This window comes from Halocynthiibacter namhaensis (assembly GCF_000812685.1).
Lineage (GTDB): Bacteria > Pseudomonadota > Alphaproteobacteria > Rhodobacterales > Rhodobacteraceae > Halocynthiibacter > Halocynthiibacter namhaensis.
Genome location: NZ_JWIF01000040.1, coordinates 1 through 57671, shown reverse-complemented (window position 1 = coordinate 57671; position 57671 = coordinate 1). Strand labels below are relative to the sequence as shown.

Genomic DNA, 57671 nt, shown 5'->3' with positions numbered 1-57671 from the left:
TCATTGGATGCCCAAGACCCTGAGACCGTGTTCGCCTCAAGATCAATCGTGATCCCTCCGGTGCTGTCATAATAGCTGATGTAATCCTTGCCTGCCCCGCCAATGAACGTTTCAACGCCGCCACCGACCCGCACGTAATCGTCGCCATCCCCAAGATCGACCTTATCCGTGCCTTTCCCCGCATAGACTTTGTCTTTCCCGCCATAGGTTTTGATCGTATTGGATCCCGTCGTGCCATAGATGATATCATCACCGGTTTTGGAACCGGATGCGCTTTCAAAGCCATCAATCGTGTCGTTAGAAGCCCAGGACCTTGATACCGTGTTGGTCTGTAGATTGATCGTCACGCCGCCTGTGCTGGCGTAATAACTGATGTAATCCTTACCAGCTCCGCCATAAAAGCTTTCCAAGCCGCCGCCCACTTTGACGTAATCATCCCCATCTCCGAGGTAAACCACATCCGTGCCTTTGCCGGCATAGACCTTGTCTTTCCCACCATAGGTTCTGATGGTGTTGGATCCCGTCGTGCCATAGATAATGTCATCACCGGTTTTGGAACCGGATGCGCTTTCAAAGCCTTCAATCGTGTCGTTTGAGGCCCAGGATCTTGATACGGTATTGGTCTCTAGATTGATCGTCACGCCGCCTGTACTGGCGTAATAACTGATGTAATCTTTACCAGCACCGCCAAAGAAACTTTCCAGGCCACCGCCAACTTTGACATAGTCATCTCCGTCGCCCAGATAGACCGTGTCATTGCCTTTGCCGCTGTACACTTTGTCGTTTCCAATGCCTCCGTGCAGGGTGTCATTTCCGTCTTCGCCATAGAGCTTGTCATCCCCAACGCCGCCGTAAATGGTGTCATTCCCAAGCCCGCCATAGATCGTATCATTGCCACCAGCACTTTCGATCTGATTGTTCGCCTGATTGCCTGTGATATTGTCGTTTCCAGATCCGCCTTTTGCATTTTCAATCAACGACGCCGTGTTGCCCTGAAATTGAAGCGCATTAAATATGTTACCTCGGGCGTGGTTACCGCCGCCAAGATATGCCTGTTGCGCGCTGCTGAAAATCGAATGACCGCCGGCTTGCAGGGATATGGTCAAATCATTGCTATACAGGCTTAAATCATATGTATCCGTTCCACCGCCATCCCAGATGGCAGCGAAAATCCGATTGCCGCTTGCATCAATTCCAACGGATCCATTCACTAGGGTATCGCCCGACACTGGGTTCCACTTGTAAGTGGTGTCCCCAGAGTTCGTCGTGAAATCAGCGCCATACATATGTTGAAGGGCTGCAATATCATTCACCATATAAGTTTGCGGATATCCATAGGTCTCATTTGTATATCCGCTGGTGACCGACCCATTCACATATGACCGGTAAGACATCACTGTGTATTCCAAACTGTCTTGTTCCGATGGTACAGCGCCAAATCTGTTGGTTTCATGTGCATGTTTTAGCCCAAGCGCATGGCCGATCTCATGCATATGGGTCAGCCACGAATAATTCCCAACAACAGGGTTGTTGAATGTAGAGCTATTGCCAAACCAAGTGTCGCCACCAGAATTACTAAACGATGGATAATATGCCCAAGCGGTCGAAGGTTGGCTTGAGTCCGCAAAGCGCAAATGGGCATTGACCGCTGTTGTTTCTGAGAACGCTACATTCGTGAAACCTTCAATGGAAAAGCCATTGTTGGCACTTCCCGCATGGTCGTCGGATAACATCGTTCTGATTGCATTTTTTTGTTGCCCAGAAATGGTCTGAAAAGTCGCAGCTTCACCAGAATAATTATATTCAGTGGCGCTCGTTGGGAAAGAGAACAGAAAATTCGTCCCCCCCCAAGCAGATCCCGAAACGATACCATCTATATATTGATCGCCCGTCGCGAAAACATTCTTGGTCGTATGCCCCGTACCACTCATTAGAAACCCACCCTTTACTACCCAAGTCACGAAGCTTCATCCATGTTCCCCAACACGGCAGCCCGCTGTTTGTGTAGCTCGAAGAAAGCCTTTCTCCCTAGAACGCTTTATGTTCGATTTTATTTTCCCTTTATGATATTTTTCATACAAGTCAGCCACTTACCACAAAACGAACATTATAATTCAGCACAAGTAATTGATATCACGAAAGATTGGCTGTGCAGAACGCATCAGGCATGTCACCAAGGTTCAATAGGATTGCCCAGAAAGAAAGTTGTGATCAATTCGAGTAAAATTTGCGTCCCATAGGGTCATCTCGATGGGATGGATATCGGTCATTCTCGCCGGGCCCAAACCTAAGCCCAAGAATATGTGTGACTTACGATCCAATACCAGACGCATCGCAGGCCAACTTCTCAATTCGCTTCCAATCGCCAGCTTCCATCGCATCTTGTGGGGCAACCCAGCTGCCGCCCGCGCAGATGACATTGTCCAACTTCAGATAGTCGGGCGCATTTGTTGGGTTGACCCCACCGGTTGGACAGAATGAAACCTGAGGCAACGGCCCGCCAAGTGACTTTAACATCGTCACCCCGCCAGCGGCTTCTGCGGGGAACAATTTCAAGACGTCATATCCGCGTTCAAGCAATACCATCGCTTCACTCGCGCTGGCAGCCCCTGGCAACAAGGGCATCTGCACCGTTTCACAGGCCGTCAATAACGCGTCTGTCGCCCCCGGAGACACCGCGAATTGGGCGCCCGCCGCCTGGACCGCACGTATATCCTCTGCCGTTAGAACGGTACCAGCCCCCACCACAGCGCCAGGCACAGCGGCCATTTCAGCAATGACTTCAAGGGCTGCAGGCGTGCGCAACGTCACTTCAAGGGCAGGCAATCCCCCATCCACCAACGCTTGTGCCAAGGGTCTGGCATGAGCCACGTCGTGGACGACAAGCACCGGGACGATCGGTGCCAATTGGCATGTCTTGCGGATCGCATCGCGCGAAAATTGTGAATTCATGTTATATCTCCAAAAACAGAGGCACCGGTGGTCACCGGGCCAACAGTGCGGCGGAAAGCTGCGAACAATTCCCGCCCAACGCCCGCGTCATTCTCTGATAGGTCAGGTTGCACCGCGTCGCGATCGGCCACCCCGGGCGTCAGGACTTCAACCGTGCCGTGCTCTGGGTCCAACCGAATGATATCGCCATCCTGAAGCCGGGCAAGCATTCCACCGTCCATCGCTTCTGGGCTGACGTGAATTGCGGCCGGTATTTTGCCTGATGCACCGGACATCCGCCCGTCTGTCAACAACGCAACCTTATGGCCACGCCCCTGCAAAATGGACAGCACAGGCGTCAAAGCGTGCAGTTCCGGCATGCCATTGGCTTTTGGCCCCTGAAAACGCACAACCACGATCACATCACTGGTGAATTCCCCGCGCTTAAACGCTTCCTTCACCGACGTTTGATCTTTGAACACCCGCACGGGTGCCTCGACCAATCGATGTTCAGGCGCGACGGCTGAAATTTTCATCACAGCTGATCCAAGATTGCCCTGCAATTGAACAAGCCCCCCACTGTGTTGAAACCCATCTGACGCTGGTCGTAATATCTTGTCGTTCAAGCTGTGTCGGTCGCCATCTTGCCAAACCAGCGCGCCGTCGATCAACTTTGGATCCCTAGTGTAATGGCGCAATCCAACGCCTGCCACGGTCTTCGTGTCTGCGTGCAAATAGCCATGGTCCAGCAGGGATCCAATCATAAACCCCAGACCGCCTGCCGCATGGAAATGGTTCACATCCGCAAGCCCGTTCGGATAGATCCGTGCCATCAAGGGCACGATCGCTGATATCTCTGCGAAATCCTGCAATGTCAGAAGTATCCCCCCAGCCCGCGCCATTGCGATCAAATGGATCAACAGGTTGGTGGATCCCCCGGTGGCCATCAACCCGACAACCCCATTTACATAGGCTTTCTCGTCAAGGATTTCACATGTTGGGGTATAGGCTTCGCCCAACGCAGATAGGGATAACGCCCGCTGCGCGGCTTCATACGTCAATGCCTGTCGCAAATCGGCGGATGGCGGAACGAAACTGGCCCCAGGCAGATGCAACCCCATGAATTCCATCAACATTTGATTGGTATTCGCCGTACCGTAAAACGTGCATGTGCCTGGTCCGTGATAGGCGGCCATCTCGGCGGCCATCAAGGTTTCACGACTGCACTCACCGCCCGCAAATTGTTGCCGCACCTTGGATTTCTCGTCGTTCGACATCCCGCTTTCCATTGGGCCTGCGGGCACAAATACCGCCGGCAAATGTCCGAATGACTGGGCCGCAATCACCAAACCCGGCACGATCTTATCACAAACCCCGAGATAAACGGCGGCGTCAAATGTATTGTGGCTTAAAGCAATCCCTGCCGCCATCGCGATCAAGTCGCGTGAAAATAGGCTCAACTCCATGCCCGCTTCGCCTTGTGTCACCCCATCGCACATGGCAGGCACACCACCGGCCACCTGCGCCGTCGCCCCAAAATCTCGCGCCGCCTTGCGCAAAATTTCGGGATATTTTTCAAAAGGTTGATGCGCAGAAAGCATATCATTATAGGCCGTTACAATACCCAGATGCCCAGCGTTTTGCGTCACCAATGCCGCCTGATCTTGACCCGCACCCGCATAGGCATGTGCCTGACCACTGCAAGATAGATGTGCGCGCGAAGGCCCTTTCTGTTTCGCAGCCTTCATGCGTTTCATATATCGACCGCGCGTTTTCGCGCTGCGCTCAATGATCCGTTCCGTGACGTTTCGAATTGTTGGATTTAGCTCGTTCATTCGGTCACTTTCCGTTCCATGTTGCCTTACGTTTGGCTTGAATTAAAATGATAGCGCTAACATTTATCATTTCAATGTGATTTTCAACCCGGTATCACAAAGAAATTCGTTTGTGTGCCAAAGCGCTTTCCTGTGCCGCAATAAGAACATGCATAACATCCAACGCTTGCTCAGCGGTTACAAATGTTGAACGCCCATGATGAATTTCATCTGATATATTTTTGTAAAATACTTCGTAACACCCTGCTTCTAGGGGAATTTCTTCCTCCGCCCCCGAGGCACGCATCAACCGCGCGTATCCACCTAGGGTCTGACCCCAATCGCGACTTCCGGGGGAAACACCGCGTTTTAAAGCGACTTCTTGCCCATCCAAACCATATTGAAAGAAGCTCGCATCACTTCCGTACAGAGCAATACGCGGGGCATGATCACGCATCAGCGAGCTGGCATGTGCAACAACGCGCCGCTCACCATATTCCAGCATAATATGGAAAAAATCATCAACCTTCGCCCCGTTTCGTTGCCGCGCCAAGTTGGCCATCACAGCTTTGGGCATACCAAACATGCAGATAATCTGATCCAGTAAATGTGGGCCAAGATCATATAAAATACCGGCCCCTTCGATTTCCTCTTCCCGCCACCTTTGCTTGATCTGTGGGCTGAAGCGATCAAAGTGAAATTCAGCGAAACTTATTTCCCCCAAATCAGGCAGGATTTTTTGTGCCGTGATAAATCCTCCGTCCCAGCGTCTATTATGAAAAACACTGAGCAATCTTTGTTGTTCCTGCGCCAACGTCACCAGTTCAGATGCTTCTGACAAAGTCACAGTGAATGGTTTATCCACCACCACATGTTTCCCCGCCAACAAGGCCAATTTCGCCAAAGATGCATGGCTGTCATTTGGGGTTGCGATCACGATCAGGTCGATCAGTGGGTCATCAATCACGTCTTGGATGGATGCTCCCTGCACGCCTTGGGGCAATTGTTTTCCGGCAAAATTTCGACTGCCAATTTTACACAGCTGCAGACCCGGCTCAACCTGGATCAACGGGGCATGGAACACCTGCCCCGCACCACCAAACCCCAGCAATCCTACCTTCAGCGGGGTCATTCTTGCATCCCCCCCTGCACCATCAAATCGTGCGCCTTCAGAAAGTTTCGCGCGCCCATAAGGCCGAATTCATCGTTCTTATACAAGAATACAGGCATCTTTGATCGCCATCCGCTGTGGCGTCCACCCGCGTTAAACGCTTCCATGAAAACATCTCCGAACAGCCAAGGGTTGGGTAAGGCAACGCCGCCGGTGATAAACACCCCGCCGCGCGCATCCACCGTTAACGCAAAATCCCCTGCCAAAGCGCCGAGGCAGCGACAAAACAGATCGGTGGCAATTTTCGCAATAGGGTCAGTATCTGCGCGTCCATGCTGCAAAATATCCTGTGCGGTGTTGCAGATCATCGGAAGATCGCGCACCTGGGCAATCGATCTGTAAAGGTAAGGCAGTCCAGTTCCAGACAGGATCGCCTCGGCCTCGACGGCAACGCCCGTTCCGATCTGTATTTCAGGCCAAAGCGCGATCAGCTGCGTGAAATAATCAAATTCATCTTGGGTTTCAGGGGCAAGTCGAACGTGCCCGCCCTCTCCCGAGATCACATTGGGTGTCCCGTTGGAATGCGCCATCATGCCAACGCCCAATCCCGTTCCAGGCCCAATGATTAGCATCGGAGCATCAGATTTCACGAAACGACCCTGCAGCGCATCAACATCATCTGCCGTCACCGTCGCGAGAGACCACGCCGCGCCCTCAAAATCATTGAGAATATGCACATTGGCAGTGCCGCAAGCCGCCGCCAGATCAGAACATGTAACCTTTTGACCCGCATTGGTTAACTTTACCGCACCATCAGACACGACGCCAGCAGCAGCCACCGCCACGCCAGCCGGTGACCCCGATTGCTGCGCCATGAAGACAGCACACGCGTCTGCGACCCCCAGCTTGCCCGTCGACGGGAACCTGTGTTGCGCAATGATTTCGCCACTGGGCGCAATCGCAGCCAAGCGCATATTGGTGCCACCCACATCAGCAACAAGGTTCCACATGTTCAACTCCAAGCGTTATGGCCACTTAAGACAAGCGCATTTCCGTTTTAGGGTCAAACAGGCTTGCACGCGACATATCGATAGAAAATGCCATTGTGCCTTCGATGATCTGTGCATATCCCGAGCTAACCCGCGCCATGACCTCCTGCCCATTCCAGGTCAGCACACATAGCGTATCTGCCCCCGTCGCCTCGGTCACATCAATATCGCTGTCAAAGCTGGCACCCTGCCCATCTTGAGTGATCGCCTCAGGACGAAGACCGACGATAACCTCGCGTCCAATCCAATCGGTCAGATCCGCAGGCTGTTGCGACAGATCCAACAACATGGGTTGCTCAACGCCGTTTGCCAACACAGAGACCTCCGCAACAAGACCGGTATCCGCTTGGGTAACCTTGGATTTGATAAAGTTCATGGGCGGAGACCCGACAAGACCCGCAACAAACATATTCACAGGTTGGTCATAGATTTCTGCGGGGCTTGCCAGTTGTTGCACTTCGCCATCTTTCAGAATGGCAATGCGATCGGCCAAGGTCAGCGCCTCGATTTGATCATGGGTTACATATACCATCGTCGCATTAAGACGTTTGTGTAACCGTTTGATTTCAGTACGCATCTCCAAACGTAACTTTGCATCAAGATTTGACAGGGGCTCATCAAACAGGAACACTTCTGGGCGACGCACAAGCGCGCGCCCCATGGCAACCCGTTGACGTTGGCCGCCGGAAAGTTGACCTGGCTTGCGATCCAACAGATGATCCATCTGCAACATCTTCGCCACCTCAAGCACGGCCGTTTCGCGTTCTGCCTTTGGCACACCGCGCATCTCAAGACCGAAGGCGATGTTCTTGGCCACGGTCATATTCGGGTATAGCGCATAGGATTGAAACACCATGGCGATGTCACGGTCCTTGGGATGAACGTCGTTGATCACGCGATCCCCGATGGAAATTTCCCCCTCGGTGACGCTTTCAAGCCCGGCGATCATGTTCAAAAGCGTTGATTTACCGCAACCAGATGCGCCCAAAAGCACCAGAAATTCACCGTCTTGCAGGTCAATGTCGACACCTTTTAGGACTTCCACATTTCCGTACCGCTTAACCGCGTTTTTAATTGTCAGAGAAGCCATGTTTTATCCTTTAACCGAGCCAGCGGTGAGACCGCGCACAAAGTAGCGGCCCGCGATGATATAGACGAAAATTGTGGGGGCAGCGGTGATCAGGGCAGCGGCCATATCGACGTTGTATTGTTTAACGCCTGTTGTGGTGTTCACGAGGTTGTTCATCGCAACCATGATCGGCTGCGCGCCCCCTGTCGTGAAGCTTGCCCCAAACAGAAAGTCATTCCAGATCTGGGTGAATTGCCAGATCACCGACACCACAATGATCGGTGGTGACAGCGGCAAAATGATGCGGCGAAAGATGGTAAAGAACCCTGCCCCATCAATCGTCGCCGCGCGCACCAATTCATCCGGGATGGTGACGTAATAGTTGCGGAAAAACAGCGTGGTAAAGGCCATGCCATAAACCGAGTGCACAAGGATCAACCCATAAACCGTGTTGGTGATGCCAATTTTACCAAGGGTTACCGCCATGGGCAGAATGACCACTTGAAAGGGTACGAAACAGCCAAAGAGGATCAAGGCAAAGACCAGATTTGCGCCTTTGAATTTGAACTTTGTCAGGGAATACCCGGTCAGCGCACCCAATAGGGTTGAGATGATCACAGACGGGATCGCCATGCCGACAGAATTCCAAAAGTAGGGCTCAAGTCCGGTGCAATTCACACCGATACAGGCCTCAGACCAAGCGTGACGCCAAGACGAAAAGTTAAGCTCGTGGGGCAAAGCCAACAGCGACCCGCCGCGAATTTCCTCTAGTCCCTTCAGGGATGTCCCAACCACCACATAGGCAGGCAGCAAGAACCATATCGCAAAGACGATCAGCACAGCCCAAAGCAAGACGCGCAAAGCAATTGATGCCCCGGTGCGCGGTTGGTTAAATGTCGCTTGATCAGACATGTTTTTTCCCCCGCAATTCAGAATAAAGATAAGGCACCATGATCGCAGCAACCGTCGCCAGCATGATCATCGCCGAGGCCGCGCCGATCCCGATTTCATTGCGCCGAAACGTCATTTCATACATGAAATTCGCAGGTAAAGTGGATGAATACCCAGGGCCACCGCCGGTCAGCGCAACCACCAGATCAAAGCTTTTGATCGCGAGATGCGACAGGATGACAATCGCGCTCATGAACACCGGGCGCATGGATGGCAAGATGATCCGCATATAGATTTTCCAAGGTGACGCGCCATCAAGGCTGGCGGCTTTGATGATATCCTGATCCACACTGCGCAATGCAGACAGAAACAAGGCCATCACAAACCCAGCACTCTGCCAGACCGCCGCCATCACCAAAGCGTAAACCGCCAGATTTGCGTCATTGGTCCAGCCGAAGGAAAAGCTTTCCCAGCCCCAACTGCGTACCACCGTTTCAAGCCCAAGGGACGGGTTCATGATCCACTTCCAAGCCGTGCCAGTGATGATAAAAGAAATCGCCATTGGATATAGATAAATTGTACGAATGAACCCTTCCGCACGAATTTTTTGGTCCAGCAGAACAGCCAACAGGCACCCAATAACAATCGCGAAGGCGATGAACAGGATCCCGAAGATGAACAGGTTTTCCTGTGCGACACCCCAGCGATCCATTTGGAATAGACGTTCATATGGGCGGGTGCCGATCAGGTTATAGTTCGGCAACATTTTTGATTTCGTAAAGGAAATATACGCCGTCCATGCGATAAATCCGTATACAAAGAACAGGATCGCCGCAAAGCAGGGTGCCACAACGATTTGGGGCAACCAGCGCGCAATTCTATCCGCAATTTTCAGGGGGGGATGGGTCACGTTAGACCTCCTCCGGGTAAACAGTGGATACATGGCCTGGACAATACCAGGCCATGTGATTCATTCAAATTATTGCGCAAGTTTGATCGCATCGACCAACTGTGCCACCGCATCAGCGGACGACATATCAGAGTTAAAATGCGCAGTTGCAACGTCGATGAACGCACCACGCACAGCCCCCGCTTGTGCGATTTCATGCGCCATTGAGCCCAGCAACGTATTGCCTTCAGCGGCAGAGACCATGTCATCCATTGATTTGATCGCACAATCATCGAAACTGTCACGTGGCACATCTGTCCGCGCAGGGATTGACCCTTTCAACACGTTGAATGTCTCTTGGAAATCAGTGCCTAGGATCAGTTCAGCCAACAATGCTTGGCCTTCGACATTATCCTCACCAGACACATTGAACATGGCAAAGCTGTCTGAATTCAACAGGTAACCATTCTCAGACGGTGTGGATGCACAGATATAATCGACGCCTGGAACTTTGCCAGCGGCAGCGAATTCACCCTTTGCCCAATCGCCCATGATCTGCATCGCAGCTTCGCCGCGCATCACCATTGCGGTCGCAAGGTTCCAGTCACGACCAGGGAAATCCGGATCAACATAGCCGCGCATTTTGCGCATCTGATCAAAGACAGCAACCATCGTGTCAGACCCAAGCGCGTCCATGTCCAATTCAACCAAAGCTTTTCGGTAAAAATCGACGCCACCAATGCCCAAAACAACGGTTTCAAAAACGGTTGCGTCCTGCCAAGGCTGACCACCGTGTGCCAGGGGAATGATGCCCGCCGCAAGCAGTTTGTCTGCAGTTTCGTTGAATTCATCCCAGGTGGTCGGCACGGTTGCGCCAACTTTGGCAAGGACCTCAGGGTTCGCCCAAATCCAATCAACACGGTGCACGTTGACAGGCACAGCAACATAGTTGCCCTCGTATTTTACGATATCTTGGATCGCAGCGGGCAACACTGCATCCCAGTTCTGTGCCGTCGCAACCGCGGACAAGTCGCCAAGCGCACCAGCTTCGGCCCATTCTTGGATATTCGGGCCCTTAATCTGAACCGCAGCAGGTGGATCCCCGGCCAATACACGTGCGCGCAGAACCGCAGCTTGCGCATCACCACCGCCACCAGCGACAGGTGCGTCAACCCAGCTGCCGCCACGGGCAGCGAATGCTTCTTGCAGAGCTTTCACAGCTTGGGCTTCGCCGCCGGATGTCCAGTAGTGCAAAACCTCAGCGGTTGGGTCAGCCTTCAAGGGCGCCGCCAATGCCGTTGTCAAAGCCAAAGCACCAACAAGTGTTTTCGAAATAAGTGTCATGAGTTCCTCCCAGAATCAATTTCAGGCAATTTCAAACCTAGGGAATGCTACGCCGAAAGCTCCGGCCGCCCAGCCGTCGTTTTGTTGCGTTTTGTAACAGTCTTGCGAAACAATGCGTCCAATGCCATGACTAACCTGCCCGCAAGCTGCCCGCCAACTTAAGAATAAGGTCCAATCTCGTGCCCAGAGTTCACATCATCGAAGATGACGCTGAAATCTCAGCTCTGCTGTCGACCTATTTGGAACGTCGCGATTTCAACTGTGTGGTCTCCAATTCAGCTGAGGACGCCCAAAATCATTCCCCCAAAGATTTCGACATCTTTATTGTCGATATCATGTTGCCTGGGAAAAGTGGCTTGGACTTCTGCCAATGGGTGCGCCAAACATCCAACGTACCTTTGATCATCCTATCTGCAGAAAAGGGTGACGAAAAACGAATACATGGCATTGAACTTGGCGCGGATGATTATCTTGAAAAACCCTTCAACCCCCGTGAGTTACTTGCACGAATGACCGCCCTATTGCGCCGCAGTGAACGTACCGAAAAACGCATTTCCGGCAAGGTTTCATTCAACGGTTGGACGCTAGATCGCAGCAATCAGAAACTGCACGGCCCTCAGAATATTCACTTGCCGCTCAGCTCAACCGAATATGCTTTGCTGTTACAATTGATCGATGCAGTCCCAATCCCTGTGCAACGCGAAGACATCGGAAAACTGGTGTTCAACATCGATCTTGATCCAGAAGACCGACGCGTTGATATTTTGGTCAGTCGGCTGCGTAAAAAGATGAACGCCGTTGACGCAAATGCGGATTTCATTCGGACCATCCGCAACCGTGGGTACCAATTTTGTGCTGATATACAGGGACAAGGTTAATATGCGCTCAGGGTATTCCCAGCACATGGCGCGCTTTATCCCCGGGGCATTAGCACAACGTATCCCATTGATAATAATGTTGGTTTGCGTTGCAACCACCCTGCTGTCGGCATGGGTGACTCACAGCTTACACCAACGCAGCACGGCACTCACAATCGCACAGAACTCAGGGGCATCGCTGCACGCATTGATCCGCCGCGCCATTGATCCCGGTTTGGTAGATCAAACTCAACTTACCTCTGGTGTCTATAGTATGGAACGTCATCGTGGCCTCAACACCCCACTGCCAAGTCAATCCGTGCTCCTTATTTTACAATTGGAACAAGATCGATTGCGCAGTGCTGTGGTATTTCAGGAACCACCGAACCTTCCCGATGCATTACGCGCCGGACGTTCCGACCAAACAGCAAGTCAACGGTTATCAAAACTGTCCCATGGCATGGCGAGGCAAGATATCAAAGCCCGTCTCGTTGTGTTTATGCCCGATGGTGCCACGTTAGAAATCACAGCCCCCACCATTTGGAAGGACCGGCTAAGTCAGCCGATGGTCGTATTGATTGGCTTGTTTGGATTTGCCGTGATCATTTCTCTTGCGCTGGCCCTTTCTCTGAAACTGACAGCGCCCTTCCAACAACTCGCGCGACGTCAAACACAGGACACAGTGTTAGATGTTCTTGCTTCCACCGAAGCACATACCATCAACCATCGCCTTCAATATCTCACGGATCAATTCCGCATCGAACAAGATCGAAAATCTCGAAGTTTGGCTGCGATTTCACATGATCTACGCACACCAGTCACCCGTCTAAGGCTGCGCAATGAATTGCTCGAAGATGAAGATTTGCGCGTGAAGTTTGAATCCGACTTGGATGAGGTCACAAGCATCGTTGATGGCGCCCTTAACCTTCTCAGTATTCGCTCCCAGCCTGAGGAAACGCATAATTTTTCGCTGGTCGCCTTGCTGGAAAGCCTTGTGAATGACTACCGCGACACAGGGAAGCCCGTGACGTTCCATCCCTGCAGTCACCTTGATATGCAATCTCCGGGTTCGGTTTTTTCGCCTGCAACAGAGATCACAATTAAATCTGAAAGTGCCTGTATGATGACCGGGCAGCCCGACAAATTACGCCGGGCGTTTTCGAACCTGATAAACAACGCCCTGAAATACGGAGACACAGCCGCGATTGAGGTGCTTCCCCTGACAAAGGACATGTTCCACGTCAGCATTCAAGACAATGGGCCAGGCATAGACCCCGATCAGATCGACAAGGTTTTATTGCCATTTGTACGTGGCCGCCCCCAAAGCGCGGCCCCAAAACCTACGGACCAAGGCGTGGGATTGGGGCTATCCATCGCCCTTGAAATTATCGAAATACATGGCGGTACGATTAACTTTACCAACACGCATCCAGGGCTGCTTGTGTCCGCAACAATCGCCCGTGAAAGCTAAGCCACGTCACTTTCCGATGCACTAATTTACCACTCAGACAAACTGAAAAGTCAGTGCAGATCTTTCGGTTCAACCCGAGTGTAGAACTGGTGTTCGTCCTTGGGGCCTACAAAACCTTGAACCAGGCATTTTCTTCCGTTAATTGCGTCACATGGAAACCCGTTATCACACCCCGCTTTCACCTGCAGAAATGTCTCGGTTTGGCTATGAAGGCGACTGGCCTTACGGCATGGCTGACCGCGTTCATTTCCATGAGCTGGACAGTCTGAATCACGTTAATAATGTGGTTTACTTCGCATGGTTCGAAAACGTCAGGGTCGCCTATATGAGGGAATGGGGGCTTTCGACGTATCAACCGGGTGACGATAACCCTCGCCTTGTCGTTAAGTCCGTATCTGCCGATTACATCCGCGAAATGCATATGGGCGAAAGCTATCTCGTGACCGCGCGTACCAAGGCGTTTCGCAACACAAGTTTCACGATGGAATACGCATTATGGAGCGATGGTTTACGCGCAACCGGCGAAGCGGTCGTTGTGTGCCTGGAACCCGACGGCCAAGGCAAACGCCCCCTGTCCGAGGACCTTAAGCAAAGGTTTATTTTGCTAGACGGTGCCCTGCCCGCAGCCTAGTTGCGCAGGTTTTGAACATAGCTGACCAACTGTTGAGTTGACCCATCCTTGTCATCGCTGCTGGACTGTCCCGACACAATCGGCTGCAACGCGACGGCAAGTTCTTTGCCAAGCTCGACGCCCCATTGGTCATAAGAATTGACACCTAACATCACCCCCTCAACAAACACCCGATGTTCATAGAGCGCGATGATCATTCCTAGGGTTTTGGGGGTCAACTTCGGATAGAGCAACGTCGTAGATGGCCTGTTCCCCGAAAACACCCGATGACGGGCTTGGCGTTCAAGTTCTTCCCCCACTAAACCCTTTTCCTGCATAATATCACGGGCTGTTTCCAGACTGCGTCCGGTCATTAGGGCTTCTGATTGCGCCAAGCAATTCGCGATCAAAAGTTCATGTTGATGCACAAGATTAGGTTCATGGCCTTCGGCAGCCAACAAAAACTCACAAGGAACAACGCGCGTGCCTTGGTGGATCAACTGGTAAAATGCGTGTTGCCCGTTGGTGCCCGGTTCCCCCCAAACAATGGGGCCAGAATGGGCTTGAACAGGTGATCCGTCCATGCGCACTGACTTGCCGTTGCTTTCCATTTCAAGTTGTTGAAGGTAAGCCGGAAGTCGACTAAGACGTTGATCATAAGGCAAAACTGCGCGCGTGCTATACCCAAGTCCCTGATTGTGCCAAATCCCAACCAATGCCAACATTACGGGCATATTCTGCGTCAACGGGGCGTCTGCGAAATGTTGATCCATTTCACGGGCCCCTTGCAGGAACTGTGCAAATCGATCCGAACCAATTGCGATCATAATTGTCAAACCGATAGGGCCCCAAAGCGAATATCGGCCACCGACCCAGTCCTCAAAGCCAAAAACACGTTCTGCCGGGATCCCCCATTCAGAAGTTTTTTCGAGGTTAGATGACAAGGCCGCGAACTGATCGCCAGGATCTTGCACCTGTTTTGCCATCCAATCGCGTGCCGTTTGCGCATTGGTCATGGTTTCAATCGTTGTGAAGGTCTTTGAGGCCACAAGTATCAGCGTTGTTTCAGGGTCAAGACCTTGCAATACCTCATGAATATGCGCGCCATCCACGTTGGATACGAAATGTGTGCGTGGCCCGTCATGGTAAGGTTTCAACGCGAGACAGGCCATAGCGGGACCAAGATCAGATCCGCCAATACCGATGTTTACGACATCTGTAATCGCGCCGCCCTGCCCCTTGAATGTACCATCGCGCAGCGCATTCGTGAAACGCGACATACGGCGCAATGTCTCATGCACTTCGGGCACGACATTTTGCCCATCCTCAAGGATCGTATCACTTTCTGCCGCACGCAATGCAGTGTGTAAAACCGCGCGATCCTCGGTTTCGTTGATGTGGTCACCTGACAGCATTGCAGCGCGGCGTTGCGTAAAACCTGCCTCTTCAAGCATCTCGGTCAATGTGCTCACACAGCCATCCGTCAGACTTGTTTTCGAATAATCAAACAGCATATCCAGCGCCGAAACCGAAAATCTTTCGGCACGACCGGGATCAGAAAACAAACCCGAGATAGGTGTTTCTTGAGCGGATTGAATGTGTGATTTCAGCTTATTCCACATGGGTTTAACTTTCGATCTTAAACTAGTTTTTTGCCCAGTGGATACGTGCACCACCCCAAATACGGTTAACCGGAGCTCTCATTGCGGACAGACCGCTGGCTTTCTCAAGCGCTGCAAGCTTCTCGTCCCCTGTGACGACAATGTGCTTCGCCATGGCAGAGTTCAACGCGGGCTCGGTCAATGTGATCCGCGGCTCATCTTGACTGTCGACACGCATCGGCATCACCAACGGCGCAGACGGATCAATGGCAAGGGCCAAGTTATCACCGCCAGGAAACAGGCTGGCGGTGTGCATATCCGCACCAACCCCCAAGAGAACCACCGAAAGCGGCAAAAGTTCAGCGACCTTTTCGCGGGTTTTTTCGATCTCGTCTTCGGGCTGCTCGCAATGATTATACAGGGAAACAAACGTCGCCTTCGCGGCCCGATCCGCAAGCAGATGTTCACGGATCAAGCGCGCATTTGATCGCGGTGAGCTGTCTTTCACCCAACGTTCATCAGTCTGCACGATCGTAACATTTGCCCAATCGATATTTGCCGCACACAGAACGTCAAACAAGGGCGCAGGTGTTGTGCCACCAGGCACAGCGAAGGACGCTTTTCCATTCGCTTCCAAAGCCGTTTCTAAATCCGATGCGATCTCTTGGGCGACATCGATCATCATCATCTCGGCGTCGGCATATTTGATGATATTCATGCTTTAATCTCTCTCCAACGGCGACCATCGCGGTGCAACAACATTAGACTGTCATCAGGTCCGGAACCACCGGGGTCATATTCAACTGGTTTCTTCCCAGCACTTTCCCATGCTTCAATAATCGGATCAGTCCAAGCCCAGGCAGCCTCGACTTCATCACCACGCATAAACAGCGTTTGATTTCCGCGCATCACATCCATGATCAGGCGTTCATATGCGTCGGGAATGTCATCACCATCCGCCAAGGCCTCGGCGAAGCTCATGTCAAGCGGCACTTCAATCAAGCGCATACCGCCAGGCCCAGGTTCTTTGATGGTCACTCGAAGGTTCATACCCTCATTTGGCTGCAAACGGATCACCAGAACATTGCCACGGCGACCCTCTTGTTCACCGAAAATGGAATGTGGCGGATCTTTGAAAACGACTGCGATTTCGCTTGTCCGCTCGCGCAGACGTTTTCCGGTACGCAGATAGATCGGTGTACCCTTCCAACGCCAATTCGAAATGCCCAACTTCATAGCGATAAAGCTTTCCGTCTTGCTTTCTGGGTTCTCCGCATCGGTCAGGTAAGACGCCGTGTCGTCACCCGCACGGTATTGTCCGCGCACGATGTCTTTTGGATCCGGCGCATCTAACGCTCTGATAACTTTAAGTTTCTCATCTCGAACCGCATCCGGCTCAAATTCGCTGGGAGGTTCCATACCGATCAAACACAAAAGCTGCATCAGATGGTTTTGGATCATATCACGGATTGCGCCAGACTTGTCGTAATAGCTTCCTCGCCCACCAACACCCACGCTTTCGGCGACCGTAATTTGGATGTGATCGACATATTGACTGTTCCAAAGCGGTTCAAACAAGATGTTGCCAAAACGCACAGCCATCAGGTTTTGCACAGTTTCTTTGCCAAGATAATGATCGATGCGGTAGATTTGCTTTTCATCAAAGCTTTCAGCGAGAACCCCATTCAACGCTTTGGCCGTTTTAAGATCGCGGCCAAACGGTTTTTCAACCACGATACGACTGTCACCATCGGCGATTTCGTGGTCATGAAGGCGTTCTGCCAATGGGCCAAACAAACGCGGCGCAACAGAGAAATAGAACGCCCGGATCACGTCGGGGCGCATCATCGCGGCCAATTCGTTCCATCCCGCATCCCCTAAAGCATCAACAGGCAAGTAATGGATATGGCTTACAAAAGCGTCGATATGGGCCTTGTCGTGTTTCGAACTTTTCACGAATTCACAGATCGCGTCATTCACAAATTGTCTATAACCAGCATCATCCAAGTCGGTCCGCGCAGCGCCGATAACCCGTGCATTTTCTGGGATTTGCCCTGCGAGATAACGACGATACAGGCCAGGTAAAATTTTACGACGGGCCAAGTCACCTGTGCCGCCAAATATCACAAGGTCAAAGACCTCAACCGGGATAACGCGTGATACCATTTGATCCTCTGAATGTCTTCGCCTGAACGGCAGTTTGGTTTGGGGGCATCATATATGTTAGCGCTACCAATGCAAGTGCGCGAACCAAATATCACCCAGAATTGCGCAGAGTTTAACAGGTTGATCAGCCTTCACAATGGCGTCATGTACCAGTGAACATCTTTTCGCGCAGACATGGCTAGGATAGGCTGCATCCAAGACGACAAAAGGGCATATACATATGGACGATCAGGCAATTACACTCCAGGCGGCACAAAAATTCAAAGACCCAAAAATCACCGCGAAAGGCGAGCGTCGCGCTTCGGTTCCCCTTCGCGATCCACAAACCCTTTGGTTCAACACCGGAACCCTGTGCAATATCGAATGTGTGAATTGCTATATCCTCAGCTCGCCCACCAACGATGCGTTGGTCTATATGTCCGCGACTGAGGTGGCCGACTATCTTGATCAATTGTCCGCGCGTAAATGGCCAGTGCGAGAAATCGGCTTCACTGGCGGCGAACCCTATATGAACCCTGAATTTAATCACATGTGCCGTGCCGCGCTTGAGCGTGGATATGAGGTGTTGATCCTGACCAACGCTATGCGTCCTATGATGCGGAACTCTGTGAAATCTGGGATCGAGGCACTGGTGCAAGAGTTCGGGGAAAAGATCACGTTTCGCATTTCATTGGACCATTGGTCGGCCGAAAATCATGACAAAATGCGCGGAAAAGACAGTTTCGCCAAAACACTTGAAGGCATGCGTTGGCTGAATTCCATTGGGGCGCACCTGGCTGCGGCTGGCCGCCAGCTTTGGAACGAGGATGATCGTTCTGCGCGGGATGGTTACGCAAAACTATACGCAGATAACGACTTTAAGATTGATGCGTATAACCCTGGAATGACAGTTCTTTTCCCGGAAATGGACGAAGCTGTTGATGTGCCTGAAATCACCGTGGACTGCTGGGGAATTCTGAACAAATCCCCCAATGACATCATGTGTGCGTCATCTCGAATGGTTGTGAAACGGCACGGCCAAGCCCCGTCGGTGGTGGCTTGCACCCTGCTTCCCTATGCGGAAGAGTTTGACTTGGGTCACAGTTTGGAAGAGGCCGAAAAAGACGTCGCGCTCAATCATCCGCATTGTGCCAAGTTTTGCGTTCTCGGCGGGGCAAGCTGTTCTGCCTAGGTTTCCAACTCGGCGTCCCAATACAGAAAATCCATCCAACTGTTGTGCAGTGATGACTTCGCCAAAGGGCGTCGCCTTGCGGCCTTGTCCAGCTGGAAAGCATTGGGTTCAAAGGGTTCACGCAATAGTTTCATCCCCGCTTGGCGCGGTGTCTTATTGGCTTTGCGCAGATTGTCCTTGGAGCAACAGGCAACGATGTTAAGCCAGTTCGATCCACCGCCTTTGCTGCGGGGGACCACGTGATCAAAGGTCAGATCCTTGGCCGCAAATCGTTCGCCGCAATACTGACAGCGAAATTCGTCACGCAGGAACAGATTATATCGTGTGAAACCTGCATTCTTACGCTTGCGATAGCTTTTCAAGGCAACCACCGCCGGCACATCAAAACTATCAGATGCGGAATGCACCTGAACATCTTCATATGTTTTGACTTGAAACACCCGGTCTTGGTGGACTGCGACAAATGCCGTTTGCCAATCCCAAACCGAGAGTGGCGCCCAGCTGAGTGGCTGCATATTTGCATTTAAAACAAGTGTTCGAAGCCCCGCCACCACCGGGGCCGACTGACCAGAATCTCTGTGTTGTTGTCCACCGTCCATACGCATCACCGCCCTATGCAGGTCGCGTGCCAAATGGGATCTGACCCGAAACCAACAGGTTGTCGAGGCGGGATCCCGCCTCTGCTTAGGTCGACTATATATGGTAGCTCACATCTAGCAACCCCATCATATAGCACCTTCACGTTTTAAGGTACCGCAGTGTGGCGACATTTTTATGACAGTTTATTGCGGGTTATCGTATTTCAGCATCTGGCGCATAAAGGTTAAGGCAACAGATAACCCGTCTTCAGCGATCCCATGGGCCGTCCCTTCCATCACATGGGCATAGGTGTCAAACCCAGCCGCCTGCAGCGCGTCACCCGCCTCAGACAGGGATGAAATTGGCACGACATCATCCTGATCACCATGCAACAGCAAGATAGGTGGTCGCGTGATGAAATCGGCTTCCAAACGTTCTGGCGCAAGCAAACGACCAGAAAAACCAACTACGCCAGCCATCTTAAACTCACGGCGGGGCGCCACATGCAAAGCCATCATTGTCCCCTGTGAAAAGCCCAACAAAATCAATTCAGACGGCGTAATTTCTTCCGCCTGCAAGACGATATCGATGAAAGCATTCAGATCTTCACTGGCACGCTCAAGCCCGGCAGCCGAATCTTCTTCGCTAGACCCATCAATCCATGGGATCGAAAACCATTGACGTCCCATGGGTGCCATGGCCGGACGTTCCGGGGCATCAGGTGCGTAAAACGTTGTGTCAGGCATATGCGCCGCCAGCGGATTCGCAAGGCCCAGCAAATCTGCCCCATCCGCACCGTAGCCATGCAGAAAGATCACCACAGATTTCGTGTTGCCGCTTTGCGCTTCCTGCCGTTTGAATTCCAGTTCCCGCATGTCCTACCTCTATCTAATGCCATCACGTTTTTTGATCTCTCGGTAGTAGGCCCAAAGCGCGCGCGCTGCAACTGATCTCCAGGGGGACCAAGCTTGCGCCATCAGGCGCATTTCTTTGGGTTTGGGGCGCTCAGCGAGATCAAACAAAACCTTAGCGGCCTCCTGGAGGGCCAAATCACCCGCTGGAAACACATCCGCATGCCCCAGCGAAAACATCGCATAGATCTCAGCGGTCCAAGGGCCAATCCCAGGCAGCGCCGTTAAAGTTTTGATGGCCTCTTCCGGGGATGCATCCCGCAAAGCCGTATAATCAAGATCTGCCTCAGCAAGCGCGCGCAGATATTTGATCTTTTGAACCGATTGTCCAGCCGCACGTAAATCATCGTCACTTGCAGATAAAATTTGTGCCGGTGTCACCAAATCAGCATCCTTCATTCGCTGTGCAATTGCATTGGCCGCCGAGGTTGAAATCTGTTGACCAATAATCGCATCAACCAAAGCCCCAAACCCATCCGGCTTAAGGCGCAGCGGCAAAGGCCTGAGTTGCGGCAAGATCCGTGCCAATTCAGGCACTTGCTTAGCAAGCCAGTCCGCGCCGTGCGTCACGTCGTCAGGCCCCGTGATGATCCGCATTTCTGAAGTCATAGGTGATGTCCTTTGTGGGGTGCCCTTACTGAACCTTCGCAACGTCATAGCGCTTGAATGGCCTAGATAACAATAAATCATTGGTACACGCACCATTTCATCTTTTCCTTCCCTCGCGAACGCGCTACGGCTTGCGATATGAACACCACTTCCGCTGCCCCAGCCCCGATTGATCCGCAGGTGAAACGAAATGTTTTCATCCTGATTGCTGCCCAAGCTTTCCTTGGGGCACAGATGCCTATGATCTTTACTGTGGGCGGGCTTGCGGGGCAGCAACTGGCATCAAACCCTTGTTTTGCGACGCTCCCCATTACGTTGATCGTGTTGGGATCAATGCTAGCTGCGCAGCCGATGAGTGCATTTATGCAGAAATACGGGCGTGCAGCGGGCTTCTTTGCCGGGGCAATCTGTGGCGGAATTGGCGGTGCGATCAGTCTCTGGGGGCTGTATGAAAGTAGTTTCCTGATTTTCTGTCTCGGGTCGCTTTTTACCGGTGTCTATATGTCAGCACATGGGTTCTATCGGTTCGCAGCCGCTGATACGGCCACGCCAGATTTCCGCCCTAAGGCGATTTCTTGGGTTATGGCTGGTGGGCTTTTGGCCGCGATCATTGGGCCACAACTGGTCAAGGTCACGAAAGAAGCCATGCCCGTCTTATTTGCGGGCACCTATATGGGCGTGATTGCGGTGAACGCGATTGGGTCCCTTCTGTTCTTCTTCCTGAGCATTCCAAAACCGACGCCCCCCGCTGCTGACGCCCCCAAAGGCCGCAGCAAAATGGAGTTGCTGAAAGATCCCATCATCGCCGTCGCGATCATCTGTGCCATGGTGTCTTACGCCTTGATGAACCTCGTGATGACATCCACGCCCTTGGCGGTTGTCGGCTGTGGATTTGTGAATGGCGAAGAGGCTGATATTGTCTCTGCCCATGTGCTTGCCATGTATGTGCCTTCCTTCTTCACCGGACATCTGATTGCCCGCTTCGGGACACGTAATATTGTTGCAACGGGCTTGGTTATCTTGCTGGGGGCCGGTGTGGTCGCCCTGTCGGGTGTGACGCTTGCAAACTTTTTCATCGCCCTTGTGTTGCTTGGCATTGGCTGGAACTTCGGCTTTATCGGCGCAACGACTATGCTGGCCGGGGCTTATGATGATGCCGAACGTGGCCGTGTCCAGGGTTTGAACGACATGATCGTCTTTGGCTGTGTCACCATGGCGTCACTGGCGTCAGGCGGATTGATGAACTGTTCCGGTGGCGATGCGCAATCTGGCTGGCAAGCAGTCAACCTTGCGATGGCACCGTTTTTGATGTTGGCAGGTGGTGCGTTGTTGTGGTTAACCCTGCGCGCCCCAGCAGACGAAGCGGTTTAAGTTAAACACAAGCAAAGGGGCCCGCATCATCGCAAGGCCCCTTTGTCTTTCTTTAGTAACGACCCACTAAGGTTTTGAAGAACAAGCTGCGTTTTTTGTGAAACTCTGACAGACCAACAGCGCCTTGTGCCACGCGTTCAGGCTGTGCTTTGATCTGCTTCAACACAGCTTTTGTCTGCCAAGCACTGCGCAGAGCGGCACACCAAGGCGCGCGCGCAAAATGCACGGCGTTCAGGTTGTGAAGCGCCGTTGTTGCCAAGTCCCTAACAGTTTCGAGACGGCCATCATGCAGGGGTTGGCGTCCTCGGCTTTCCAGTTCAGGAATCGCTTGGAACCACGTCACAATCCCATGACTGTTTCCGATCACGCCTATGTCTTGCATCAAAGCATCTGGCGCGCCTAAGGATTTCGCAGCAAGTCGCATCAACCCGCCTGATGTGGCTGCAATATGGGCATGAAATGCGATCTCATCTGCGAATGGATCCTTGTTTAAATCCCACCAGCGAGCGGCAATCAGATCATCCAATACACTGGCATCCAATCCCTTTTCGCGGATCAACAGCGTTAGCGGACGGGCAACCTCATGGGCACGCGGCACGGCGTCACTATTCGCCGATTCCACCACATCTCGCCAAAATTGCAGTCGCATCTGGCCGACCATCGGTTCCTGACTTGCCCAGGCAGCACGGGCAACTTCAAGATTAAAAGCATAGAGAATAAACAAAGGCGCACGTTGTTCGGGGCGTGCACTCATCACCGCCATAAAGCGATCGGGGTCACCTTTTTGCACCATTTCAGCGCAGGCGTTTATGTCGTCAGTTAGATATGTCAAACCGGGCCTACCACACTTAAAAGACAGTCAAAATCTGTGCCCTGCGTCCGCCAAACTTCGATTTCACCGCCAAATGCAGTGTAAAGCTTCCACAACGTATTCATGCGGATTTCACCCCATCGTGAACAAGCTTCCAGGCGATCGCCTCAAGCAAAGCCTCGAAGCTGGCATCAACTATGTTCGGGCTGACACCAACGGTGGACCAACGATTGCCAACACTGTCTTCGCTGTCGATGATCACGCGGGTCACGGCCTCGGTTCCGCCATCCGTGATGCGCACCTTAAAGTCCACCAAACGCATGTCATCAATACTGGCCTGATACGGGCCAAGATCTTTTGCCAATGCATTCGACAGCGCATTTATCGGCCCGCGATCATTGCCGTTTTCATCAATACTTTCAGAGACCGATAACATGCGATCCGCACCGATTTGAACAACCACGACGGCCTCGGACACGGTGACCATTTCACCGCGCATGTTTTTGCGCCGCTCGACTGTCACCTTATAACGTTCCACATCGAAGAATTTCGGCAATTCCCCCAGTTCTTCCAGCGCCATCAACTCAAAGCTGGCTTGCGCTGTGTCGTAAGAATAGCCCGCAGTTTCGCGCGTCTTGATACGGTCTAAAATTCGCCCAAGCGCCGGGTCGCCTTTTTCAACAGCATAACCTGCATCACCTAAGCGTTTGATTAGGTTGCTTTGTCCAGCTTGGTTTGACATCGGAATAACCCGCGTGTTGCCAACACTTTCCGGGTCCACATGTTCATATGTGTTTGGGTTTTTCATGATCGCGCTGGCGTGCAGGCCGGATTTATGCGCAAAGGCCGAGGCCCCAACATAAGCCGCCTGTTTCGCAGGCACACGGTTCAGAATTTCATCCAATGCACGCGACAGATGGGTCAGCCCTTTCAGGCTTTCCAAGCTGACGCCAAGGTCGAATTTCTCAGCATATTCAGGCTTCAACAGCAGGGTCGGAATGATCGTTGTCAGGTTTGCATTGCCACAACGTTCGCCCAGGCCATTCAGCGTGCCTTGCACCTGACGCGCACCGGCATCAATCGCCGCCAAACTGCCGGCAACGGCATTTTCCGTATCATTATGGGTGTGGATTGCCAGGTGGTCGCTGGGCACGCCCGCTGCAATCACCGCTTTCACAATTGCATAGATTTCGGACGGCAATGTGCCGCCATTGGTGTCACATAAGACGATCCAACGCGCACCAGCGCTATAGGCGGCCAGCACGCTTTCCAACGCATAATCCGCATCATATTTATAGCCGTCAAAGAAATGTTCCGCGTCAAACAAGGCCTCGCGCCCTTTGGCGACGATATGTTTAAAAGACGCCGCGATGTTCTCAGTGTTTTCTTCTTTTGTGATGCCCAGAGCTTCGGTCACGTGATAGGCAGACGCCTTGCCCACCAAACAGACCGCAGGCGTTCCCGCGTTCATCACAGCGGCGAGGATATCGTCATTTTCAGCCGAACGCCCTGCCCGTTTTGTCATGCCAAAGGCAGTGAAAGTCGCGCTATATTTCGGCGCGGCTTCGAAAAATTCGCTGTCGGTTGGGTTCGCACCGGGCCAGCCACCTTCAATGTGGTCAATGCCCAGATCGTCCAAGGCTGCCGCGATTTGCAGTTTCTCAGCGGTCGAGAACTGAACCCCCTGCGTCTGCTGCCCATCGCGCAAAGTCGTGTCGTAGAGGAATAGCTTTTCTTTTGTCATTGGCTCTTCTCTTTTTTATTTTGTCACGCCTGACTGACGGTCAGGCAGCCCCCGACCCTCCCCACGGGAGGGGGCTTCACCCCCACCCAGGGTCAGGGGCTGCCTTTGGTGTGTTGAGGCACGATCACTTTATTGCATCAAGTTCAGTCGGATCTACATTGTGATCCAAGTGCGCGATGGCAGACTGTTCTCCGCCCTCCTTAACAACTTTCAGCGTCACCCCTAACTGCTGTGCAGCGTTCTTCAACCGGTCAGCTGCTTCGAAATCTCTCAGATTGCGGAGTTCCATCCATCTTCGCGCTAATGAAATGGCGGAGCCATGCTCTTGTTCACTGAAAGGCCCCCAACCCAAGGTACTTATTGAAGGTGCATAGTTAAATAGACCAAGGAACTTTAAACTTGCGAACAACACGCCAGCGTCACCTTTCCCTTTCTTAACATCTGATGCGAGAGAGTGAATCTCAGAGATCGCCAAGGGTGTGTTTAGATCATCAGCCACCGCATTGATCACACTATCGCTAGGTACGGTTGCCGTTGCGTCTGAAACCAGCGTCCAAAGTTCCTGCAGAAAAGATTTTGCGTCTTTGGCCTTTTCAGATGTCCAGTCCATTGGTTTACGATAGTGCGTTCCCAAAAAAACCATCCGAATGACTTCCCCCGGCACTTTGAATTGGCCATCATGGCCATCCAGCAAATCGCGCACCGTGAAGAAATTGCCCAAGCTCTTGGACATTTTCTTACCCTCTACCTGTAACATCTCATTGTGCAGCCAGACATTGGCAAAGCCAGCGTCAGGGTTGGCACAGCAGCTCTGGGCGATTTCATTCTCATGGTGTGGGAATTGCAGATCATTACCGCCACCGTGGATGTCAAAGCTTGATCCCAGCAGCTCATCCGCCATGGCAGAACATTCAATATGCCAGCCAGGACGACCACGGCTCCATGGGGACGGCCAACCAGGCAGGTCATCCGTTGACGGTTTCCACAGCACAAAATCCATCGGATTGCGTTTGTAAGGCGCAACTTCCACACGTGCTCCGGCGATCATATCATCAATGGACCGCCCCGACAGCGCACCGTATTCTTTATAGCTTTCCACCGCGAACAACACATGTCCCTCAGCCGCGTAAGCATGCCCCTTGGCGATCAAATCCTCAATCATTGCAACCATTTGCGGGATGAATTCCGTCGCGCGCGGCATGTGATCGGGTTCGTCCGTGCCAAGCGCCGCCATATCCTCCAGATACCAAGCGATTGTTTCATCACTGCGTTCGCGCACCAGATCTTCAATCGTGCCCTGCGCACCCGCTTCCTTGCGGGCCATGGCGGTCGCGTTGATCTTATCATCCACGTCAGTGAAATTGCGCACATAGGTCACGTGATCGGTACCGTACACATGGCGCAACAACCGGTTGAGCACATCAAACATCACCACAGGGCGCGCATTTCCAAGATGGGCGCGGTCATAAACCGTCGGCCCACAGAGATACATCCGCACATTGTCAGCATCAATCGGCGTAAAGACCTCTTTTTTGCGGGTCTTGGTGTTATGCAGCTTAATCTCAGTCATATGTCCTCACAGCGGTATGCGATGCAGAATGGCCCAACGGGACCACTGGCCTTGCGGCGGGCATATCAACTTCATTTCATGATGAAAACGACAAAGAACGCCCGCGTGACAATGTCAGCGGATAATGCAGGTCATAATGCAAATGTTCTTGTTCATGGGGGCGACCATACCGCCTATGTCGCATATGTCCAGCCCTCGCGCCGTTTTCATCACAGATTTTGATATGCCTGCGCTTTAATCCACGTTTGACAAATCAGGCGCGGCATGGTCGCCTGCTCAAAACACACGACCTCGGGGAATATAGAATGGATCTTTCAAAGCGCATCACCGGCCTGACCGGTGACGGGGATGACGGTTGGGGCATCTTCATCAAAGCACGTCAAATGAAAGCAGCGGGCAAGCCGGTGCTGGAATTGACCATTGGCGAACATGATGATCGCACGGAACAGATTATCCTTGATAAAATGCACGCATCTGCATCCGGCGGCCATACGGGATACGCGATGGTTCCCGGCACCGATGCCCTGCGCGAAACTGTGGCAAAGCGGATTGAGGAACGCACCGGCGTGCGCACCACCCCTGCGAATATTATGATCACGCCAGGTGGTCAAAGTGCATTATTTGCAAGCCATGCTGCCGTTTGCGATCATGGCGACACCGCGATGTATATCGATCCCTATTATGCGACCTACCCTGGCACAATTCGCGGTGTTGGTGCGGTGCCTTTGCCGGTTCAGGCGCGATCACGCAATGATTTCCAACCTGATATCGCGGATCTGGAAGCCGCGATCACGCCCGGCGTTAAATCCCTGATGATCAACAGCCCAAACAACCCAACAGGCGTCGTGTATTCACGAGAAACCCTTGAAGGGCTTGCGGATTTCGCGAAGAAACACGACCTCTGGCTGATCTCGGATGAGGTCTATGACACCCAAATTTGGGAAGGTGAACATATCTCTCCCCGCGCCTTACCGGACATGAAGGAACGCACGTTAGTTATTGGTTCTATGTCGAAATCCCATGCTATGACCGGATCGCGCATTGGTTGGGTTTGCGGCCCTGAGGCCGTGGTTGCCAATCTAATCACTTTGGCGACACACACGACCTATGGCGTGGCTGGGTTCATTCAAGATGCGGCGAAATTCGCATTGGAACAGGGCGAAACGTTTGAAGAGAAAGTCGCAGCCCCTTTCCGCCGTCGTCGCGAAATCGCGCGCGAACTGTTACAAGGTCAGAATTCGGTCAAGCTGATCCCAGCAGGCGGTGCGATGTATCTGATGCTTGATATCCGCGCAACAGGCTTGTCCGGCGAAGACTTCGCCGAAGGCCTTCTAGAACAAGAACTTATCGCGGTCATGCCCGGTGAAAGCTTTGGCGCGGCATCTGCAGGCCATATCCGTGTGGCCATGACCATCCCGGATGATCAGTTCAAAGATGCTTTTGCGCGTTTGATTAAGTTTGCCGCGGATAAATAACATCCCTGCCCGATTTCCGGCGCTCGCAGGCGCCGGAAGCCACTAGAAAGGCGATATGTTGTTTAAATTGCCTGATCACAAGGTGCTTTACGAAGCCCTGACAAAACGCGACCCCAGCTGGGATGGCCGGGCTTGGGTCTGCGTTGCCACCACCGGAATTTTCTGTCGTCTCAATTGTCCAGCACGCGACCCGAAACCCGAAAACTGCAGTTTCAAACCGTCGGTCACCGAATGCATCGAAGCCGGGTTTCGCCCCTGTAAACGCTGTCACCCTCTTGGTGTTCTATCGGATGATCCAATGATCACAACCCTCACCAAAGCACTTGAACATAATCCATCAAAGCGCTGGTTTGAAAGCGATATTGCACGAATGGGATTTGACCCATCCACAGTGCGGCGCAATTTCAAACGTGTCTTTGGCATGACCTTTCTTGAAATGGCGCGACAACGGCGATTGGCGGCGGGGTTCACCACATTGTCTGAGGGCAGCCGCGTGATTGATGCTCAACTCGAGGCTGGGTTTGACTCGCCTTCGGCCTTTCGTGCCGCCTTTGCCAAGCTTATCGGCACAGCACCTGGGGATTTCAAAAAAGACGCATTGCTGCAGGCTGACTGGTTTCAAACTCCACTTGGCCCGATGATCGCGGTCGCAGACAATCGTCATCTACACCTGCTTGAATTTTCGGATCGCAAAGCCTTGCCGACCGAATTGAAGCGTTTGATGAAGGACTGTCCTGGCGGTATCGGGTTTGGAACACCCGCCCCAATCACGCAGGTCAAAGAAGAGCTTAGTACCTATTTTAAAGGTGAATCCGCCGGGTTCAAAACACCGCTGGCCCTTCACGGCACGGGTTTTCAACAAGAAGTCTGGGACGCGTTGCGCAAGATCCCGGCAGGTGAAATCCGCAGTTACAGCGCCTTAGCACAAGATATGCAACGCCCACAAAGCACCCGCGCCGTTGCACGTGCCAATGGGGCAAACAGTTTGGCGATCATCATTCCCTGTCACCGCGTAATGGGGGCTGATGGCAGTCTCACAGGGTATGGCGGTGGGATTTGGCGTAAAGAACAACTGATTGAAATAGAAAAGAAATACGTAACAGGAGGAACCTCATGACAGTGGACCAAGGCGCAGTTTTTCGTGCATTACACCAACCCGGAAACCCTTTCATTATGGCCAACGCATGGGACGTGGGATCAGCTTTGATGTTGCAAGGCATGGGCGCCAAAGCCATCGCCACCAGTTCAGCTGCATTGGCCTTCACCCTTGGCACGCGCGACATGGGGCATATCACGCGGGACCAATCCCTTTCCCACGCTCAAGATCTGGTGGCCGCAGTCAATGTGCCGGTTTCGGGCGATTTTGAAAATGGCTTTGGCGATGATCCCGAAACATGCGCCGAGACGGTGCGTATGGCCGGCGGAATTGGCTTGGCGGGCATCTGCATTGAGGACACAGCCCTGCCCAATGACACGCCCTATGCCTTTGATTTGGCTGTGGAACGCATCAAATCCGCCGCCTCTGCCGCGCGTGGATTGAATAAGGATTTCTTCTTGGTGGCGCGTGCCGATGGTGTGTTGACCGGCAAATATGATGTGGACGAAGCAATTCGCCGCCTTCAAGCCTTAGAGGCCGTCGGCGCCGATGGGCTTTATACGCCGACCCCCGCCAACCCCGGTGATCTCGCGCGTATCTGCGCCGCGGTCACGAAACCTGTGAACGTACTTGCCACAGGTCCCTGCACGAAACTGACCATGGAGGACTTTGCAAAAGCAGGTGCTGCGCGTATTTCGCTTGGGTCGGCCTTGGCACGCGCGACGCATCGTTTGATACGCGATCTTGGGCAAGACATGTTGGTTAATGGCGATTTCGCGGGTTTGGGTAAGTCAATATCCAGTGACGCAGTGGAAAGCTTAATGTTTCAGTAAACCTGAGATCAATGGGGGCCGTAGCAGCCCCCATTTGGCTTTCAGCATTGCGCCAAAGCGTCTTCCAAGACGGTTTTCACCACGTTGGCATCCACATCTGCGGTGACAAATGCATCGCCAATGCTGCGTGCCATAATGAAACGTAACTGTCCCTCAACCACTTTTTTATCCTGTGCCATCAATGCGATAAGAGCGTCCGCGTCTGGCAAATCGCCTTCAATATCCGCCAAATCCACCTTCATGCCCATGTCACGCAAATGCGCCCTAACGCGTGAAGGGGCTTCTTGCGAACACAGACCAAGGCGCGCAGAGGTCTCAAACGCCAAAGCACAGCCAATCGCCACACCTTCCCCATGCAACAGGCGATCGCCGAAACCTGTGGCGGCCTCAAGCGCGTGACAAAACGTATGCCCAAGGTTCAACAATGCGCGATCCCCTTGTTCGGTCTCATCACGCACCACGATATCGGCCTTCATCTGACAGGATCTACGCACAGCTTCGATGCGCAAAGCCGTATCACCTGCTGCCAAGGCTGGGCCGTTGACTTCTAGCCAGGTGAAGAAATCTTCATCCCCAAGCATGCCATATTTCACGACTTCGCCATACCCAGCAAGGAAATCACGCGGTGTCAGCGTGCCAAGCACGCCTACATCAGCCAACACCAACGACGGTTGGTGAAACGCACCAATGAGATTTTTGCCCTGCGGTGCGTTGATGCCGGTTTTCCCGCCGACCGAACTGTCAACCTGCGCCAAAAGAGAGGTTGGGATTTGCACGAAACGCACGCCACGGCGCAACACGGACGCCGCGAAACCAGTCAGATCACCGATGACGCCACCGCCAAAGGCAACAACAACGTCTCCACGTTCAACCTGTTGATCCAAAAGCCATTCAACCGTGCGGGTAAAATGTGGCCAAGACTTTGTGCTTTCGCCCGCAGGTAACGTCAGCGCTGTCATTTCGATTCCATCCGCAGCAAGACCCGCGCGAAGTGTATCAAGGTGAAGTGCAGCCACGTTTTCATCGGTCACCACAGCAACACGTTTGCGCTTTAACAAAGGGGCGATCTCGGCTCCAGCGCGTTCAAGCAAGCCCGTACCAATGCGAATGTCATAGGCGCGATCGCCAAGCTCAACGCGTAGAGTTTCGATCATCTTTTTCGGCTTTCTTATTTGTTTTCAATAACATCTGGGCGTTTCCTCAAGCCAGAAATAACCCGCTGTGCCATGTCAGAAATACTGTAATCCTCATGAGAATCCACGACCATATCGGCATTCTCATAATGCGGAACACGCGCTTGATGAAGCGATGTCAAAGTGGCTTTGGGATCAGGGGTGCGTAGCAAGGGGCGCGTGTCTTTATGGCGCACACGCGACCACAAAAGTTCCAGATCCGCACGCAGCCAAACGGACACACCCTTTTGTGAAATCACATCGCGATTGCGTTGCGCCAAAAAAGCGCCGCCCCCAGTCGACAAGATGCACGGGCCTTCGTCCAGCAAACGGGTGATCACTTCGGTTTCGCGATCTCGAAAGAAACCTTCGCCATCACGGGCGAATATCTCTGGGATTTCCATCTGTGCCGCACGTACGATTTCTTCATCGCTGTCCAAAAATGGCACTGCCAGCTCGTCCGCAACCGCACGCCCAATAGCCGTTTTACCGGCGCCCATCATGCCGACCATTACCACAGTTTTTTTGAGGCTAAGCGCCATTCCGGCCATTCCCCGCTTAAATTCACTATTCCTGACACTGAATGACGTGAAATTTCGCAAAAGGCCATATATAAGTTGCATGAGAGACCGCTATAAGGCGGCAATTATCAAATGTTTTGGGGGCATGACATGATATCACGACTGGTAAAGCTGATTTTTTTCCTTATTTTATTGGGACTTATCGCGCTTCTTGGGTTTGCGTATCTCGGCGACCTGACGCCTGACCAGGTTGATGTTCGGGAATCTGTCACGATTGAGACCAACTAAAATGCAATTGTCCTTCACGTCAGGATTGATTGCGGTGATGCTGTCCAGCGTCTCAGCACCTGGTTTTGCGCAAACCACTGAAACTATATCGTCAGGGCAACCTTTTTCTGCCATTGACTGGTTGTCAGAATCCACCGCTGACCCACAGGACCTGCAATTCACTGAACCCGAAGTGTCCACGGGGGCTGCGGTTGAATCTATTACCGTTCAAAGCCTTGATGCGCCCAATCCCGACGCCACGGGTTTGCTGCCATCATCTGTCACCGGCTTCCCCGCCTCCCTTTGGGGAAATGGACACACCAACGATATCATCGATCTCATCAACGACAGCCCCATCAGCCCCTTGCCCGCTTTGGCAGCGCTGCGGCGCGATATATTGCTGGCCGAATCCCGCCCTCCAGAAGATGGCGATGGCCGATTACTGGTCGGCAGGATCGACAAGATGTTGGCTTTGGGCTTGTTGGAAGACGCACGCGCCCTGATGGATAGCTTTGCGCCAGAAACGAACAGATTTTTCCGCCGTCGATTTGATGTTGCATTGCTTTTGGGCCATGAAAATGCCGCCTGCAACGACATAAAAGGCACGGGCGCGATTGTTCCGTCTTATCAATTGCGTGTGTTTTGCCTCGCAAGAAATGGTGATTGGAATGCTGCGGTTCTGACGCTGAACAGTGCAGATGTGTTGGGCGAGCTTGAGCCAGGGGAATATGATCTCATTGCGCGTTTCTTGGACCCCGATATGTTTGAGGGCGACCCTGACTTGCCAATACCGGACAGCCCAACCCCGCTGGTTTACCGCATGTACGAAGCATTGGGCGAACCCCTGGCGACCCGGTTGCTGCCCCGCGCTTTTTCGCATGCAGACCTAAGAAGCACGAGTGGTTGGAAGCCCCGGATCGAGGCGGCAGAACGGTTGGCGCGCGTCGGTGCGATTGCTGACAACCGTCTTTTGGGCATTTACACGGAACGCCAAGCAGCGGCTTCGGGTGGCGTTTGGGATCGGGTGAAAACGATTCAACGCTTTGATAATGCGCTTACCAATCGGTCCGTTTCCGACATCACAGAACAGCTTCCTGAATTATGGATGATGATGCAAACAACCGGTTTGGAACGCCCGGTTTCAAATTTATTCGCCCCCCGACTTGCCAATTTGATCGCCCCTAAACTGGCACAGGATACATCCGAAACGCCGGCGCCTTCCCCCTTGTTATTCGGAGACGCCGCCTTGCGCGCGATTTGGCACATGACGCTATTGTCCGAAGGCTATGAAACCTTGCTGCCGGCCTATATGCCAAGTGATGGACAGGATCGTTTCTTGCGTGCTTTGACCCAAGGTTCGCCTGGCAATATCGTGACCGAAGACCCACGCCAGCTGGCCGTGCAGGACGGTTTTGATGGATCATCTCTCTCCCCAGCCGATCAGGAATATCTTAACGATGATCGCGTCGGCGAGCTGTTGTTGGTCGCGATCACTCGGTTCCACACCGGAACAGAAGGTGACCTAAGCCAAATCACATCTGCATTGCGTATCCTGCGCAGCTTGGGGCGTGAAGACACTGCCCGACAAGCGGCATTACAGTTTCTGTTGATGTCCCATCTCAAGGCTTTGCGCTGATGCATCCTTGGATCAATGCCTTTTTGGAAGCGCAATCCGCCGAACTGAATGCAGCGCAAAACACATTGGAGGCTTATGGGCGAGATTTGCTTGATTTCACCACTTGGATTGACGGCCAAACCTGCGATTTAATGAATTGTGATCGAGACGATATCGAGAACTACCTAGTTGAGGTCGATGCGCGTGGCCTATCGAAAGCGACGCGCGCGCGCAGATTGTCTGCAATCAAACAACTGTATCGGTTTGCCTTTGAAGAAGGTCTGCGCGGCGACCATCCTGCCCTTAAAATTCGTGGCCCGGGACGAAGCAAAACGCTGCCTCATGTTCTGGGCGAAGCTGATGTCAGTCGCTTGATCGAAACCTCTGAAGGGTTTGGGCGAAATGTCACGGAACAGCTGCGCAATGCCTGCCTTATTGAGATGTTATATGCCACGGGCATGCGTGTCACAGAACTTGTATCGCTGCCCCTTGGGGCCGCACGCGGGAACCCGAAAATGTTGCTGGTCATGGGTAAAGGCGGTAAGGAACGTATGGTGCCTTTGTCGCCTCCTGCCCGCCATAAATTGGCGGCTTGGCTTGAACATGCGGATCTGCTGAATGACAATGCCCGTAAAGACGGCAAACCCCAAGCCAAGTTCCTGTTTCCCTCTCGAAACCGTCAATCCCATATCACACGCCAGGCCTTTTTCGTGCTGATAAAATCGATGGCTCGGGCCGCAGGGATCAACCCAGATGAGGTCACGCCACACAAACTGCGCCATGCGTTTGCCACGCATCTTTTGGCGAATGGGGCAGATCTTCGTGCCATTCAAGTTTTATTGGGGCACGCGAACTTGTCGACAACCGAAATATATACCCACGTCCTTGATGCGCGGCTTCAGGAATTGGTCATGCAACATCACCCACTGGAAAATGACGACTGATCCGTTACATTGACAAGACTCACTTCCCCCACGCGACCAACCAGCAGAGACATCCATGGACAGTACATTCACTTTTGATCAGGCATTTTGGTTCAGCGTTGGCGCGATTGCATTGCTTTTGCTTTGCTCGGCGTTTTTCTCGGGTTCTGAAACCGCATTGACCGCTGCCTCACGTGGGAAATTGCGCGCGCGTGCGGATAAAGGCGAACGCGGTGCTGCGGCTGCATTAAAAGTGACAGAAGATACTGAACGCCTGATTGGTGCGGTTCTGTTGGGCAATAACCTCGTGAACATCTTGGCCGCGTCCCTCGCGACAGCCTTGTTTACACGGATGTTTGGCGAAAGTGGCATCGCACTTGCCACGCTTGTCATGACATTGTTGGTTTTGGTTTTCGCCGAAGTTTTGCCTAAAACATGGGCCATCACCCAGCCAGAAGCCGCCTCAGCACGGGTGTCGCCAGTGATTTCACTTATCGTTTTGGTTCTAACGCCCTTTGTGACGCTTGTTCGCCTGATTGTCCGCCTGATCCTGCGCCTGTTTGGCCACAAGGACGCCGATGGCAACATGTTGGCCGTACGCGAAGAAATTGCGGGTGCGATCAGCTTGGGCCATTCAGAAGGCACCGTGGAAAAGGAAGATCGCGACCGTATTTTGGGCGCATTGGACCTGGGCGACCGAACCGTCGAAGAAATCATGTTGCACCGCTCACAGATCCAGATGATCGATGCGGATCAGGAAGCAGGCGCGATCCTGACCCAATGCCTTGAAAGCAACTATACCCGCCTGCCCGTCTATCGTGGCGAACAAGAGAACATCATCGGTGTGATCCATGCAAAAAACCTTCTGCGTGCCATCAATAAACTGCGCGATGGCGATACGTTAAAGGCCGGTGCAATGGCCAATTTTGATCTGATGGATGTGGTGAACGAACCTTATTTCGTGCCGGAAACCACCACGCTTGACGATCAGATGCGCCAGTTTCTGCGCCGCCATACCCATTTTGCCATGGTGGTTGATGAATATGGCGCGCTGCAGGGGTTGATCACGCTTGAAGACATCCTTGAAGAGATCGTTGGTGAAATCACTGATGAGTTTGACCAAGATGATGAACAAGTCGTGCGTCGCGCGGAAAACGGTGACTATCTCGTGGATGGAGCCATGACGATCCGCGATTTAAACCGCGCGGCCGATTGGTCCTTACCGGACGAGGAAGCCAACACCATCGCCGGTCTTGTGATCCACGAAGCACAGATGATTCCCGTCACCGGCCAGGTGTTTTCATTCCATGGTTTCCGTTTCGAAATCGCCGCCCGAGAGGCCAATCGCATCACCGATCTAAAGATCCGCAGGCTGAGTTAACTCGTTCTAGCTCGTTCTAACCAGGGGAAAAATTGCTTACCATATTGGCGAACCCCTGAACGGCCATGTCAATAATCGTCCGTGTGATATAGCCCCGTAAAAACAGCAAATCACAGAGCCACAGAAATATAAAACATGCAAAGCCTGAATACGCCCAACCGGTGAAATTGCTGGTCAACAGGACCATACCCCAGTCTTTACCGTTAAAGAAAAACCAACAGCCTGCGACCACGGTTGCGATCAATGCGATCTCAAGTCTCAACAACAAACTGGCGCGTGTTGGCTGGAAACGTGCGGTGATCAACACCATGAGAAACAACAACGCATTTGTGCCCGTAAAAATCTTTGCGTCTAGCAACAATCCATCCAAGGCACGGTCATATCGCATGTTGATAAAATCATACATAGAACGCCCGCTTGGACCTTTTATCGCGAGCAAGCGCTGCGCAACGTCGATCGACAGCCGCGCCGGTGTATCCAAACAGGTCGTTCCACATCGATCTGCCAGCGCAACTGCAACAAGTTGCTCTGCATTCTCTGATATTTTGGTCAGCACACCAGCACGGTCCTCGGCGGCCAAAGCAACACGCAACGCCAAGCGTTGGCGCAAACTCAGATCGGCGCGCTCTTCCTTGCTTGGTGGCGATTCGGCCAATTGCGAGACCCGCGTCTCGACCTCAAAGGTTGCGAACCGTTGTAGCCCGGCGTCAATTGTATTGCGCCCCGTCGTGATGGCAAGAAATGCCACCGTGAACAATGCGGCCCCAGTCACTGAAAGAACATAAACAAAGTATCTTAACGACTTATAATCACTCATCACACGCTCCGGGCCCGATTTAACGGCCCTTAAAAAAACCACCTAAAATACCACGAACGATGCGACGGCCGGTTGTCCCAGTCAGTTCCTTTTTCAACATAGAACCAATGGATTCGCCCCAGTCTTTTTCGCGCGTTCGCGCACTGCGGGATGCGCTGACACGGGATGTGGAACGCCCAACGCGTTTCCCCGAAAACCGGCGTGCCGCGCGGAATTCTCGCTCTGCAACAGAGGCTTCTTCCTCAAGCAGTTCCGCCTCAGCTGCGTGTTTAGCAGCTTGTTCTGAGCGTTGGCTAAGCATTTCAAACGCACTGTTGCGATCGATCAACACCTCATATTTTCCTGCCAAAGGGGATGACTTAAGAAATAACGCACGTTCGTCTTTGCTGATCGGTCCCAACTGTGAAGACGGCGGCCGGATCAGCGTGCGTTCGGCCACGCCAGGAATGCCCTTGCGTTCAAGATATGATGTGACCGCTTCACCAACCCCAACTTCTCGAATGGCTTCTTCGATCTCAAACCGAGGGTTGTCACGATAGGTTTCTGCGGCCAATTTCAAAGCCTTACGGTCCCGTGCCGTGAAGGCGCGCAAAGCGTGTTGAACGCGGTTCCCCAACTGACCCAGAATATCTTCTGGCACATCTGTCGGGTTTTGCGTGATGAAATACACCCCAACCCCTTTTGAACGGATCAAACGTGCGACTTGCTCAACCTTATCAACCAAAGCTTTTGGGGAATCCTCAAACAGCAAATGCGCTTCGTCAAAAAAGAAAACCAACTTCGGCTTATCCGGATCGCCGACTTCGGGCAGCTCTTCGAACAATTCGGACAGCAACCACAACAAGAAAGTGGCATATAGGCGCGGAGATCCCATCAGTTTATCCGCCGCCAAGATATTGATATGACCACGGCCATCAGGCGTCGTTTGCATGAGGTCGCTTAGCTCAAGCGCCGGTTCGCCAAACAGTTTGGCGCCGCCTTGGTTCTCAAGCACAAGAAGGCGTCTTTGAATCGCCCCAAGCGAAGACGTCGCAACATTTCCATATCGCAAGGACAGATCCTTGGCATTCTCGCCGACCCAGACAAGAATTGCTTGTAAATCTTTTAGATCCAAAAGCGGCAAGCCCTGTTCGTCAGAAACGCGGAAAGCGATATTTAAAATACCTTCTTGCGCCTCAGTCAGTTCAAGCAAACGCGAGATAAGAAGCGGTCCCATCTCTGACACGGTCGTGCGGACGGGATGCCCTTGTTCACCAAAAAGATCCCAAAAAACAGCAGGAAACGCGGCATAGTTAAAGTCAGAAAATCCGATTTTCTCAGCTCGTTCAACGAAGGCGTCATGCAGTTTGAAATCAGGTGATCCCGCTTTTGCCAAGCCAGAAAGGTCGCCTTTTACATCAGATAAAAACACGGGCACACCCTGAGCAGAAAAGCTTTCCGCCAAAATCTGCAACGTCACTGTTTTTCCAGTCCCCGTTGCCCCCGCAACCAATCCGTGACGGTTGGCATATTTCAAAAGAAGGTCTTGGGATAGTTTATAGTCTTCGCCGCCGCCGCCCGTGAAAATTCTGTCGTTGACCATAATTGCTTCCTTTTTAACCCTGCGTTGGAAATGAAAATACTCTTTTAACACTTTCATGCCAGTATATATTTAGTTCGGATGTCCTGTCCTCGTTCATCCGACAACTTCCTCCCTGTTAGACTGGTCGTGCCATTGTGCACGACCTTTTTTGTCCAGGGTGATTGATTTGGTTTCTATCCGCCTGAAACCCTCTGAGAAAGACCCAACAGGTCAAAATATAACAAATTCACATAGATTCACTGTTGACCCCTACCACCCCCACGGACTAAGTTTCCCTTAATAATAAGTCGGCTAGTCCGACAGGGAGAGAGAATGGAAAAAGGGTCCTTTGTGGCCCTTTTTCTTTTCCAAACACATTCCTCTTTTGGCAATGGATTGCCTGGTTTCACCATTTTCACAGCTTTCCTAACTGACAGCGCCATTCACGCATGTTAAAGGCAAGTAAATCTATGGAGTAGTGCCTAATGAAGACCCTTTTGACACAATGTACAGCCGCTGCGTTCTTGGCTGTTTTCAACACCCAAGCAATTGCGCAAGAAGCAACCACCGAACAACCAAGCCCACAAACGACCGCCACCGAGGCAGACGCCTATCCGACAGGCACACCACAGGCACAAGAAGTGTATTCACGCGAGAAAACGGGTGATTGGGATTTGCGTTGTGTGCGTGCAGCGACAATCGAAGAAGAACCCTGCCAGCTGAACGTTACCCTTCTGAATCCAGAAGGAAATCCTGTTGCTGAACTCACTATGTTCCGTTTACCAGAAGGCAGCCAAGCGGTTGCTGGCGCATTGATTGCCGTGCCGTTGGAGACGCATCTTCCCGATGGTGTGAAATTCTCTGTCGATGGCAGCAATCCACTTGGATATCAGTACACTTGGTGTGACGCGCAGGGTTGTTTTGCCCGTGTCGGCTTCACCCAGGATATTATCAATCGTTTCAAAAATGGCGCTGATGCCGTCGTAACGATTGTACCTGCAATTGCCCCTGATCAGAAGTTGAACCTGCCAATGTCCCTGACTGGGTTTACCGCAGCGTATAATGCGATGCCGGTTCCAAGCCAGTAATCGGATAAGAATACGAACATTAAATGCCACCTTTTCTTAAGGTGGCATTTTTTTTGCGCGCAATTAAGGTGCTTTGCGCAGCGCCAGAACTGCATTGAGACCGCCAAAGGCAAACGCGTTGGACAGAACCACGTTCACTTTTGCATCCCGCGCCACATTCGGCACTACATCAATCGCGCATTCGGGGTCTGGTTCTTCATAGCCAATCGTTGGAGCAATCACCCCGTCCCGAAGCGCCATGATACAGGCCAAAAGCTCCACCGCGCCGGTGCCGCCAATCAAATGGCCATGCATGGATTTTGTGGACGACATCATAAGATGATCCGCATGTGTCCCAAACACATCCGCAACAGCGGCGCATTCGGTTTTGTCATTCGCAGCGGTCCCCGTGCCATGGGCATTGATGTAACAGACATCTTCCGGGTTTAGACGCGCATCGCGCATCGCGCCGGAAATAGCCCGCGCCGCACCTTGTTTCGACGGCATCACAATGTCGGACGCATCAGAGGTCATGGCAAAACCCGCGACCTCAGCCAATATTTCAGCGCCGCGAGCTTTCGCATGTTCATATTCCTCAAAGACAAATATGCCAGCGCCCTCGCCCTGAACCATACCGTTGCGACCCAATGAAAACGGCCGGCACGCGTCACGTGACATAACACGCAGCCCTTCCCAAGCCTTCACGCCACCAAAGCACAGCATGCTTTCAGAACCGCCCGTCACCATCACATCGCACATGCCGGTACGCACCATTTGGAACGCTTGCCCCATGGCATGATTGGAACTGGCACAGGCCGTGGCCACGGTAAAAGACGGCCCCTTGAGATTGTATTTCATGCTGACATGACTGGCGGCGGCGTTGTTCATAAGCTTTGGAACAACAAAGGGATGTACCCGGTTTTTCCCATCCTCATAGACCGAACGATAGTTTTCATCCTGGGTCGTCATGCCACCACCGGCAGTGCCAAGAACAACACCAGAACGTTCTGCCAATTCACCCGAAAACGTCAGGCCGCATTGATCCATGGCTTCGCGTGCCGCAAGCATCGTAAATTGGGTATAACGATCATAGAGCGCGATTTGTTGGCGGTTAAAATCGCGTTCAGGATCATAATTTTTAACCTGCCCACCGATCTTAATCGACAGACGGTCAACATCTTGAAATTCGAGATTCGAAATCCCACAACGTCCCTCGCGAAACCCCTCAAGAGTCTCAGCAACCGAACGTCCCAGCGAATTTATCGTGCCTTGCCCCGTGATAACAACGCGCTTCATGGGTTAAGATTGTTCCTGGACAATGGCGGCAACAGCTTTGGTGATTGAAGCCACTGAGGAAATATCAAAATCGCTCTCGCTGGGCTCATTTGCGTTGTAAGGCACTTGGATATCGAAAGCTTCTTCAATGGCGAAGATACTTTCCACCAAGCCGAGGCTGTCGATTCCCAGTTCTTCCAACGTCGACGTCGATGTCACATCCGCGATGCTCAACACAGCTTGCTCGGCAATGATTTCAATAACTTTCGCTTCGATATTTGCAGACATCGGATAAACCTCAATTTCTATAGTCGCATACTTATGTATTTTCGTCGCTTTTTGAAACAGATTTTTGAACATCAGGCCCGAAATTTGCCTTAAATTCAGCTTTCAACTCAGCCAATTGCTTCAAGGCGCGTGGCAAACGGCGTAGGCTTTTGTTGATTTCCATCTGCGTTTCCATCTTCACAGCAGGTGACCCCAGGATCACGCGCCCAGCAGGCACATTTGTAAACACCTTGGTTGCGCCCCCCGCGACCACATCATCACCAATGAAAATGTTATCCGACGCACCGCATTGACCGCCCATCACCACACGGTTGCCGATTTTGGTAGATCCAGCAATGCCGACTTGGCCGCACAGCAAACAGTCTTCGCCCACCTGCACATTATGCCCCAGATGCACTTGATTATCGAGCTTCGTGCCCCGACCGATCCGTGTTGCACGAATCGTGCCTGAATCAATGGTCACATTGCCACCGGTTTCCACATCATCGCCGATTTCCACACCACCAAGGGAATGGATCCGTGTCCAAGCCTGACCCTGCCCGTCATTGGCAACATCGCCTTGATCTCCAAGGGTTTCACGGGCCTTTTCGACACCCGATTTCTCAGGCGTCACAAAGGAAAATCCATCCGCACCGATCACGCCACCGGCTTGGGCGATAAAGCGATCACCAATGCGGATATTGCTGCCAATGCGCACACCAGGGTGGATCAGACAGTCATTGCCAATACGGGAGTTTAGACCAATCGATACATGGCTGGCGATCCGTGCGTTTGTGCCAATGACAACCCCGGCATTGATCACCACAAAGGGCCCGATCGAAGCGCCCCCCCCAATCACAGCAGTTGGATCAATCACAGCGGTCGCATGAATACCTGCATCCAATCCAAGCCCTGCATCCAGCATCTGAGTAAGACCTGACATCGCAAGGCGTGGGCGTGGGGCGAAAATAGCGGCCTGAAGCCCAAGCGCTTGCCAATCCGCACCCTCCCACAACATCGCGACTTGTGCATCACCTTGCGCCAGCCCGTCAGCGTAATCAGGGTTCATGGCAAGGGCCAATGCATCACTTGCTGCACCGACGGGTTCGGCGGCATGGGTGATCTCAAACGAAACAGCGCCGGCGGCCTGAAGCCCCAGCGCTGTTGCTATCTCTTGTACTGTGTGGCGCATATCATTCCCTCAAAGCGGAACCCCCGCCCTTTGGGAAAGGTTTATCCGCGTTGCGCGCGCAATACCACCCCGGCGTTTGACAGATGGTTCCAGATCTTTGCATCACGGCCATAGATGTCACGGCGAAAGTTGATCATGCCACGTGGTTGCGTAACAGCTGTGCGATAAATCAAGTGCACGGGAACGGGTTGATCCAAAGGAACAACCGATTCAGTGCCGCGTGAAAGACGCGCCTGGAAGAATGCTTCGGCATCATTGCGCTGACGCGCAAGCAAAGCATAAGCAAAATCAAACGGGTCATTCAAACGGATACACCCATGTGAAAAGGCGCGCGATTCGCGTGAGAACAGATTTTTCGCAGGCGTATCATGCAGATAGATATTATAGCGGTTCGGGAACATGAATTTCACCAGACCCAACGCATTGCGGCGTGAAGGTGGTTGTTTCAGGTTAAACGGGAAAGTCCGTTCGGTGTACTGATTGAAATCAATACCACTGCGATCCACCGTTTGTCCGCTCGCGTTCACCAAACGCAAATGACCAGCAGCACCCGGGTTGCGTTGCATCATTGGCAGATATTCTTTGACTGCAATTGAACGCGGCACATTCCATGTGGGATTGATGACCATATGTTCCATCACATCCGAAAATTCAGGTGTGCGACGGTCACTGTCATTTGCGCCAACAACGGAACGGGTCACAAAGGTGACTTGGCCGTTGTCGATGATCTTCGCTTGGAAGTCTGGAATATTAACTAAAACATGACGTGCGCCACGATCCTGGTTGAACCAACGCTCGCGTTCCATTGCGACCAAGATTGAACTTAGGCGGTTCGCCGCAGGGATATTGATCTCACGAATTGTGCCTTCGCCAGCCACACCGTCAGGGTTCAAACCATGGTTCAATTGAAACTGCTGAACCGCTGCCTGAATGGATGCATCGTAGGTTTGCGTGTTTGAACGGCGAAGATATCCCATGGCAACCAAACGATCACGCAGAGCAACAACGCCAGCATTGCTGGTTCCAACTTCGTATTTCCCAGCAGGCACAACCGCACCCCAACCGCCTTGCGCAAGCAGACGCTCAAAGCGGGTCTTTTCTTCCATCAGGCGATTATATTCTGCGGTTCGCGGTGCAAAACTGCGAAACAACGCATTGGGCGTGCTTTCGACAACAGCGTTCATCAAGGACAACGTCGTCGGACGCGCGATCTGACGGACAATGCCATCATCAATGCGCTGCGGATTGCGCACCACGCCGGATTTAAGATCCGTCGCCCAAGTAACATACATTTGCGCCAGCTTTACTTCAGCCAACCCACGTTCCCGCGGCGAACGCGCAGCACGCAACATTGCTTTGATCTCATCAGGGTTATAGCGCGCAATAGGCAAACCATGATCCCCTGCTTTCGCCAGTTCACGCAAAAATGCGCGACGACGGCTGCGATCCCGACCAGAACGCCCAGTCCAAACTGATTCATAATTACGTGTACGATAGAATTCCGCCATTCCGTCATCGCTGGCCGCAGCCTCGGCGACGGCTTGACGGAAGGCTGTATTTTGGGCGGACGCTTCCGTTGCCCCCAATCCAGCAAGCAATACGACAGCAGACATAAATATGAATGCACGCATTGCGTGAAATTTATTAAGTAAAAGTGCCATTCCTGAACCCCTGTAAGACCCTTGCGCAGATCATCGCTATATGCGCGAAAACTCTTGACGATGGAAGTCCTCCTGTCCAATCACATTTGAGTAGGCCTGCGTTTCGCCTAAGAACGTGTTTATCCAGCACTAAGTTACGGGGAAAAATTAAGGCCTTACATCATTTCAGCAGAAATTTGCCGTTTTTGGCCGATAGGCGCTTGCAACTAAATCTTCGCTTGGCGGATGATTCGTATTGTGGCATAAGGATCATACATCTGGGGATGAGATGAAACTCTGCCAATCCACTGCCATGGAACGTAGATACCGGTCACACCGGTTTTGCGTGTTTGGCATGGCAGAAAACGACGGGACAACGACCTATGGTCAAAGAAAACACTTTTGGTATCACTCGGCGCAGCGTATTGGCTGCTTTTGCCGCGACTGCGACAGTGGCAGCCCCTACCTTCTCTAAAGCTGCAGGTCTTCTGCGTGGCGGCGGTGACGTGCGTAAAATCCGGATGCATTCTGGTCGCACTGGCGAAACCATTGACACTGTATACTGGGTCGAAGGCGAATATATTCGCGAGGCGCTCACCGACATCAACTATTTCATGCGCGACTGGCGCCGGGATGAAGCCACGAATATGGACACCCGCACGATTGATATTATGGCTGCGGCGCATAACCTATTGGACGTGAATGAACCTTATTTGATGCTGTCAGGTTATCGGTCCCCTGCCACCAACGCTATGCTGCGGTCACGGTCTCGCGGTGTTGCGCGTAATTCTCTGCATATGCAGGGCAAGGCCGCCGATTTGCGCCTATCCAACCGGTCTGTCAGACAGATCTTCAATGCGGCAAAAGCCTGCAATGCCGGTGGTGTTGGTCGTTATTCCAGTTCAAACTTTGTTCACATGGACTGTGGCCAAGTGCGGACTTGGGGCAGATAAACGGTAACTTCACCGTTTAACAGTTGATTTAGGCGCCTTATTGGGCGCCTTTTTTCATGCCCTCTCTCAATATCTCTTTCAACACGCGCCCTGTCATAAAAACTTCATTGTCGGATCACTTGTCATATCATTAATTCATGATATATGCGCCGTAGAAAAGCAAATATGCACCACGGAGACACGAGATGACCACCTATGCAATCAATGGCCTCGGCCGAATGGGAAAATTGGCATTGCGCCCCCTTCTGGAACGCGGTGCAAAGCTGGCCTTCATCAATGACGCAGTGGGTGATCCGGCGATGCATGCGCATTTGTTGGAATTTGACACGGTTCATGGGCGCTGGCCTGCAGATTTTGGCAGTGACGACACATCCATTACAATTGATGGCACGTCTATCCCCGTAACCTGCACCCGCGATATTGCATCCCTGCCCCTTAACGGTGTGGATGTTGTAATTGATTGCACCGGTGCCTTCAAAACCGCCGAGAAACTGCAACCTTACTTTGACGCGGGCGTAAAAAAGGTCGTGGTGTCAGCGCCGGTCAAAGAAGACGATGCCGCCAATATCGTCATGGGTGTGAATGACGACATCTATGATGCGACACAGCATCGTATCGTCACCGCAGCAAGCTGCACCACCAATTGTTTGGCGCCCATTGTGAAAGTCATCCAGGAAAGCTTTGGCATCAAACATGGCTCAATGACCACAATCCACGACGTGACCAACACCCAAACCATCGTAGATCGCCCAGCAAAAGATCTGCGCCGCGCGCGCTCTGCGTTGAACTCGCTAATCCCGACCACAACTGGGTCTGCCAAGGCCATCACCCAGATTTTCCCTGAACTGACCGGCAAGTTGAACGGCCATGCGGTTCGCGTGCCTTTATTGAACGCATCTCTGACCGATATCGTCTTTGAATTGCAACGCGACGTGACCGAGGCTGAGGTCAACAGCGCCTTCAAAACGGCATCCGAAGGCGCGTTGAAAGGCATCCTTGGCTATGAAGAACGCCCGCTTGTGTCCACTGACTATACCAATGATCCGCGCTCAACCATCGTGGATGCGCCCTCTACCATGGTCATAAATGGGACGCAGTTGAAGATATATGCTTGGTATGACAACGAATGGGGATACGCCCATCGCTTGGTGGATGTGGCCGAGATGGTTGCGAACTCTTTGATCGAAACGCATCAGTCATGACAACCGATATGGGCAAGGATGGCATGCGCGAAAATGGCATGGCGGCCTATGTGGCCGTCACCGCTGCCTATTGGGCATTCATGTTGTCAGATGGCGCATTGCGCATGTTGGTGCTTTTGCATTTTCACACGCTCGGATTTTCACCGATCAAGCTGGCGTTCTTGTTTATCTTCTACGAAATTGCGGGTATTTTCACCAATCTTTCCGCCGGATGGCTGGCGGCACGTTTTGGATTAGCCTCAACCCTTTACGCTGGGCTGTTAATCCAAATTCTTGCTCTTATTGCATTGGCGCAACTTGACGCAGGCTGGACCATGAGCGTCTCTGTGCTTTACGTCATGTTGGTTCAGGGTGCCTCTGGTGTCGCGAAAGATCTGGCGAAAATGTCGTCGAAATCCGCGGTAAAGCTACTCGCCCCTGACAGCAACGACGGGCTGTTTCGCTGGGTCGCAATGTTGACGGGATCAAAAAACGCGATCAAAGGCCTGGGCTTTCTTTTGGGTGCAGGGCTGTTGGCGATTTGGGGCTATTACGCCGCGATCTGGGGCATGGCCGCAGTACTTGTGGTGATCTTGCTGGTGATCGCGCTGAAAATGCCTGCGGGCCTGCCGACCGGCCGCAAAGACGCAAAATTCACCGAACTGCTTTCCAAGAACCGCAACATCAACTGGCTTAGCTTTGCGCGCGTGTTCCTGTTCGGTGCGCGCGACGTTTGGTTCGTGGTTGGCATTCCGATCTACTTCCACTCGGCCCTGTCCGACGGCACCCATGATGGGGCGCGTCAGGCGTTTTTTCTTGTCGGAACATTCATGGCGATCTGGATCATTCTATATGGCATCGTCCAAGCCAACGCCCCGCGCCTGCTAAAAGCTAAGACGCGCCAGCTGCATGACCTGGCCGCAAGTGCGCAGCATTGGGCAATGATATTGGCCTGTGTCCCGGCTGTGCTTGCCGTCATTGCCTATCTCGCCCCGGCCCCGACCGCTTGGCTTACGTTTATCCTGGTGATTGGATTGTTGGTATTTGGGGCGTTGTTTGCTGTGAATTCGTCGCTGCATTCCTACTTGATCCTGGCCTTCACCGACAAAACCCGCGTGACTATGGATGTTGGGTTTTATTACATGGCCAATGCCGCCGGACGGTTGCTTGGCACGGTTCTATCCGGCGTCAGCTACCAAATCGGAGGCCTCTGCGCTTGTTTGGCTGTCGCGGCGATCTTGTTGTTCATAAGCGCGATTGCTGCGGGGCGACTGAACAACAACACAAACTTTCGACACTAACAGCTCTCAGGCTGTACGGACCGGTGATAGGCGGAATTTAGATATCCACTCTTGCAGAGTAGGTTAATCTGCGGTCACATAGCTTGATAAGATCTGTGGAGGATTTCATGAGGCATAAAAAGGCCATACTGTTATTCGTTTTTGTCATTGCAGGATGCACTGTTGAGCAAAATCGGGCGGGATATGCCGATGCATGGTACTATGAACGCCTGACACCCTATTTTGCTAACGATTTAGCTCTACAGCCGCGAGTTCATCTACGCGCAGTCAGGGAACTGGTTGGCATTCCAATTATCTTTGAAGATGGTTCTAAAGGTCATGCAGATTATTTCCGAGAGGATATCGAAATTTTCTTCGCCAAGCCTGTGACGACAAAGGAGGAACGAGCAAACCTCATTCACTCAGCAATCGGCTACACCTGTCCACAGACCGACATAGATGGGGCACAGGATAAGATCTCTTATTTTGATGACACTTATGTTGTTCTTCAAAACGTTTCCTGTCTTGGACATGCCCCGTAACAGGGGTTCGGCCGAGAATACCCTTTGAGAATTGAAAAACCGACGATGTTTAGGTCCGTGCCAGTCGTATCGCAGCTGACTTACTTTCAGAAAAACGGCGCGAGAAATTCTTGCGCCGTTTTATTCAGTTTACATAGCTCAGAAATCACCCAACCCGATAATTCGGTGCTTCACGGGTGATTTGCACGTCATGCACGTGGCTTTCTTTCAAGCCAGCGCCGGTGATTTTCACGAAACTACAGTTGTTACGCATTTCTTCAACCGTCGCACAGCCCGTGTAGCCCATAGCCGCCCGCAGACCGCCCACCAATTGGTGGACAACCGTGCCAGCAGGGCCTTTATAGGCGACCTGGCCCTCAATGCCTTCAGGCACCAATTTGTCGCTGGCCGCGTCTTTTTGAAAATACCGATCCGCTGATCCACGCGCCATAGCGCCAAGGCTGCCCATACCACGGTAAGACTTAAAGGAACGACCTTGATACAAGATGATTTCGCCGGGGCTTTCATCGGTTCCCGCAATCATGGAACCAACCATGGCACAAGATGCACCCGCGGCAATCGCTTTCGCGAAATCACCTGAGAATTTGATACCGCCGTCGGCAATCACCGGAATACCCGCGTCACGCGCAGCCTTCGCAGCGTCCATAATCGCTGTCAACTGAGGAACGCCGACGCCTGCAACCATACGTGTGGTACAAATGGAACCTGGTCCAATACCAACCTTGATGCCGTCAGCACCAGCGTCAATCAACGCACGTGTCGCGTCACCCGTAGCAATGTTACCCGCTAGGATTTGTGTCGTGCCCGCAATCGCTTTGGCGCGCTTCACGGCCTCAATCACGCCCGCGGAATGACCATGGGCTGTGTCGATCACAACGATGTCTGCACCGGCATCAATTAGGGCTTCTGTGCGCTCAAACCCGCTGTCGCCAACAGAAGACGCAGCCGCAACCCGTAAACGACCAAGATCATCTTTACAGGCATGTGGGTTCAGAACCAATTGTTCCGTATCTTTCAACGTCAGCAGACCCGTCAGCTTGCCTTCGCCATCTGTGACAAGCAGCTTTTCGATCCGGCGCGATTGCATCAGGCTTTTTGCCTCATCCAGATCGGCAGGTTCCTGCAACATCGCAAGATTGTTGGTGGTCATCATCACAGAGACCGGTGTTTTATCATCAGAGGCAAAGCGCATATCGCGGTTGGTCACGATCCCAACGACACGTCCGTCATGATCCACAACAGGAAAACCCGTGACGCGGTAACGTTCTTGCAATACCTTCGCATCAGCCAGCGTCTGATCCGCCGTCAAAGTGATTGGATTAAACACAATCCCACTTTCGAAACGCTTCACCCGACGCACTTCGCGGGCTTGTTCTTCGAGATTAAGGTTCTTATGAATAACACCCATTCCACCAGCCTGCGCCATGGCAATCGCCATGCGGGCCTCGGTTACTGTGTCCATCGCACTGGACAACAGGGGGATGTTCAACCGAATGGTTGGCGTCACAAAAGTACTGGTGTCAGCTGTCGACGGCAGCACACTAGATGCGGCTGGTACAAGTAGAACATCGTCGAAGGTAAGTGCCTCGCGAATTTCCATGGGGGTCTCTCCCTGGTTGCCTCGTTTGACGCGTCCCTATTACATGGATTTGATGCCTTGGAAAGGGTTATTCTGCGCGATGCCCCCTTCTCTTTCATTTAGCAGTAGGGAAACAGCGACGTTTCTTTGACGGAAGTGTGCGAACCTTGCCAGACGGCCCGAACTTGCATCCCTCACGCACACATACAAAATGCGCGACACAGTTCAGCGCATTGCCACGCGCCAAGTGAGGTTCGTGTTGCCGTGTTCGATGGGGGTTGGAGACAAAACCATCACGACAGGTAAAATCACCCTGCCGAAAATTATATCACCAATCCGTCAAATGTAGTTCATTCCACGAAGGCAAACGTCTATCCAAAGCATTCCATTTGGGTGGGTTTCGCGACTGATGGATCTCAGCGATAAAAGCCCCGCGCCCGTTCCGCCAGCTGCCGGGCCGCATTGGCAAACAATGCGAGATCCCCACCTACCCCAATAAATTGGAACCCCCGATCGATCAAATACTGTGTATCATTCACGTCAAAGGTCACCGTCCCCAAGGGTTTTCCCGCGGCCTGCACGCGGCTACAAATATGAGCGATGGCCTCCTGTACTTCAGGCGCGCCTGGGTTTCCAGGATGCCCCATATCCGCTGATAGATCGGCAGGGCCAATGAAAACCCCATCCACACCCGGCGTTGCGGCGATCTCGTCAATATTCTCAAGCGCCTCCCGACTTTCGGCCTGAACAAAGCAAAACACCTGATCATTCGCCTCAGCCACGTAGTTACCATAAGCCCCGTACCCCGAGGCGCGGGCTTGATAGGCACCCATTCCGCGCGATCCCTGTCCTTCTGACCACCCAGGATAGCGACAGGCCGCAGCCACCCGGCGCGCATCTTCTGCATTATGAATCATTGGCACCACCAGCGTTTGCACCCCGATATCAAGCGCACGCTTGATCAACCAATCCTCAGCTGAGGCAACGCGCATGACCGCAGCAGCCCCGCCTCCGGCCATGGCTTGCAATTGCCCCAATGCCATATCGTCAGAATTCGGGTTGTGTTCCCCATCAATCAGGCACCAATCAAACCCTGCACGCGCGGCGATCTCAGCAAGCGTAGGGCTTCCGGCACCCATCCACAGGCCGCAATTCACTTGTCCCGCTCGTAGATCTTTCGCAAGTTTATTCTCTGGTACGTGCATCTAATTTCATCCTTTTATGACCAAGACAGTCTTTTGGGTGTGGAAAACTCAGTCCGCCGCTTACATTTTCCATTGGAGAACAGCTTACAGATACTGGCGCATCCGAACAGTCAAAACATGTTCGTTCTACGACATCGCGATTGTTTGCATTGACACCTTTTCGATTTTCACCAAATTTAAGCACTGACGTAATTTTGTTTGGATTGATTTTATTGCGATACAAAACACCGTCTCAATGACGTCGAGATTTTTGAGATTGAACATTTATTTATTAATAATATCAATTAATTACCCATAAATCACAACAACCCCAAACAGATGATTTCCCAAGAATGCAACATCATCACCTCGATCACGCAGGAATAGAAATTTCATAAATTCCACCAAAGCCGTGTTCTCCGTAAGTAAAATTTAACTCCCCTAGCCTAAACCGATCTTAGCAAACAATGTCGGCGACGTTCCGATATTGACCCCGCAATTTTCGGAGAGCCGCATGAGCAGCACTCATATACTAAAACTGCCCGCTCGCATGGGCCTCGCAGAAGTGAAGCCACTGATCGCGGAACTTCGCGAGACCAGCAGCCAAGATGTTGAAATCGATTCAACCGACGTGACCCATCTGGGCACACTTTGCATACAAGCGCTCATCGCAGCAGCCCGTGCCCATAAAGCATCTGGCACCACATTTTCGTTCGCTACATCTGGCGACGCCTTCACGCAGCAACTCGCGCTGCTAGGCCTTACCACAGAACTTGTCCAGGGAGGACTGGAATGAGCCTAAGAATTCTTGCAGTAGATGACAGCCGCACAATGCGCGACATGCTCAACCTTGCACTCAGCCATGCTGGCTTCACGACCCACCTTGCCAATGATGGCGAACATGGGTTGGAAGTCCTCGAAGAAATGGATGAACCCGATGCAATTATCACCGACATCAACATGCCACGCCTTGACGGGTTTGGTTTTATCGACGCGGTGAGAAGCCAAGAAAAATACCGTGGCATCCCTATTCTGGTTCTGACCACAGAAAGCGCAGATACGTTAAAAACCAAAGCGCGAAATGCAGGTGCAACTGGCTGGATTGTGAAGCCTTTTGATCCCCCTAAACTTGTGCGTGCACTTGAACTGGTAACTGGATAACGGAGGTCCGTCATGTCTGACCCGATGGCCGAAATCAAAGCCTCCTTCTTTCTGGAGTGCGAAGAACTTCTAGAGCAACTTCAAGACGGGTTGAACCGTTTTGAGGAAGGCGACGACGATCCAGAAACAATAAACGAAGTGTTCCGTGCGGTCCATTCCATCAAGGGCGGCGCTGGCGCATTCAGCCTCACCGCTCTCGTTGACTTTGCCCATATCTTTGAAACATCGATGGATATCGTCCGCTCAGGCGAGAAAACGCCATCAGCTGACGATTACAAAACATTCCTGCATGCAAGTGATATTCTTTGCGACCTCGTCGTCGCAAGCCGGGACGAAACTGAAGTACCAAAAGAGCGCATCGATGGAAGCGTTGTCACACTGCGTGCCTTTCTTGGTGAGAGCGGTGTCACAGAAGAAGAGGATGAAGTCGATCCTGCGGACTTTCAACCCATGGGCGTATCCATGGACCTGCCAGCATCAACAGGGCTGCCCGATCTCCCTGTGCTCGGCGGTCCCCCTGCGCCTTTAGGCTTTCCGGATCCGTCACCTGAACTGCCCCCTGCAGACCAATCGCAAAACACGAACGATACGGTCGATCCAGAAAATGCTCCAGTTGCTGAATCAGCCGATGGGAATCTACCTAGCGATGGGATAAACACCTTTTCCATCCGCTTTCGTCCGGATCCATCGTTGTTCACGTCAGGCAATGAGCCGCTGCATCTCATCAAGGTTCTATCGGGCCTCGGTACTGCCAAGATCAATTGCGTATGTGATGATCTTCCCCCCATTGATAAACTCGAGGGTGAAGAAAGCTATTTGTCGTGGACAATAGAATTATCGACCTCACAGGCAGAGTCTTCTGTGCGAGAGGTCTTCGACTTTGTAGAAGATCTATGTGAACTCGTTATTGAAACTGACGCGTTTCAGAGCGAGCAAAATATTGCGCCAGCGCCAAGCACATCGGAACGCCCTCCTGCCCCTATTTCCCCAGCTCCAACTGCATTGAAATCCGTTGCGCCCTCTTCCGCGCCTGTAGCACCGCCAGTTCCACAGAGTGCACCTAGCGCTAACTCGACATCCAAGCCCGCGGCCAAAGCCGGAGCCAACAGTAAACCGGCCAAGGTTGGGGGTACTGTTCGCGTCGAGCTAGATCGAGTTGACCGATTGGTGAATCTCGTTGGAGAATTGGTCATCAATCAAGCCATGCTAAGCCAAAGCGTGATCGAGGCAGGAATAGGAAGCGATCAAAATGTCGCTGCAGGTTTAGACGAGTTCATGCAGCTCACACGTGACATACAAGACAGCGTCATGGCAATCCGAGCCCAGCCCGTGAAATCGCTATTTCAGCGCATGGGTCGCATCATTCGAGAGGCTTCATCAGCTGTTAAAAAAGATGTTCGTTTCGTCACTTTGGGCGAAGCGACGGAAGTAGATAAGACCGTTATCGAGCGCTTGGCAGATCCGTTGACGCATATGATCCGCAACGCCGTGGATCACGGGCTGGAAGATAGCGAAGACCGCCTGGCCAATGGTAAATCCAAACAAGGAACCGTAACACTTTCGGCTTCCCACAAATCTGGCCGAGTTCTAATCGAAATATCAGATGACGGCGCCGGCATTAACCGCCCTGTGGTACTTCGCAAAGCGACAGAAAAGGGATTGATCGCAGAAGGCGCACAACTCACCGACCCCGAAATCGATAACCTCCTATTCCTGCCGGGATTTTCGACTGCCGCAGAGATTTCAAATCTCTCTGGTCGTGGCGTTGGTATGGATGTGGTTCGCAACGCGATAACTGCGCTTGGCGGACGAATATCAATTTCCTCCGAAAGCGGTACAGGAACAACTTTCACTATCAGCCTCCCGCTAACCTTGGCAGTTCAGGACGGCATGGTGATTGAAGTCGCCGGCCAAACATTGGTCGTGCCGCTGAATAACATCATTGAAACGATGACGCTTAGCTCAGAAAACCTGCGCGAGATGGGCCCTGCGACGACTGTAGTGCAACTACGGGATCAATTTGTTCCGCTACTGGACCTAGCCGTCGAACTTGGATTTTCCTCCCCCAGAACATCTTACGACGATTGTGTAGCTTTACTCATCTCACCCGAGGAAGACAGCATGGCTGCCGTCGTAATCGACAAAATTGTCGAACAGCGGCAGGTTGTAATTAAGGGCTTACAAGACAGCTACGGCGCAATATCGGGGATCGCAGCGGCTACAATCTTAGGAGACGGCCAGATTGCCCTCATCCTTGATGCAGGTGACGTAATTACAAACGCCAGTGGTCGCACTCGAGAAATCCTCGAAAACCCGCAACTAACCGGAGTGACAGCATGACCGACGAACCCCAAGACAACCCAGCAGATTTGACCGAATACCTTTCATTTCGGATCGGTGCACAAGAATACACCGTTGACATCATGTCAGTTCGTGAAATCCGCGGCTGGACGGAAGCAACACCACTCCCACACGCACCTGAGTATGTCCGCGGCGTCATTAACTTGCGTGGTACAGTACTCCCAATCGTGGATCTTGCCGCGCGATTAGCCCTGCCACCAGACGAAGGGAACGACCGTTCCGTCGTTATTGTTGTTCAACAAAATGGAGAAACTGTGGGGCTTTTGGTGGACGCTGTATCTGACATCCTAACGATTGCTCGTTCAGATCTTCAAACGCCGCCCGACATGGCCGCCGATAACCAGCATCGGTTTGTAAGTGCTTTGATTATCGAAGATGACCGCATGATCCGAGTGTTGGATCTTCAGAGCACTCTAACCACAGGCGAGACCATAGCCGCATGATCACAGCCACCACACATATGAAGCCGATGACAGAAAACGGCCGCATCAAGATGCTTCCTGAGGAATTTGAACGCATTGCCGCATTCGCTCAAAGTGAAGCTGGCTTGCAATTCACCACCCAAAAAGCGCCTATGATGGAATCTCGGCTGATCAAACGGTTGAAAAAACTGCATATCAATAACTTCAGTGAATATTGCTCGCTAATTGAGGATCCTGATCAGCAAGACGAACGTAGTCAGCTCATTTCCGCATTAACAACGAATGTAACGAGTTTCTTCCGTGAACCTCATCACTTTGCAACCCTTTCCGGTGAGGTGATCCCGCCGTTGGTGGAAAAACTGAAATCAGGGAAACCTGTACGCATTTGGTCAGCCGGATGTTCACGAGGACACGAAGCCTACTCGCTGGCAATGGAGTTCTCGGAACAACTCCCCAACATTTCCAACTATGACTTCAGAATACTTGCAAGTGATATAGACACCCAAGTGCTCAAAACAGCGCGCGCTGGATCATATGATCGATCAGATCTCGGTGGTACACCAGAAGAGTATGTCCAGAAGTACTTCGAAGCTCTTGGGGACTCCCTGAAAGTCATACCCGAAACCCGAAAGTTGATCAGATTTAACCCATTAAACTTGCTTCAAGACTGGCCTATGAAGACCCAGTTTGATGTGATCTTCTGTCGCAACGTTGTAATTTATTTCGATCAACAAACTCAAGACACACTTTGGCCTAAATTTGAGACCGCTACCAGACCAGGTGGGTGGTTGTTCATAGGACACTCGGAAAGGTATAGGGCGGTGCAAAATTAGGCCACAGTAGCGCCGGTATTTCACCGGTGCGGGCGGCGCAAAAGTCGTCCACTTTTTGTCTGAACTGTTTGAGCAGGGAGGGCTGGAGGATTTACACTGTGGAAGTTTATTTGCAGGTGCGCCGGGCGCACTTTGATGAGGGTCGCAGCAAGCGGTCGATAGCACGTGATTTTGGCTTGGCGCGCGGAACGGTTGACAAGATGTGCGCGTTTCCGGTGCCGCCGGGCTACCGGCGGGAGAAGGATGTGCGCCGTCCGAAGCTGGATGGGTTCACGGGTTATGTCGATGCGTGGCTTTTGAAGGACCTGGAGGTCCCGAAGAAGCAGCGTCACACGGCGAAGCGGATTTACGACCGGCTTTGTGCGGAGAAAGGGTTCACCGGTGGTTATACGACGGTAAAGGACTACGTTCGGGCCCACCGTCAGAAGGCGCGCGAGATGTTCATTCCGCTGGCGCATCCGCCCGGGCATGGGCAGGCGGATTTTGGCGAGGCCGTTGTTGTCTTGGCCGGCATTCAGCAGAAGGTTCACTTCTTTGCTTTCGATCTGCCCCAAAGCGATGCCTGTTACATTCGAGCCTATCACGCGGCCACATCAGAGGCCTGGATGGACGGCCATGTTCACGCCTTTGGCTTTTTTGGCGCGGTGCCACTGTCTGTGGTTTACGACAACGATAGCTGTCTTGTTGCCAAGATCGAGGCGGATGGCCGTCGTCGTCGGACGCAGATGTTTACAGAGATGCTGTCGCATTACTTGTTTGATGATCGCTATGGCCGCCCAGGCAAGGGCAACGATAAGGGCAAGGTGGAAGGTCTGGTTGGTTGGTCGCGGCGCAATTTGATGGTGCCACTGCCGGAGTTTGCAGACATCGAGAGCTTCAACGCCTGGCTGGAAGAGCAATGTCGCAAGCGACAATCAGCGGTTCTGCATGGGCATACGGAGACGATTGGCCAGCGTTTGCAGGGTGACCTTGCGGCGATGTCGCCATTGCCGAGCGCAGCCTACGAGGCTTGCGCCAAAGCCACTGGCCGCGTCAGTTCACAATCCTTGGTGCGCTACAAGACTAATGATTACTCGGTGCCCAGCACCTATGGCTTCCGGGATGTGACGATCCGGGCCTTTGTGAATGTGGTGGAGATCGGCTGTGGTGGCGAGATCATTGCCCGCCATCCCCGTTGCTACGAGCGGGAACAGATGGTGTTCAATCCGGTACATTACTTTGCGCTTCTGGAGAGAAAGCCCGGTGCCCTTGATCAGGCTGCACCCTTGGCCGATTGGGAGATGCCCGAAGAGCTGCAAACCTTGCGCCGCTTGATGGAGGCGCGTCAGGCCCGACAGGGGCGACGTGAGTTCACCCAGGTTCTACGGCTCCTGGAGAGCTTTGAGCTTCCAGTTTTGTGTGCGGCGGTGCGCGTGGCGCTGCAAAAGCGGGCCATCGCCTTTGACGCAATCAAGCATCTGGTGCTGTGTCAGGTGGAATGCCGTCCCGCACGGCTCGACCTGTCGCTCTATCCCTATCTGCCGCGTGCAGCAGTGCAGACCACGAAGGCTTCAAGCTACATGGCGCTGCTGTCGGAGGGGGCATCATGAATGAGGCCTCCGACCTTCTGCTGGCCGATCACCTCAAGAAGCTCAAACTGCCTACGGTGTTGCGCGAGTATGAGAAGCAGGCCCGACAATGCGCTGCTGAGAACAAGGGGCACGTGCCCTATCTGAGCCGCCTGATCGAGTTGGAACTGATCGATCGGGAACGGCGCATGGTGGAGCGCAGGATCAAGGCGGCGAAGTTCCCTGCGCCAAAGAGCCTGGACAGCTTCGACTTCAAGGCGATCGCGGCGCTCAACAAGGTGCAGGTGCTGGAATTGGCGCGTTGCGGCTGGATCGAACGACGTGAGAATGTCATAGCCTTGGGCCCGTCCGGAACTGGCAAGACCCACATTGCCCTCGGGCTCGGGTTGGCAGCATGCCAGAGAGGGCTGCCAGTGCGCTTTATCACAGCCGCAGCATTGGTTCATGAACTGATCGAAGCGCGCGATGAGAAACGTCTCCTGCGCCTGCAGAAACAGATGCTGGCTCCAAAGCTGCTGATCATCGACGAGTTGGGCTTCGTGCCCCTCAGCAAGACCGGCGCGGAACTGTTGTTCGAACTGGTCTCGCAACGCTACGAGCGGTCATCAACCCTGATCACCAGCAATCTGCCCTTCGAGGAGTGGACCGAGACCTTCGGATCCGAACGCCTCACCGGTGCACTGCTTGATCGGTTGACACACCACGTCTCCATCCTGGAAATGAATGGCGAAAGCTATCGCCTCGGACAGAGCCGAAAAACTACCCAAAAACACTGACCAGAAATTGCCCCAATAGGGGCAATACGCCCGGGAACACGCTTGCTTTATGACGAGCCGCTGGTTCCCGGGCGCACGCCTCAAACCAACCGTCACTCAACGCCTCAACTGGCCTACTTTTACGCCGCCTCACTGGCCCATTTTTGCTCCGCCCTTGACA

51 protein-coding genes (1 of these 51 running past the window's edge) are annotated in these 57671 nt (G+C 52.6%); 23 read left to right on the top strand and 28 right to left on the bottom strand.

Annotated features, from left to right (window positions below; genetic code table 11):
- The 9 genes from RJ38_RS18040 to RJ38_RS06240 all read right to left on the bottom strand — a co-directional run.
- On the bottom strand, positions 1 to 1961 hold the 5' portion of the coding sequence (locus RJ38_RS18040) for a M10 family metallopeptidase (RefSeq protein WP_156121779.1). It extends 409 nt beyond the left edge of the window; 1961 of the gene's 2370 nt are visible here — the first part of the coding sequence; its start codon is at positions 1959 to 1961; its stop codon lies off the left edge, out of view.
- A 349-nt stretch (positions 1962 to 2310) separates the two neighbouring features.
- Entirely contained in the window at positions 2311 to 2952 is a 642-nt protein-coding gene (locus RJ38_RS06275; RefSeq protein WP_052245235.1) for a bifunctional 4-hydroxy-2-oxoglutarate aldolase/2-dehydro-3-deoxy-phosphogluconate aldolase, read from the bottom strand.
- Complete coding sequence (gene edd, locus RJ38_RS06270) at positions 2949 to 4766, bottom strand: phosphogluconate dehydratase (RefSeq protein WP_039018030.1); 1818 nt, start codon at positions 4764 to 4766, stop codon at positions 2949 to 2951. Before edd ends, RJ38_RS06275 begins: the two co-directional genes overlap by 4 nt.
- 94 nt (positions 4767 to 4860) lie before the next feature.
- Positions 4861 to 5877, bottom strand: a complete 1017-nt coding sequence (locus RJ38_RS06265; protein WP_039018029.1) for an oxidoreductase — start codon at positions 5875 to 5877, stop codon at positions 4861 to 4863.
- Positions 5874 to 6866 carry a glucokinase gene (locus RJ38_RS06260; protein ID WP_052245234.1) on the bottom strand — a complete coding sequence of 331 codons (993 nt, stop codon included), beginning with the start codon at positions 6864 to 6866 and terminating at the stop codon, positions 5874 to 5876. Before RJ38_RS06260 ends, RJ38_RS06265 begins: the two co-directional genes overlap by 4 nt.
- A 25-nt stretch (positions 6867 to 6891) precedes the next feature.
- On the bottom strand, positions 6892 to 7995 hold the full coding sequence (locus RJ38_RS06255) for an ABC transporter ATP-binding protein (RefSeq protein WP_039018028.1): 1104 nt from the start codon (positions 7993 to 7995) through the stop codon (positions 6892 to 6894).
- A gap of 3 nt (positions 7996 to 7998) precedes the next feature.
- On the bottom strand, positions 7999 to 8886 hold the full coding sequence (locus RJ38_RS06250) for a carbohydrate ABC transporter permease (protein ID WP_039018027.1): 888 nt from the start codon (positions 8884 to 8886) through the stop codon (positions 7999 to 8001).
- Complete coding sequence (locus RJ38_RS06245) at positions 8879 to 9775, bottom strand: carbohydrate ABC transporter permease (protein ID WP_039018026.1); 897 nt, start codon at positions 9773 to 9775, stop codon at positions 8879 to 8881. The genes RJ38_RS06250 and RJ38_RS06245 overlap by 8 nt, the downstream gene beginning before the upstream one ends.
- A gap of 69 nt (positions 9776 to 9844) precedes the next feature.
- Positions 9845 to 11098, bottom strand: coding sequence for an ABC transporter substrate-binding protein (locus RJ38_RS06240; protein WP_039018025.1), 1254 nt, complete (start codon positions 11096 to 11098; stop codon positions 9845 to 9847).
- Between the two features lie 179 nt (positions 11099 to 11277).
- On the opposite strand from RJ38_RS06240, the gene RJ38_RS06235 reads away from it, so the two are divergent.
- The 3 genes from RJ38_RS06235 (at position 11278) to RJ38_RS06225 (ending at position 14057) form a co-directional block, all read left to right on the top strand.
- A complete protein-coding gene (locus RJ38_RS06235) occupies positions 11278 to 11976 on the top strand; it encodes a response regulator transcription factor (RefSeq protein WP_052245233.1) in 699 nt (232 codons plus the stop codon).
- Between the two features lie 25 nt (positions 11977 to 12001).
- Positions 12002 to 13426 carry a sensor histidine kinase gene (locus RJ38_RS06230; RefSeq protein ID WP_162183553.1) on the top strand — a complete coding sequence of 475 codons (1425 nt, stop codon included), beginning with the start codon at positions 12002 to 12004 and terminating at the stop codon, positions 13424 to 13426.
- Between the two features lie 151 nt (positions 13427 to 13577).
- Positions 13578 to 14057, top strand: coding sequence for an acyl-CoA thioesterase (locus tag RJ38_RS06225; protein ID WP_039018022.1), 480 nt, complete (start codon positions 13578 to 13580; stop codon positions 14055 to 14057).
- Here RJ38_RS06225 and pgi read toward each other — a convergent pair.
- The 3 genes from pgi to zwf are packed head-to-tail and all read right to left on the bottom strand — an operon-like array spanning position 14054 to position 17803.
- Positions 14054 to 15709, bottom strand: coding sequence for a glucose-6-phosphate isomerase (gene pgi, locus RJ38_RS06220; RefSeq protein ID WP_272945937.1), 1656 nt, complete (start codon positions 15707 to 15709; stop codon positions 14054 to 14056). The two genes, RJ38_RS06225 and pgi, sit on opposite strands and share 4 nt — an antisense overlap.
- The gene (pgl, locus tag RJ38_RS06215) at positions 15681 to 16355 is read right to left on the bottom strand and encodes a 6-phosphogluconolactonase (protein WP_039018020.1); all 675 of its coding nucleotides are present in this window, start codon (positions 16353 to 16355) and stop codon (positions 15681 to 15683) included. Before pgl ends, pgi begins: the two co-directional genes overlap by 29 nt.
- Positions 16352 to 17803, bottom strand: a complete 1452-nt coding sequence (gene zwf / locus RJ38_RS06210) for a glucose-6-phosphate dehydrogenase (protein WP_039018019.1) — start codon at positions 17801 to 17803, stop codon at positions 16352 to 16354. The genes pgl and zwf overlap by 4 nt, the downstream gene beginning before the upstream one ends.
- Positions 17804 to 18023: 220 nt before the next feature.
- Between zwf and RJ38_RS06205 the strand changes: the two genes are divergently transcribed.
- Complete coding sequence (locus tag RJ38_RS06205; protein WP_052245231.1) at positions 18024 to 18974, top strand: radical SAM protein; 951 nt, start codon at positions 18024 to 18026, stop codon at positions 18972 to 18974.
- On the opposite strand, the gene RJ38_RS06200 is transcribed toward RJ38_RS06205, so the two are convergent.
- The 3 genes from RJ38_RS06200 to RJ38_RS06190 all read right to left on the bottom strand — a co-directional run bounded on the left by RJ38_RS06200 (position 18971) and on the right by RJ38_RS06190 (position 21073).
- Positions 18971 to 19573 (bottom strand): HNH endonuclease, encoded by a 603-nt coding sequence (locus RJ38_RS06200; protein WP_052245230.1) that lies wholly within the window; start codon positions 19571 to 19573, stop codon positions 18971 to 18973. The genes RJ38_RS06205 and RJ38_RS06200 overlap by 4 nt on opposite strands.
- 183 nt (positions 19574 to 19756) lie before the next feature.
- Positions 19757 to 20428 carry an alpha/beta hydrolase gene (locus RJ38_RS06195; protein WP_039018018.1) on the bottom strand — a complete coding sequence of 224 codons (672 nt, stop codon included), beginning with the start codon at positions 20426 to 20428 and terminating at the stop codon, positions 19757 to 19759.
- Between the two features lie 9 nt (positions 20429 to 20437).
- The gene (locus RJ38_RS06190; protein WP_082005658.1) at positions 20438 to 21073 is read right to left on the bottom strand and encodes a DNA-3-methyladenine glycosylase family protein; all 636 of its coding nucleotides are present in this window, start codon (positions 21071 to 21073) and stop codon (positions 20438 to 20440) included.
- Between the two features lie 138 nt (positions 21074 to 21211).
- Here RJ38_RS06190 and RJ38_RS06185 point away from each other — a divergent pair, with 138 nt between their 5' ends.
- Entirely contained in the window at positions 21212 to 22444 is a 1233-nt protein-coding gene (locus tag RJ38_RS06185) for an MFS transporter (RefSeq protein WP_052245229.1), read from the top strand.
- Between the two features lie 52 nt (positions 22445 to 22496).
- On the opposite strand, the gene RJ38_RS06180 is transcribed toward RJ38_RS06185, so the two are convergent.
- From RJ38_RS06180 to cysS, 3 genes are all read right to left on the bottom strand, one after another.
- A complete protein-coding gene (locus RJ38_RS06180) occupies positions 22497 to 23276 on the bottom strand; it encodes a squalene/phytoene synthase family protein (protein ID WP_238321658.1) in 780 nt (259 codons plus the stop codon).
- A gap of 100 nt (positions 23277 to 23376) precedes the next feature.
- On the bottom strand, positions 23377 to 24999 hold the full coding sequence (gene cimA, locus RJ38_RS06175; RefSeq protein WP_039018016.1) for a citramalate synthase: 1623 nt from the start codon (positions 24997 to 24999) through the stop codon (positions 23377 to 23379).
- Between the two features lie 124 nt (positions 25000 to 25123).
- Positions 25124 to 26569 carry a cysteine--tRNA ligase gene (cysS, locus tag RJ38_RS06170; RefSeq protein ID WP_039018015.1) on the bottom strand — a complete coding sequence of 482 codons (1446 nt, stop codon included), beginning with the start codon at positions 26567 to 26569 and terminating at the stop codon, positions 25124 to 25126.
- A gap of 305 nt (positions 26570 to 26874) precedes the next feature.
- Between cysS and RJ38_RS06160 the strand changes: the two genes are divergently transcribed.
- The 3 genes from RJ38_RS06160 to RJ38_RS06150 are packed head-to-tail and all read left to right on the top strand — an operon-like array spanning position 26875 to position 29973.
- The gene (locus RJ38_RS06160; RefSeq protein WP_039018013.1) at positions 26875 to 28044 is read left to right on the top strand and encodes a pyridoxal phosphate-dependent aminotransferase; all 1170 of its coding nucleotides are present in this window, start codon (positions 26875 to 26877) and stop codon (positions 28042 to 28044) included.
- A gap of 55 nt (positions 28045 to 28099) precedes the next feature.
- A complete protein-coding gene (locus tag RJ38_RS06155; RefSeq protein WP_039018012.1) occupies positions 28100 to 29161 on the top strand; it encodes a bifunctional transcriptional activator/DNA repair enzyme AdaA in 1062 nt (353 codons plus the stop codon).
- The gene (locus RJ38_RS06150) at positions 29158 to 29973 is read left to right on the top strand and encodes an isocitrate lyase/PEP mutase family protein (protein WP_039018011.1); all 816 of its coding nucleotides are present in this window, start codon (positions 29158 to 29160) and stop codon (positions 29971 to 29973) included. The genes RJ38_RS06155 and RJ38_RS06150 overlap by 4 nt, the downstream gene beginning before the upstream one ends.
- 41 nt (positions 29974 to 30014) lie before the next feature.
- Here RJ38_RS06150 and aroB read toward each other — a convergent pair whose 3' ends face one another.
- Positions 30015 to 31127 carry a 3-dehydroquinate synthase gene (gene aroB / locus RJ38_RS06145; protein WP_039018010.1) on the bottom strand — a complete coding sequence of 371 codons (1113 nt, stop codon included), beginning with the start codon at positions 31125 to 31127 and terminating at the stop codon, positions 30015 to 30017.
- 14 nt (positions 31128 to 31141) lie between these two features.
- The gene (locus RJ38_RS06140; RefSeq protein ID WP_052245228.1) at positions 31142 to 31687 is read right to left on the bottom strand and encodes a shikimate kinase; all 546 of its coding nucleotides are present in this window, start codon (positions 31685 to 31687) and stop codon (positions 31142 to 31144) included.
- Positions 31688 to 31955: 268 nt separating this feature from the next.
- On the opposite strand from RJ38_RS06140, the gene RJ38_RS06135 reads away from it, so the two are divergent.
- The 3 genes from RJ38_RS06135 to RJ38_RS06125 are packed head-to-tail and all read left to right on the top strand — an operon-like array spanning position 31956 to position 35852.
- Positions 31956 to 33569 carry a hypothetical protein gene (locus RJ38_RS06135; protein ID WP_052245227.1) on the top strand — a complete coding sequence of 538 codons (1614 nt, stop codon included), beginning with the start codon at positions 31956 to 31958 and terminating at the stop codon, positions 33567 to 33569.
- Positions 33569 to 34492, top strand: coding sequence for a site-specific tyrosine recombinase XerD (locus RJ38_RS06130; protein ID WP_039018008.1), 924 nt, complete (start codon positions 33569 to 33571; stop codon positions 34490 to 34492). The genes RJ38_RS06135 and RJ38_RS06130 overlap by 1 nt, the downstream gene beginning before the upstream one ends.
- A 55-nt stretch (positions 34493 to 34547) precedes the next feature.
- Positions 34548 to 35852 (top strand): HlyC/CorC family transporter, encoded by a 1305-nt coding sequence (locus RJ38_RS06125; protein WP_039018007.1) that lies wholly within the window; start codon positions 34548 to 34550, stop codon positions 35850 to 35852.
- Between the two features lie 16 nt (positions 35853 to 35868).
- Here the strand turns inward: RJ38_RS06125 and RJ38_RS06120 are convergent, their stop codons facing one another.
- Entirely contained in the window at positions 35869 to 36669 is an 801-nt protein-coding gene (locus tag RJ38_RS06120) for a hypothetical protein (protein WP_039018006.1), read from the bottom strand.
- Between the two features lie 19 nt (positions 36670 to 36688).
- The gene (locus tag RJ38_RS06115) at positions 36689 to 38251 is read right to left on the bottom strand and encodes a helicase HerA-like domain-containing protein (RefSeq protein ID WP_039018005.1); all 1563 of its coding nucleotides are present in this window, start codon (positions 38249 to 38251) and stop codon (positions 36689 to 36691) included.
- 464 nt (positions 38252 to 38715) lie between these two features.
- Here RJ38_RS06115 and RJ38_RS06110 point away from each other — a divergent pair, with 464 nt between their 5' ends.
- The gene (locus tag RJ38_RS06110) at positions 38716 to 39318 is read left to right on the top strand and encodes an invasion associated locus B family protein (protein ID WP_039018004.1); all 603 of its coding nucleotides are present in this window, start codon (positions 38716 to 38718) and stop codon (positions 39316 to 39318) included.
- A 63-nt stretch (positions 39319 to 39381) separates the two neighbouring features.
- Here the strand turns inward: RJ38_RS06110 and RJ38_RS06105 are convergent, their stop codons facing one another.
- Genes RJ38_RS06105 through RJ38_RS06090 form a run of 4 tightly spaced genes read right to left on the bottom strand, consistent with a single transcriptional unit; the run spans position 39382 to position 43692 of the window.
- Positions 39382 to 40593, bottom strand: coding sequence for a beta-ketoacyl-[acyl-carrier-protein] synthase family protein (locus tag RJ38_RS06105; RefSeq protein ID WP_039018003.1), 1212 nt, complete (start codon positions 40591 to 40593; stop codon positions 39382 to 39384).
- Between the two features lie 3 nt (positions 40594 to 40596).
- A complete protein-coding gene (locus tag RJ38_RS06100) occupies positions 40597 to 40860 on the bottom strand; it encodes an acyl carrier protein (protein WP_039018002.1) in 264 nt (87 codons plus the stop codon).
- A 31-nt stretch (positions 40861 to 40891) separates the two neighbouring features.
- On the bottom strand, positions 40892 to 42031 hold the full coding sequence (gene lpxD, locus RJ38_RS06095; protein ID WP_039018001.1) for a UDP-3-O-(3-hydroxymyristoyl)glucosamine N-acyltransferase: 1140 nt from the start codon (positions 42029 to 42031) through the stop codon (positions 40892 to 40894).
- A 41-nt stretch (positions 42032 to 42072) separates the two neighbouring features.
- Positions 42073 to 43692, bottom strand: a complete 1620-nt coding sequence (locus RJ38_RS06090) for a L,D-transpeptidase family protein (RefSeq protein WP_039018000.1) — start codon at positions 43690 to 43692, stop codon at positions 42073 to 42075.
- Between the two features lie 362 nt (positions 43693 to 44054).
- On the opposite strand from RJ38_RS06090, the gene mepK reads away from it, so the two are divergent.
- From mepK to RJ38_RS06070, 4 genes are all read left to right on the top strand, one after another.
- On the top strand, positions 44055 to 44624 hold the full coding sequence (gene mepK / locus RJ38_RS06085; RefSeq protein WP_039017999.1) for a peptidoglycan L,D-endopeptidase MepK: 570 nt from the start codon (positions 44055 to 44057) through the stop codon (positions 44622 to 44624).
- A gap of 185 nt (positions 44625 to 44809) precedes the next feature.
- Positions 44810 to 45826, top strand: coding sequence for an ArsJ-associated glyceraldehyde-3-phosphate dehydrogenase (locus RJ38_RS06080; RefSeq protein ID WP_039017998.1), 1017 nt, complete (start codon positions 44810 to 44812; stop codon positions 45824 to 45826).
- Positions 45823 to 47106, top strand: coding sequence for an organoarsenical effux MFS transporter ArsJ (gene arsJ, locus RJ38_RS06075; protein ID WP_039017997.1), 1284 nt, complete (start codon positions 45823 to 45825; stop codon positions 47104 to 47106). Before RJ38_RS06080 ends, arsJ begins: the two co-directional genes overlap by 4 nt.
- 107 nt (positions 47107 to 47213) lie before the next feature.
- Positions 47214 to 47627 (top strand): hypothetical protein, encoded by a 414-nt coding sequence (locus RJ38_RS06070; protein WP_039017996.1) that lies wholly within the window; start codon positions 47214 to 47216, stop codon positions 47625 to 47627.
- A 145-nt stretch (positions 47628 to 47772) separates the two neighbouring features.
- On the opposite strand, the gene guaB is transcribed toward RJ38_RS06070, so the two are convergent.
- Together guaB and RJ38_RS06060 are read right to left on the bottom strand one after the other, a co-directional pair.
- Positions 47773 to 49227 (bottom strand): IMP dehydrogenase, encoded by a 1455-nt coding sequence (gene guaB / locus RJ38_RS06065; RefSeq protein WP_039017995.1) that lies wholly within the window; start codon positions 49225 to 49227, stop codon positions 47773 to 47775.
- 395 nt (positions 49228 to 49622) lie between these two features.
- Positions 49623 to 50411 carry an HpcH/HpaI aldolase family protein gene (locus RJ38_RS06060; protein WP_039017994.1) on the bottom strand — a complete coding sequence of 263 codons (789 nt, stop codon included), beginning with the start codon at positions 50409 to 50411 and terminating at the stop codon, positions 49623 to 49625.
- 493 nt (positions 50412 to 50904) lie between these two features.
- Between RJ38_RS06060 and RJ38_RS06055 the strand changes: the two genes are divergently transcribed.
- The 7 genes from RJ38_RS06055 (at position 50905) to istB (ending at position 57511) form a co-directional block, all read left to right on the top strand.
- Positions 50905 to 51186: an STAS domain-containing protein gene (locus RJ38_RS06055; RefSeq protein WP_082005657.1), complete on the top strand. Its 282-nt coding sequence runs from the start codon at positions 50905 to 50907 to the stop codon at positions 51184 to 51186.
- The gene (locus RJ38_RS06050) at positions 51183 to 51551 is read left to right on the top strand and encodes a response regulator (RefSeq protein WP_039017992.1); all 369 of its coding nucleotides are present in this window, start codon (positions 51183 to 51185) and stop codon (positions 51549 to 51551) included. Before RJ38_RS06055 ends, RJ38_RS06050 begins: the two co-directional genes overlap by 4 nt.
- A gap of 12 nt (positions 51552 to 51563) precedes the next feature.
- Complete coding sequence (locus RJ38_RS06045) at positions 51564 to 53891, top strand: chemotaxis protein CheA (RefSeq protein ID WP_039017991.1); 2328 nt, start codon at positions 51564 to 51566, stop codon at positions 53889 to 53891.
- Positions 53888 to 54355, top strand: coding sequence for a chemotaxis protein CheW (locus RJ38_RS06040; protein WP_039017990.1), 468 nt, complete (start codon positions 53888 to 53890; stop codon positions 54353 to 54355). Before RJ38_RS06045 ends, RJ38_RS06040 begins: the two co-directional genes overlap by 4 nt.
- Positions 54352 to 55167, top strand: a complete 816-nt coding sequence (locus tag RJ38_RS06035; protein ID WP_082005656.1) for a CheR family methyltransferase — start codon at positions 54352 to 54354, stop codon at positions 55165 to 55167. Before RJ38_RS06040 ends, RJ38_RS06035 begins: the two co-directional genes overlap by 4 nt.
- An 89-nt stretch (positions 55168 to 55256) precedes the next feature.
- The gene (istA, locus tag RJ38_RS06030; RefSeq protein ID WP_156121781.1) at positions 55257 to 56756 is read left to right on the top strand and encodes an IS21 family transposase; all 1500 of its coding nucleotides are present in this window, start codon (positions 55257 to 55259) and stop codon (positions 56754 to 56756) included.
- On the top strand, positions 56753 to 57511 hold the full coding sequence (gene istB, locus RJ38_RS06025) for an IS21-like element helper ATPase IstB (protein WP_202903862.1): 759 nt from the start codon (positions 56753 to 56755) through the stop codon (positions 57509 to 57511). The genes istA and istB overlap by 4 nt, the downstream gene beginning before the upstream one ends.
- Positions 57512 to 57671: the final 160 nt, after the last annotated feature.

Excerpts from the sequence above, each read along its gene's own strand:
- RJ38_RS06275 (WP_052245235.1), bottom strand. The coding sequence starts at position 2,952 with ATGAATTCACAATTTTCGCGCGATGCGATCCGCAAGACATGCCAATTG.
- edd (WP_039018030.1), bottom strand. The coding sequence starts at position 4,766 with ATGAACGAGCTAAATCCAACAATTCGAAACGTCACGGAACGGATCATT.
- RJ38_RS06265 (WP_039018029.1), bottom strand. The coding sequence starts at position 5,877 with ATGACCCCGCTGAAGGTAGGATTGCTGGGGTTTGGTGGTGCGGGGCAG.
- RJ38_RS06260 (WP_052245234.1), bottom strand. The coding sequence starts at position 6,866 with ATGTGGAACCTTGTTGCTGATGTGGGTGGCACCAATATGCGCTTGGCT.
- RJ38_RS06255 (WP_039018028.1), bottom strand. The coding sequence starts at position 7,995 with ATGGCTTCTCTGACAATTAAAAACGCGGTTAAGCGGTACGGAAATGTG.
- RJ38_RS06250 (WP_039018027.1), bottom strand. The coding sequence starts at position 8,886 with ATGTCTGATCAAGCGACATTTAACCAACCGCGCACCGGGGCATCAATT.
- RJ38_RS06240 (WP_039018025.1), bottom strand. The coding sequence starts at position 11,098 with ATGACACTTATTTCGAAAACACTTGTTGGTGCTTTGGCTTTGACAACG.
- RJ38_RS06230 (WP_162183553.1), top strand. The coding sequence starts at position 12,002 with ATGGCGCGCTTTATCCCCGGGGCATTAGCACAACGTATCCCATTGATA.
- RJ38_RS06225 (WP_039018022.1), top strand. The coding sequence starts at position 13,578 with ATGGAAACCCGTTATCACACCCCGCTTTCACCTGCAGAAATGTCTCGG.
- pgl (WP_039018020.1), bottom strand. The coding sequence starts at position 16,355 with ATGAATATCATCAAATATGCCGACGCCGAGATGATGATGATCGATGTC.
- zwf (WP_039018019.1), bottom strand. The coding sequence starts at position 17,803 with ATGGTATCACGCGTTATCCCGGTTGAGGTCTTTGACCTTGTGATATTT.
- RJ38_RS06205 (WP_052245231.1), top strand. The coding sequence starts at position 18,024 with ATGGACGATCAGGCAATTACACTCCAGGCGGCACAAAAATTCAAAGAC.
- RJ38_RS06200 (WP_052245230.1), bottom strand. The coding sequence starts at position 19,573 with ATGGACGGTGGACAACAACACAGAGATTCTGGTCAGTCGGCCCCGGTG.
- RJ38_RS06195 (WP_039018018.1), bottom strand. The coding sequence starts at position 20,428 with ATGCGGGAACTGGAATTCAAACGGCAGGAAGCGCAAAGCGGCAACACG.
- RJ38_RS06190 (WP_082005658.1), bottom strand. The coding sequence starts at position 21,073 with ATGACTTCAGAAATGCGGATCATCACGGGGCCTGACGACGTGACGCAC.
- RJ38_RS06185 (WP_052245229.1), top strand. The coding sequence starts at position 21,212 with ATGAACACCACTTCCGCTGCCCCAGCCCCGATTGATCCGCAGGTGAAA.
- cimA (WP_039018016.1), bottom strand. The coding sequence starts at position 24,999 with ATGACAAAAGAAAAGCTATTCCTCTACGACACGACTTTGCGCGATGGG.
- cysS (WP_039018015.1), bottom strand. The coding sequence starts at position 26,569 with ATGACTGAGATTAAGCTGCATAACACCAAGACCCGCAAAAAAGAGGTC.
- RJ38_RS06160 (WP_039018013.1), top strand. The coding sequence starts at position 26,875 with ATGGATCTTTCAAAGCGCATCACCGGCCTGACCGGTGACGGGGATGAC.
- RJ38_RS06155 (WP_039018012.1), top strand. The coding sequence starts at position 28,100 with ATGTTGTTTAAATTGCCTGATCACAAGGTGCTTTACGAAGCCCTGACA.
- RJ38_RS06150 (WP_039018011.1), top strand. The coding sequence starts at position 29,158 with ATGACAGTGGACCAAGGCGCAGTTTTTCGTGCATTACACCAACCCGGA.
- aroB (WP_039018010.1), bottom strand. The coding sequence starts at position 31,127 with ATGATCGAAACTCTACGCGTTGAGCTTGGCGATCGCGCCTATGACATT.
- RJ38_RS06140 (WP_052245228.1), bottom strand. The coding sequence starts at position 31,687 with ATGGCGCTTAGCCTCAAAAAAACTGTGGTAATGGTCGGCATGATGGGC.
- RJ38_RS06135 (WP_052245227.1), top strand. The coding sequence starts at position 31,956 with ATGCAATTGTCCTTCACGTCAGGATTGATTGCGGTGATGCTGTCCAGC.
- RJ38_RS06130 (WP_039018008.1), top strand. The coding sequence starts at position 33,569 with ATGCATCCTTGGATCAATGCCTTTTTGGAAGCGCAATCCGCCGAACTG.
- RJ38_RS06125 (WP_039018007.1), top strand. The coding sequence starts at position 34,548 with ATGGACAGTACATTCACTTTTGATCAGGCATTTTGGTTCAGCGTTGGC.
- RJ38_RS06120 (WP_039018006.1), bottom strand. The coding sequence starts at position 36,669 with ATGAGTGATTATAAGTCGTTAAGATACTTTGTTTATGTTCTTTCAGTG.
- RJ38_RS06115 (WP_039018005.1), bottom strand. The coding sequence starts at position 38,251 with ATGGTCAACGACAGAATTTTCACGGGCGGCGGCGGCGAAGACTATAAA.
- RJ38_RS06110 (WP_039018004.1), top strand. The coding sequence starts at position 38,716 with ATGAAGACCCTTTTGACACAATGTACAGCCGCTGCGTTCTTGGCTGTT.
- RJ38_RS06105 (WP_039018003.1), bottom strand. The coding sequence starts at position 40,593 with ATGAAGCGCGTTGTTATCACGGGGCAAGGCACGATAAATTCGCTGGGA.
- RJ38_RS06100 (WP_039018002.1), bottom strand. The coding sequence starts at position 40,860 with ATGTCTGCAAATATCGAAGCGAAAGTTATTGAAATCATTGCCGAGCAA.
- lpxD (WP_039018001.1), bottom strand. The coding sequence starts at position 42,031 with ATGCGCCACACAGTACAAGAGATAGCAACAGCGCTGGGGCTTCAGGCC.
- RJ38_RS06090 (WP_039018000.1), bottom strand. The coding sequence starts at position 43,692 with ATGGCACTTTTACTTAATAAATTTCACGCAATGCGTGCATTCATATTT.
- mepK (WP_039017999.1), top strand. The coding sequence starts at position 44,055 with ATGGTCAAAGAAAACACTTTTGGTATCACTCGGCGCAGCGTATTGGCT.
- RJ38_RS06080 (WP_039017998.1), top strand. The coding sequence starts at position 44,810 with ATGACCACCTATGCAATCAATGGCCTCGGCCGAATGGGAAAATTGGCA.
- arsJ (WP_039017997.1), top strand. The coding sequence starts at position 45,823 with ATGACAACCGATATGGGCAAGGATGGCATGCGCGAAAATGGCATGGCG.
- RJ38_RS06070 (WP_039017996.1), top strand. The coding sequence starts at position 47,214 with ATGAGGCATAAAAAGGCCATACTGTTATTCGTTTTTGTCATTGCAGGA.
- guaB (WP_039017995.1), bottom strand. The coding sequence starts at position 49,227 with ATGGAAATTCGCGAGGCACTTACCTTCGACGATGTTCTACTTGTACCA.
- RJ38_RS06060 (WP_039017994.1), bottom strand. The coding sequence starts at position 50,411 with ATGCACGTACCAGAGAATAAACTTGCGAAAGATCTACGAGCGGGACAA.
- RJ38_RS06055 (WP_082005657.1), top strand. The coding sequence starts at position 50,905 with ATGAGCAGCACTCATATACTAAAACTGCCCGCTCGCATGGGCCTCGCA.
- RJ38_RS06050 (WP_039017992.1), top strand. The coding sequence starts at position 51,183 with ATGAGCCTAAGAATTCTTGCAGTAGATGACAGCCGCACAATGCGCGAC.
- RJ38_RS06045 (WP_039017991.1), top strand. The coding sequence starts at position 51,564 with ATGTCTGACCCGATGGCCGAAATCAAAGCCTCCTTCTTTCTGGAGTGC.
- RJ38_RS06040 (WP_039017990.1), top strand. The coding sequence starts at position 53,888 with ATGACCGACGAACCCCAAGACAACCCAGCAGATTTGACCGAATACCTT.
- RJ38_RS06035 (WP_082005656.1), top strand. The coding sequence starts at position 54,352 with ATGATCACAGCCACCACACATATGAAGCCGATGACAGAAAACGGCCGC.
- istB (WP_202903862.1), top strand. The coding sequence starts at position 56,753 with ATGAATGAGGCCTCCGACCTTCTGCTGGCCGATCACCTCAAGAAGCTC.